61 protein-coding genes (1 of these 61 only partly in view) are annotated in these 53135 nt (G+C 65.3%); 34 read left to right on the top strand and 27 right to left on the bottom strand.

Features of this window, described 5'->3' with window-relative positions:
- The 5 genes in view from ACIBJI_RS09420 to ACIBJI_RS09440 are tightly spaced (at most 30 nt apart) and all read left to right on the top strand, a layout consistent with a single transcriptional unit that may run on beyond the window.
- Positions 1–258 carry the 3' portion of an MCE family protein gene (locus ACIBJI_RS09420; RefSeq protein ID WP_397083667.1) on the top strand. The gene continues 855 nt to the left of window position 1, outside the view, so the window shows 258 of its 1113 coding nt (coding positions 856–1113); its start codon lies beyond the left edge, outside the window; its stop codon occupies positions 256–258.
- Complete coding sequence (locus ACIBJI_RS09425; RefSeq protein ID WP_364342888.1) at positions 255–1550, top strand: MlaD family protein; 1296 nt, start codon at positions 255–257, stop codon at positions 1548–1550. The genes ACIBJI_RS09420 and ACIBJI_RS09425 overlap by 4 nt, the downstream gene beginning before the upstream one ends.
- Before the next feature lie 30 nt (positions 1551–1580).
- On the top strand, positions 1581–2234 hold the full coding sequence (locus ACIBJI_RS09430) for a hypothetical protein (protein WP_397083669.1): 654 nt from the start codon (positions 1581–1583) through the stop codon (positions 2232–2234).
- Positions 2235–2238: 4 nt separating this feature from the next.
- The gene (locus ACIBJI_RS09435) at positions 2239–3081 is read left to right on the top strand and encodes an ABC transporter permease (RefSeq protein ID WP_364343105.1); all 843 of its coding nucleotides are present in this window, start codon (positions 2239–2241) and stop codon (positions 3079–3081) included.
- A gap of 1 nt (position 3082) precedes the next feature.
- Positions 3083–3937, top strand: coding sequence for an ABC transporter permease (locus ACIBJI_RS09440; RefSeq protein ID WP_396958090.1), 855 nt, complete (start codon positions 3083–3085; stop codon positions 3935–3937).
- A 10-nt stretch (positions 3938–3947) separates the two neighbouring features.
- Here ACIBJI_RS09440 and ACIBJI_RS09445 read toward each other — a convergent pair whose 3' ends face one another.
- Positions 3948–4394 (bottom strand): VOC family protein, encoded by a 447-nt coding sequence (locus ACIBJI_RS09445; protein ID WP_364342897.1) that lies wholly within the window; start codon positions 4392–4394, stop codon positions 3948–3950.
- 85 nt (positions 4395–4479) lie between these two features.
- Here ACIBJI_RS09445 and ACIBJI_RS09450 point away from each other — a divergent pair, with 85 nt between their 5' ends.
- From ACIBJI_RS09450 to ACIBJI_RS09470, 5 genes are all read left to right on the top strand, one after another.
- A complete protein-coding gene (locus tag ACIBJI_RS09450) occupies positions 4480–5781 on the top strand; it encodes an acyl-CoA dehydrogenase family protein (RefSeq protein WP_397083671.1) in 1302 nt (433 codons plus the stop codon).
- A gap of 29 nt (positions 5782–5810) precedes the next feature.
- Positions 5811–6806 carry a phosphotransferase family protein gene (locus ACIBJI_RS09455; protein WP_397083746.1) on the top strand — a complete coding sequence of 332 codons (996 nt, stop codon included), beginning with the start codon at positions 5811–5813 and terminating at the stop codon, positions 6804–6806.
- Positions 6807–7035: 229 nt separating this feature from the next.
- The gene (locus ACIBJI_RS09460; protein ID WP_364342903.1) at positions 7036–7806 is read left to right on the top strand and encodes an enoyl-CoA hydratase-related protein; all 771 of its coding nucleotides are present in this window, start codon (positions 7036–7038) and stop codon (positions 7804–7806) included.
- A 1-nt stretch (position 7807) separates the two neighbouring features.
- The gene (locus tag ACIBJI_RS09465; protein WP_364342906.1) at positions 7808–8821 is read left to right on the top strand and encodes an NADPH:quinone oxidoreductase family protein; all 1014 of its coding nucleotides are present in this window, start codon (positions 7808–7810) and stop codon (positions 8819–8821) included.
- 57 nt (positions 8822–8878) lie between these two features.
- Positions 8879–9016 carry a hypothetical protein gene (locus ACIBJI_RS09470; protein ID WP_364342913.1) on the top strand — a complete coding sequence of 46 codons (138 nt, stop codon included), beginning with the start codon at positions 8879–8881 and terminating at the stop codon, positions 9014–9016.
- Between the two features lie 47 nt (positions 9017–9063).
- Here the strand turns inward: ACIBJI_RS09470 and ACIBJI_RS09475 are convergent, their stop codons facing one another.
- The 9 genes from ACIBJI_RS09475 to ACIBJI_RS09515 all read right to left on the bottom strand — a co-directional run bounded on the left by ACIBJI_RS09475 (position 9064) and on the right by ACIBJI_RS09515 (position 16947).
- Positions 9064–9489: a hypothetical protein gene (locus tag ACIBJI_RS09475; protein WP_364342916.1), complete on the bottom strand. Its 426-nt coding sequence runs from the start codon at positions 9487–9489 to the stop codon at positions 9064–9066.
- Between the two features lie 77 nt (positions 9490–9566).
- Positions 9567–10187, bottom strand: a complete 621-nt coding sequence (locus ACIBJI_RS09480) for a TetR family transcriptional regulator (protein ID WP_364342919.1) — start codon at positions 10185–10187, stop codon at positions 9567–9569.
- A gap of 93 nt (positions 10188–10280) precedes the next feature.
- Positions 10281–11429 carry an acyl-CoA dehydrogenase family protein gene (locus ACIBJI_RS09485; RefSeq protein WP_364342922.1) on the bottom strand — a complete coding sequence of 383 codons (1149 nt, stop codon included), beginning with the start codon at positions 11427–11429 and terminating at the stop codon, positions 10281–10283.
- Between the two features lie 11 nt (positions 11430–11440).
- Positions 11441–12586: a thiolase family protein gene (locus ACIBJI_RS09490; RefSeq protein ID WP_364342925.1), complete on the bottom strand. Its 1146-nt coding sequence runs from the start codon at positions 12584–12586 to the stop codon at positions 11441–11443.
- Complete coding sequence (locus ACIBJI_RS09495; RefSeq protein ID WP_364342928.1) at positions 12579–13412, bottom strand: enoyl-CoA hydratase-related protein; 834 nt, start codon at positions 13410–13412, stop codon at positions 12579–12581. Before ACIBJI_RS09495 ends, ACIBJI_RS09490 begins: the two co-directional genes overlap by 8 nt.
- Positions 13406–14644 (bottom strand): CaiB/BaiF CoA-transferase family protein, encoded by a 1239-nt coding sequence (locus ACIBJI_RS09500; protein WP_364342931.1) that lies wholly within the window; start codon positions 14642–14644, stop codon positions 13406–13408. Before ACIBJI_RS09500 ends, ACIBJI_RS09495 begins: the two co-directional genes overlap by 7 nt.
- A complete protein-coding gene (locus ACIBJI_RS09505; RefSeq protein ID WP_364342934.1) occupies positions 14644–15411 on the bottom strand; it encodes an SDR family NAD(P)-dependent oxidoreductase in 768 nt (255 codons plus the stop codon). Before ACIBJI_RS09505 ends, ACIBJI_RS09500 begins: the two co-directional genes overlap by 1 nt.
- A 20-nt stretch (positions 15412–15431) precedes the next feature.
- Positions 15432–16598, bottom strand: coding sequence for an acyl-CoA dehydrogenase family protein (locus ACIBJI_RS09510; RefSeq protein ID WP_364342937.1), 1167 nt, complete (start codon positions 16596–16598; stop codon positions 15432–15434).
- Between the two features lie 40 nt (positions 16599–16638).
- Positions 16639–16947: a hypothetical protein gene (locus tag ACIBJI_RS09515; protein ID WP_364342940.1), complete on the bottom strand. Its 309-nt coding sequence runs from the start codon at positions 16945–16947 to the stop codon at positions 16639–16641.
- 105 nt (positions 16948–17052) lie between these two features.
- Between ACIBJI_RS09515 and ACIBJI_RS09520 the strand changes: the two genes are divergently transcribed.
- The 9 genes from ACIBJI_RS09520 to ACIBJI_RS09560 all read left to right on the top strand — a co-directional run bounded on the left by ACIBJI_RS09520 (position 17053) and on the right by ACIBJI_RS09560 (position 23571).
- Entirely contained in the window at positions 17053–17523 is a 471-nt protein-coding gene (locus ACIBJI_RS09520; RefSeq protein WP_364342944.1) for a pyridoxamine 5'-phosphate oxidase family protein, read from the top strand.
- A 71-nt stretch (positions 17524–17594) separates the two neighbouring features.
- Positions 17595–18125, top strand: coding sequence for a carboxymuconolactone decarboxylase family protein (locus tag ACIBJI_RS09525; protein ID WP_364342947.1), 531 nt, complete (start codon positions 17595–17597; stop codon positions 18123–18125).
- A gap of 5 nt (positions 18126–18130) precedes the next feature.
- Positions 18131–19399 carry an aromatic ring-hydroxylating dioxygenase subunit alpha gene (locus ACIBJI_RS09530; RefSeq protein ID WP_364342950.1) on the top strand — a complete coding sequence of 423 codons (1269 nt, stop codon included), beginning with the start codon at positions 18131–18133 and terminating at the stop codon, positions 19397–19399.
- On the top strand, positions 19383–19724 hold the full coding sequence (locus ACIBJI_RS09535; RefSeq protein ID WP_364342953.1) for a hypothetical protein: 342 nt from the start codon (positions 19383–19385) through the stop codon (positions 19722–19724). The genes ACIBJI_RS09530 and ACIBJI_RS09535 overlap by 17 nt, the downstream gene beginning before the upstream one ends.
- A 2-nt stretch (positions 19725–19726) precedes the next feature.
- Positions 19727–20944 (top strand): amidohydrolase family protein, encoded by a 1218-nt coding sequence (locus tag ACIBJI_RS09540; RefSeq protein ID WP_364342956.1) that lies wholly within the window; start codon positions 19727–19729, stop codon positions 20942–20944.
- Positions 20931–21347, top strand: coding sequence for a nuclear transport factor 2 family protein (locus ACIBJI_RS09545; RefSeq protein ID WP_397083684.1), 417 nt, complete (start codon positions 20931–20933; stop codon positions 21345–21347). The genes ACIBJI_RS09540 and ACIBJI_RS09545 overlap by 14 nt, the downstream gene beginning before the upstream one ends.
- A 2-nt stretch (positions 21348–21349) precedes the next feature.
- A complete protein-coding gene (locus ACIBJI_RS09550) occupies positions 21350–22438 on the top strand; it encodes an acyl-CoA dehydrogenase family protein (RefSeq protein WP_397083748.1) in 1089 nt (362 codons plus the stop codon).
- A gap of 66 nt (positions 22439–22504) precedes the next feature.
- Positions 22505–23239, top strand: a complete 735-nt coding sequence (locus ACIBJI_RS09555) for an acyl-CoA dehydrogenase family protein (RefSeq protein ID WP_364343114.1) — start codon at positions 22505–22507, stop codon at positions 23237–23239.
- 23 nt (positions 23240–23262) lie between these two features.
- A complete protein-coding gene (locus tag ACIBJI_RS09560; protein ID WP_364342962.1) occupies positions 23263–23571 on the top strand; it encodes a hypothetical protein in 309 nt (102 codons plus the stop codon).
- A gap of 42 nt (positions 23572–23613) precedes the next feature.
- Here the strand turns inward: ACIBJI_RS09560 and ACIBJI_RS09565 are convergent, their stop codons facing one another.
- Genes ACIBJI_RS09565 through ACIBJI_RS09575 form a run of 3 tightly spaced genes read right to left on the bottom strand, consistent with a single transcriptional unit; the run spans position 23614 to position 25281 of the window.
- Complete coding sequence (locus tag ACIBJI_RS09565; RefSeq protein WP_397083686.1) at positions 23614–24456, bottom strand: helix-turn-helix domain-containing protein; 843 nt, start codon at positions 24454–24456, stop codon at positions 23614–23616.
- Positions 24453–24962 carry a DUF6879 family protein gene (locus tag ACIBJI_RS09570; RefSeq protein WP_364342964.1) on the bottom strand — a complete coding sequence of 170 codons (510 nt, stop codon included), beginning with the start codon at positions 24960–24962 and terminating at the stop codon, positions 24453–24455. The genes ACIBJI_RS09565 and ACIBJI_RS09570 overlap by 4 nt, the downstream gene beginning before the upstream one ends.
- On the bottom strand, positions 24952–25281 hold the full coding sequence (locus ACIBJI_RS09575; RefSeq protein ID WP_364342967.1) for a hypothetical protein: 330 nt from the start codon (positions 25279–25281) through the stop codon (positions 24952–24954). The genes ACIBJI_RS09570 and ACIBJI_RS09575 overlap by 11 nt, the downstream gene beginning before the upstream one ends.
- A gap of 428 nt (positions 25282–25709) precedes the next feature.
- Here ACIBJI_RS09575 and ACIBJI_RS09580 point away from each other — a divergent pair, with 428 nt between their 5' ends.
- From ACIBJI_RS09580 to ACIBJI_RS09600, 5 genes are all read left to right on the top strand, one after another.
- Positions 25710–26000 carry a hypothetical protein gene (locus ACIBJI_RS09580; RefSeq protein WP_364342970.1) on the top strand — a complete coding sequence of 97 codons (291 nt, stop codon included), beginning with the start codon at positions 25710–25712 and terminating at the stop codon, positions 25998–26000.
- Positions 25997–26365: a hypothetical protein gene (locus ACIBJI_RS09585; protein ID WP_364342973.1), complete on the top strand. Its 369-nt coding sequence runs from the start codon at positions 25997–25999 to the stop codon at positions 26363–26365. Before ACIBJI_RS09580 ends, ACIBJI_RS09585 begins: the two co-directional genes overlap by 4 nt.
- Positions 26366–26585: 220 nt before the next feature.
- On the top strand, positions 26586–26984 hold the full coding sequence (locus ACIBJI_RS09590) for a hypothetical protein (protein ID WP_397083691.1): 399 nt from the start codon (positions 26586–26588) through the stop codon (positions 26982–26984).
- Between the two features lie 394 nt (positions 26985–27378).
- Entirely contained in the window at positions 27379–28299 is a 921-nt protein-coding gene (locus ACIBJI_RS09595; RefSeq protein ID WP_397083693.1) for a hypothetical protein, read from the top strand.
- A 12-nt stretch (positions 28300–28311) separates the two neighbouring features.
- Entirely contained in the window at positions 28312–28782 is a 471-nt protein-coding gene (locus tag ACIBJI_RS09600; protein ID WP_397083695.1) for an SAM-dependent methyltransferase, read from the top strand.
- Between the two features lie 146 nt (positions 28783–28928).
- Here ACIBJI_RS09600 and ACIBJI_RS09605 read toward each other — a convergent pair whose 3' ends face one another.
- The 4 genes from ACIBJI_RS09605 to ACIBJI_RS09620 all read right to left on the bottom strand — a co-directional run bounded on the left by ACIBJI_RS09605 (position 28929) and on the right by ACIBJI_RS09620 (position 33628).
- The gene (locus tag ACIBJI_RS09605) at positions 28929–30284 is read right to left on the bottom strand and encodes a cytochrome P450 (RefSeq protein ID WP_364342985.1); all 1356 of its coding nucleotides are present in this window, start codon (positions 30282–30284) and stop codon (positions 28929–28931) included.
- Positions 30285–30676: 392 nt separating this feature from the next.
- Positions 30677–31459: an enoyl-CoA hydratase gene (locus ACIBJI_RS09610; protein ID WP_397083697.1), complete on the bottom strand. Its 783-nt coding sequence runs from the start codon at positions 31457–31459 to the stop codon at positions 30677–30679.
- Positions 31460–31470: 11 nt separating this feature from the next.
- The gene (locus tag ACIBJI_RS09615; RefSeq protein ID WP_364342991.1) at positions 31471–32646 is read right to left on the bottom strand and encodes an acyl-CoA dehydrogenase family protein; all 1176 of its coding nucleotides are present in this window, start codon (positions 32644–32646) and stop codon (positions 31471–31473) included.
- Positions 32630–33628 (bottom strand): acyl-CoA dehydrogenase family protein, encoded by a 999-nt coding sequence (locus ACIBJI_RS09620; RefSeq protein WP_364342994.1) that lies wholly within the window; start codon positions 33626–33628, stop codon positions 32630–32632. Before ACIBJI_RS09620 ends, ACIBJI_RS09615 begins: the two co-directional genes overlap by 17 nt.
- Positions 33629–33804: 176 nt before the next feature.
- Between ACIBJI_RS09620 and ACIBJI_RS09625 the strand changes: the two genes are divergently transcribed.
- From ACIBJI_RS09625 to ACIBJI_RS09635, 3 genes are read left to right on the top strand one after another with little or no spacing between them, the layout of a single operon-like run.
- Entirely contained in the window at positions 33805–34458 is a 654-nt protein-coding gene (locus ACIBJI_RS09625) for a TetR/AcrR family transcriptional regulator (protein ID WP_364342997.1), read from the top strand.
- Positions 34459–34503: 45 nt separating this feature from the next.
- Positions 34504–35322, top strand: coding sequence for an acyl-CoA thioesterase (locus tag ACIBJI_RS09630; RefSeq protein WP_397083699.1), 819 nt, complete (start codon positions 34504–34506; stop codon positions 35320–35322).
- Between the two features lie 4 nt (positions 35323–35326).
- Positions 35327–36406, top strand: a complete 1080-nt coding sequence (locus ACIBJI_RS09635; protein ID WP_397083701.1) for a dihydrodipicolinate reductase — start codon at positions 35327–35329, stop codon at positions 36404–36406.
- Positions 36407–36469: 63 nt separating this feature from the next.
- On the opposite strand, the gene ACIBJI_RS09640 is transcribed toward ACIBJI_RS09635, so the two are convergent.
- The 6 genes from ACIBJI_RS09640 to ACIBJI_RS09665 are packed head-to-tail and all read right to left on the bottom strand — an operon-like array spanning position 36470 to position 42385.
- On the bottom strand, positions 36470–37273 hold the full coding sequence (locus tag ACIBJI_RS09640; RefSeq protein ID WP_397083703.1) for an SDR family oxidoreductase: 804 nt from the start codon (positions 37271–37273) through the stop codon (positions 36470–36472).
- 38 nt (positions 37274–37311) lie between these two features.
- Entirely contained in the window at positions 37312–38454 is a 1143-nt protein-coding gene (locus ACIBJI_RS09645; protein ID WP_364343009.1) for a thiolase family protein, read from the bottom strand.
- A 25-nt stretch (positions 38455–38479) separates the two neighbouring features.
- A complete protein-coding gene (locus tag ACIBJI_RS09650; protein ID WP_396958065.1) occupies positions 38480–38896 on the bottom strand; it encodes a Zn-ribbon domain-containing OB-fold protein in 417 nt (138 codons plus the stop codon).
- Between the two features lie 11 nt (positions 38897–38907).
- A complete protein-coding gene (locus ACIBJI_RS09655; protein ID WP_397083705.1) occupies positions 38908–39816 on the bottom strand; it encodes an ArgK/MeaB family GTPase in 909 nt (302 codons plus the stop codon).
- Between the two features lie 3 nt (positions 39817–39819).
- A complete protein-coding gene (locus ACIBJI_RS09660; RefSeq protein WP_397083707.1) occupies positions 39820–40965 on the bottom strand; it encodes a thiolase family protein in 1146 nt (381 codons plus the stop codon).
- Positions 40958–42385, bottom strand: coding sequence for an AMP-binding protein (locus ACIBJI_RS09665; RefSeq protein ID WP_364343021.1), 1428 nt, complete (start codon positions 42383–42385; stop codon positions 40958–40960). Before ACIBJI_RS09665 ends, ACIBJI_RS09660 begins: the two co-directional genes overlap by 8 nt.
- Before the next feature lie 53 nt (positions 42386–42438).
- On the opposite strand from ACIBJI_RS09665, the gene ACIBJI_RS09670 reads away from it, so the two are divergent.
- From ACIBJI_RS09670 to ACIBJI_RS09680, 3 genes are all read left to right on the top strand, one after another.
- Positions 42439–43203 carry an SDR family NAD(P)-dependent oxidoreductase gene (locus ACIBJI_RS09670; RefSeq protein WP_364343024.1) on the top strand — a complete coding sequence of 255 codons (765 nt, stop codon included), beginning with the start codon at positions 42439–42441 and terminating at the stop codon, positions 43201–43203.
- On the top strand, positions 43200–43973 hold the full coding sequence (locus tag ACIBJI_RS09675) for an SDR family oxidoreductase (RefSeq protein ID WP_397083709.1): 774 nt from the start codon (positions 43200–43202) through the stop codon (positions 43971–43973). Before ACIBJI_RS09670 ends, ACIBJI_RS09675 begins: the two co-directional genes overlap by 4 nt.
- Before the next feature lie 492 nt (positions 43974–44465).
- Complete coding sequence (locus tag ACIBJI_RS09680) at positions 44466–45194, top strand: DNA alkylation repair protein (RefSeq protein WP_397083711.1); 729 nt, start codon at positions 44466–44468, stop codon at positions 45192–45194.
- A gap of 452 nt (positions 45195–45646) precedes the next feature.
- Here ACIBJI_RS09680 and ACIBJI_RS09685 read toward each other — a convergent pair whose 3' ends face one another.
- Positions 45647–46702, bottom strand: coding sequence for a 2Fe-2S iron-sulfur cluster-binding protein (locus tag ACIBJI_RS09685; protein ID WP_397083713.1), 1056 nt, complete (start codon positions 46700–46702; stop codon positions 45647–45649).
- 76 nt (positions 46703–46778) lie between these two features.
- Here ACIBJI_RS09685 and ACIBJI_RS09690 point away from each other — a divergent pair, with 76 nt between their 5' ends.
- Genes ACIBJI_RS09690 through ACIBJI_RS09705 form a run of 4 tightly spaced genes read left to right on the top strand, consistent with a single transcriptional unit; the run spans position 46779 to position 50951 of the window.
- Complete coding sequence (locus tag ACIBJI_RS09690) at positions 46779–48230, top strand: class I adenylate-forming enzyme family protein (RefSeq protein ID WP_396958060.1); 1452 nt, start codon at positions 46779–46781, stop codon at positions 48228–48230.
- Complete coding sequence (locus tag ACIBJI_RS09695) at positions 48208–49110, top strand: acyl-CoA dehydrogenase family protein (RefSeq protein WP_364343040.1); 903 nt, start codon at positions 48208–48210, stop codon at positions 49108–49110. Before ACIBJI_RS09690 ends, ACIBJI_RS09695 begins: the two co-directional genes overlap by 23 nt.
- Positions 49097–50185: an acyl-CoA dehydrogenase family protein gene (locus ACIBJI_RS09700; RefSeq protein WP_364343043.1), complete on the top strand. Its 1089-nt coding sequence runs from the start codon at positions 49097–49099 to the stop codon at positions 50183–50185. Before ACIBJI_RS09695 ends, ACIBJI_RS09700 begins: the two co-directional genes overlap by 14 nt.
- A 1-nt stretch (position 50186) precedes the next feature.
- Complete coding sequence (locus ACIBJI_RS09705; protein ID WP_397083715.1) at positions 50187–50951, top strand: enoyl-CoA hydratase/isomerase family protein; 765 nt, start codon at positions 50187–50189, stop codon at positions 50949–50951.
- Between the two features lie 106 nt (positions 50952–51057).
- Here the strand turns inward: ACIBJI_RS09705 and ACIBJI_RS09710 are convergent, their stop codons facing one another.
- From ACIBJI_RS09710 to ACIBJI_RS09720, 3 genes are all read right to left on the bottom strand, one after another.
- On the bottom strand, positions 51058–52113 hold the full coding sequence (locus ACIBJI_RS09710) for a threonine aldolase family protein (RefSeq protein ID WP_397083717.1): 1056 nt from the start codon (positions 52111–52113) through the stop codon (positions 51058–51060).
- Positions 52110–52505, bottom strand: a complete 396-nt coding sequence (locus tag ACIBJI_RS09715; RefSeq protein WP_364343052.1) for an ectoine synthase — start codon at positions 52503–52505, stop codon at positions 52110–52112. Before ACIBJI_RS09715 ends, ACIBJI_RS09710 begins: the two co-directional genes overlap by 4 nt.
- A gap of 113 nt (positions 52506–52618) precedes the next feature.
- Positions 52619–52783: a hypothetical protein gene (locus ACIBJI_RS09720; protein WP_396958057.1), complete on the bottom strand. Its 165-nt coding sequence runs from the start codon at positions 52781–52783 to the stop codon at positions 52619–52621.
- Between the last annotated feature and the right edge of the window lie 352 nt (positions 52784–53135).

The raw sequence follows: 53135 nt of genomic DNA on the forward strand, positions 1-53135 counted from the left end.
GCCGCGATAGACCCCAACGCCAACCTCGCCCCGCTGAACCACACCATAGCCATCGTCAGTGGCAAGATAGCCAACGCCGCAGCCGCCACCGCCGACGCCGATATCTATCAGATAGCGCTCGGAGCGGCACCCGACCCGAACTTCCCGGGTAATCCGGAAGCCCGGGTGCCGAGCCAGACCGACTGGGAGAACTTCGCCGGTTCGTTGGCGTACTCGTTGGGCCGGTTGTACGGCCGAGTGATCGGACCGGGACGATGAACCGCCCGGACCCGAATCGTGCCTTCGGCGTCCGTCTGGAGTCGGCGGCGGGCGCGGTCCTCGCAGTCACCGACCGGTTGGTCCGTCATCGACTCGTCGTCTCGTTGGTCGCCCTGGTGGCCACGCTGATAGCGGGAGCGACGTATGTCCTGTTCGGATCGCTCGAGCTGAACCCGTTTGCGTCGACCTACCAGATCCGGGTCCACCTGGCGCAATCCGGTGGTCTGCTGCCCGACCGGGACGTCACCGTGCGCGGTGTCCGCGTCGGCCGCGTGTCTTCGGTCGACATCGTCGACGGCGAAGTGGTCGCGGTCGCGTCGATCGAGGCAGGCACCAGGATCCCGACCGACAGTGCGATCCGGGTGGCCGGATTGTCGATGGCCGGTGAGCAATACCTGGATTTCGTTCCGACCAACTCCGGTGGCCCCTATCTAGCCGGCGGCGCGGTCATCGGCAAGGACCGGACCGCAGTGCCGGTGCAGCTGGCACAGTTGCTCGGCGACCTCAACGGCACCATCGCACAACTCGATCCCGACAAACTGCAGGCGATCGTGCACGAGTTGGGCGCGAGTTCGGCGGCGCCGGAGAAGCTGGCGGCGATCATCGATGGTGGCACCTTCCTGATCACCACACTCGGTGCGGTACTTCCGCAGACTGTCAGTCTGCTGCGCACCAGCGAGGTGGTGCTCGGCACCGCACGCGAGCTCGGACCGGCTCTGGCGGCTACCGCGGCCGATCTCGAACGCACTGCCGCTGGCGTGAATTCGATGACGGGCGGGTTCGACACCCTGCTCGACGTCGGGCCGGAGGCGCTGCGGACCATGGACCAGATCATCGCCGACAACTCCCCGACCATGGTCCAACTGCTCGGCAATCTCGCGACCGTGGCCCAGATGTCATACGTGCACGTACCGGCGATCAACAATCTGTTCTTCCCCACGCAGCGGGCCGGCTCTACCGCAGACGCTTTGGGCACCGCATTCCACGACGGCGCGCTCTGGGCGATCGCCAGCATCTATCCACGAAAGCAGTGCGATTACGACCTGCCGCGCCTGCCGGTCACCGTCGCGAACCATCCCGAACCCTACTTGTACGCCTACTGCACCGACCCGGATCCGACGCTCCTACCGCGCGGAGCCCGCAACGCGCCACGGCCCCCGGGCGACGACACCGCGCACCCCCCGCCCGGAGTCGATCCGCTGGCGACCGCCGATCCGACACCGCAGGGGCCGCTGTCGATCCCGACACCGTACGGCGGTGCATACGTTCCGGCATATGTACCGCCGAAGTAGCAAACCAACAACGAAGGCCAGGAGGTTTCGATGAAGAAATCAGTGCTGGAGACCGAAAACGCTACCGAGACAACCGACTCGGGCTCGGACACCGACAACCCATCCGTGCCCGAGAAGGAAACAGCCACCGAGACAAGCGATTCGGACCAGGTAGCCGAGGACTCGCCCGTGGGCGCGGACGCCACATCACCCTTCTGGCGGCGTCGTTGGGTGCCGCGCGCGGTGGTCGGCGCGACCGCCTTCGTCGCGGTATCTGCCTCGGTGCTTGCCTGCGTGCTCGGCTGGAAACTGCACGACCGCAGCCAGGTCGATACCGCGGCCCGGCAGGCCGCGAGCACCGCGCAGACCTACGCGGTCACGCTGACGAGCATCGATTCGCAGAATATCGACCAGAATTTCGCCGCTGTCATCAATGGCGCGACCGGCGAATTCAAAGACACATACACCCAATCCAGTAACCAATTGAAGACACTGCTGGTCGAGCACAAGGCCATCAGCAAGGGGCGCATCGTGGACTCCAGCATCAAGTCGGCGACCAAGGACCGCGTCCAGGTAATGCTGTTCATCGATCAAGAGGTCACCAACTCGGTGAGCCCAGATCCACGGATCGATCGCAGCCGCATGGTCATGACCATGGAGCGGGTCGGCGACAGCTGGCTGGCCAGCAAAGTGGATCTGGTGTGATGTGATCGATCAATCCTCCGCACCGTCGGTCACCCGGATAAGGAACTGGGGCCGCGGCTATCTGAACCGTCATCCGGTCGCCTCGCTGGATACCGTAGGCGCCCAGTTCATCCTGGGTGTGCGTGCGGTGCAGTATCTCGTAATCGACATCGCGACAGGCCGTTTCGCGTTCAAGGAGTTCGTGCGGCAGGCCGCTTTCATGATCAAAACCTCATATCTGCCGACCGTCGCGGTGGCCTTGCCGATCAGCGCGACCCTATCGATTCAATTCGGGCTGATCGCGGGTCAGGTCGGTGCGACCTCGCTCGCCGGTGCGGCCAGCGGTCTCGCGGTCATCCGGCAAGCCGCACCGGTCGTCACCGCGATGCTGTTGGCGGCGGCGGTCGGCTCGGCGATCTGCGCCGACCTCGGCTCCCGCACCATCCGAGAAGAGATCGACGCGCTCGAGGTGATGGGCGTTTCGGTGCTGCGCAAGCTGGTGGTGCCGCGGGTGGCCGCCGGGGTGCTGGTCGCGGTCGGACTGACCGGGCTGAGCGCGTTCGTCGGATTCCTCGCCGGATATATGTTCAATGTCTATGTCCAGGGCGGTACGCCCGGCAGCTTCATCGCCACCTTCTCCTCGTTCGCGCGCATCGGCGATATGTATCTTGCGGTGGTCAAGGCGGTGGTGTTCGGGCTCATCGTGACCGTCGTCGCGTGCCAGAAGGGATTGAGCACCAAGGGCGGTCCCGGCGGCGTCGCGAATTCGGTCAATGCCACCGTGGTGGCCTCGATCGTGCTGCTCATGGTGGTGAACGTGGGCTTCACCCAGATGTACACGATGCTCTTCCCACGGCAGGCGCTCTGAGATGGCCGCACCGTACTATCCGCTGCACATCGGGCAGGTGCTCCGCGTTGCGGACGCACCGCTGCACGGCGCCATGCGCCTCGGGCATATGGCCATATTCTTCCTGCGCGCGCTCGCCTCCATTCCGATCGTCCTGCGCCATTACCGCAGGGAACTACTGCGCCTGATCTCGGACATCACCTGGGGCAACGGGTCTCTCATCGTCGGCGGCGGTACGGCGGGCATCATTGTCGTGCTCGGCGCGAGCGGCGGCGCACTGGTGGGGATCGAGGGCTACAGCGCATTGAAATTGCTCGGCATCGGCCCGGCGACAGGTCTGGTCTCCGCGACCGCGTCGACCCGTGAACTGGCGCCGATCATGGCGTCCATCGCCTTCGCGTCACAGGCCGGCTGCAGATTCACCGCCCAACTCGGTGCCATGCGCATTGCCGAGGAGATCGACGCGATGGAAACACTCGCCATCCGGTCCATCCCCTACCTGGTGACGACGCGGCTCATGGCCTCGGTGGCCGCCATAGTCCCGCTCTATCTCGTCTGTCTGGCAATGAATTTCGTCGCGGTCGAGTTCGCCATCGGCATCGCGGGCAGCCAATCACCCGGCACCTACGACCACTACTTCCGCATGGTGCTCAGTGCGACCGATGTCGTGTACTCGCTGACGAAGGCCGTCGTCTTCGTCGTGATCACCACGACCATCCAGTGCTACTTCGGCTACTACTCCGCGGGCGGCCCGGTGGGCGTCGGTATCGCCGCCGGTCGCGCGATGCGGGCCAGCATAACCGTCATGATCTGCGTTAACCTGCTGATGACACTGGCACTGTGGGGGTTCGACTCGGGGGCCCGAATCAGCGGGTGATCGCCCGTCGTTACGGCGCCCAGCACCGGGCCAGGTCCGGTTCCGCCGCCCGATCGACCAGTTCCACCCGGAAACCATTGGCGCCGCGTAGAAATGCGAAGAACAGCCGCCCGGCGTCGGCGGGCCGGGTGGCCTCGGTGACGTATCCGTGGCGCACGAGTTCGGCGGTGTCGGCGGCCACATCGTCGGACCAGTAGCCGATGTGATGAATCCCTGCCTCCCCCACCGGTTCCCACAGCGTGCCCGCCACGCTGCGGACGACTTCCAACCGCGGCACGGTCGTCGAGTACCGACATTTCAACTCCACGACGGCTTGTTCGCCGTCGGGCAGGTGCACCGCCACCGGCCCGCCGATCTCGGGCCCCCACTCGCTGGCGAGCACCGCGGACAGCGTCGCCACGGTGGCTTCGAAGTCCGTCGCCACGATCCCGATATGGAACTGATCCTCGGCCTTCACAATCGGACCTCCGGTTCCGCTCCCACACAAAGAATTGCGTTCTTGATCACGAGAAGGATATTCTCACTGAACGAGAGGAGATGCAATGGCGTGGGATTTCGAGACCGATCCGGAGTACCAGAAGAAGTTGGACTGGGCCGATGAGTTCGTGCGCGCGGAGGTCGAACCGCTCGACCTCGTCTGGGAGCACGAGCAATTCGTGCCGCTGGACGGCGCGCGGCGCAAGGCGATCCAGCCGCTCAAGGAGGAGGTGCGGCGACAGTGCCTGTGGGCCACGCATCTGGGACCGGAGTTGGGCGGCCAAGGCTACGGCCAGCTGAAACTCGCGCTGCTCAACGAGATTCTGGGCCGTTCCTCTTGGGCGCCGATCGTTTTCGGCTGCCAGGCGCCCGATACCGGCAATGCCGAGATCATCGCGCATTACGGCACCGACGAGCAGAAACAGCGCTACCTGCGGCCGCTGCTGGATGGTGAGCTGTTCTCCAGCTATTCGATGACCGAACCGCAGGCGGGCGCCGATCCGACCCGGTTCGAGACCCGGGCGGTGCGCGACGGTGACGACTGGATCATCAACGGCTGGAAGTTCTTCTCCTCCAATGCGAGAACCGCCGCCTTCCTGATCGTCATGGCCGTGACGAATACGGAGGTGAGCCCGTACCAGGGGATGTCGATGTTCCTGGTACCTACCGATACCCCAGGTATCGAGATCGTGCGCAATGTCGGCCTCTACGGCGAGCCGATGAATGGTGGCAGCCACGCACTCATCCATTACGAAAATGTGCGCGTGCCCCCCGAATCCCTGCTCGGCGGCGAGGGCCAGGCCTTCGTCATCGCGCAGACCCGTCTCGGCGGCGGCCGCATCCACCACGCGATGCGCACCATCGGACTCGCGCAGAAGGCCATCGACATGATGTGCGAGCGGGCACTGTCGCGTACCACGGCGGGCAGCCGGTTGGCCGATAAGCAGTTCGTCCAGGGCTATATCGCCGATTCCTATGCCCAGCTGGCCCAGTTCCGGCTGTTCGTACTACATACCGCCTGGAAGATCGACAAGTACAACGACTACAAGAAGGTCCGTAAGGACATTGCCACGGCCAAGATCGTCATGCCGACGGTGCTGCACGATATCGCCTGGCGCGCAATGCAAGTGCACGGCGCATTGGGCACCACCAATGAGATGCCGTTCTTCCGGATGATCCACGGAGCGGGTGTCATGGGACTGGCCGACGGGCCGACCGAGGTGCACAAGACCACCGTCGCCAAGCAAGTGCTGCGCGACTACCAGCCCACCGACGGCATGTGGCCCACCGAATGGATTCCCGGAAAGCAGGAAGCCGCCCGGGCGAAGTTCGCCGAATATCTCGAGCATGAAGTAGGGAACCAGTGAGCATCGATACCACCCGGCTCGCCGATTGGATGGACGGCCACGGTCTGCCTGGTAAGGGCGAACCTCTCGAAACTCGCTTTCTGTCCGGCGGCACCCAGAACGAGATCTATCAGATCCGTCGCGGCGAACACCTGAGTGTCCTGCGTATCCCACCCGCCGAGGCGCCCGCAGACCGGGACGCGGGCATCTTGCGCGAGTGGCGGATCATCGAGGCCCTCGACGGCACCGATGTCCCGCATACCGCCGCCGTCGGAGTCTGCACCGACTCCTCGGTGCTCGGACGCACCTTCTACCTGATGGGCTTCGTCGACGGCTGGTCGCCGATGGACCATCGCGGCATCTGGCCGGAGCCGTTCGACTCCGACCTACAGGCGCGGGCCGGACTCGGCTACCAGCTGGCCGAGGGAATCGCATTGCTGTCCAAGGTGGATTGGCAGGCGAAAGGTCTGCAGGATCTGGGCCGTCCGGACGGCTACCACGAGCGGCAGGTGTCGCGGTGGCTGAACTTCTACGACAAGATCGACGGCGCGCGCACGCTCGACGGCATGGATGTGGCCACCGAGTGGCTGCGCACCCACCGCCCGCTGGACTACATCCCGGGCCTGATGCACGGTGACTACCAGTTCGCCAATGTGATGTTCAAGCACGGCGGCCCGGCGCGGCTGGCCGCGCTGGTGGACTGGGAGATGGGTACGGTCGGCGACCCGAAGCTCGATCTCGGCTGGATGCTGCAGGGGTGGCCGGAGGACACCAGCGACCCGGCCGTGGCTACCAAGGGCTACGCCAATATGCAGTACATGCCCTCGCGTGAGCGGATGCTCGCGCACTACGCGGAGGTGTCCGGGCGTCAGGTCGACGATATCGACTACTACCTGATCCTGGCCAAGTGGAAGCTGGCGATCGTGCTCGAGCGCGGTTTCCAACGCGCCAAGGGGGATATCAAGCTGTCGGCGTTCGGCCCGATTGTGCTCGACACTATGCGCGCCGCAGCCGAATTGGCCGAGAGTACGGAGTACAGGTCATGAGCGAGCTAGTACCGCGTCGAGATAGCTTCTGCGGTATCGAGCCTCGGTTCGGAGGGTGCCGTCGAACGCACCCGAGTAGTGATCGTCCACGCCGCATTCGACCGCAGTATCACTACGCTCGACGAGCAACCGGAGAGGGCGGCGCAGCAAGGTATCCGGGCGCGGCACTGTCGATTAACGCAGGCGACCTGTTGGTCATTTCGGAGCCGAGCGCCAGGGAGGCGCAGCCATGAGCGACGCGGAGTTCTTGCTGGACCGGCGCGGCCCGGTCATGGTCGTTCGGCTCAATCGTCCAGATGCGCGAAATGCTTTGACCGCCACCATGATGCGCGGAATCGGTGCGGCGATCATTGCGGCCGAAGCCGATCCGCTGGTGCGGGCCGTCGTGCTCACCGGCACCGGTGATCGCGCTTTCTGTTCCGGAATGGACCTGCGCGCCTTCGCCAGTGGCGAAGATTTCGGCAGCGGTGCGGAAGCCGAGGCCTACGGGCGGCTGACCAAGGGACAGGTGAGCGTGCCGGTGATCGGCGCGGCCAATGGCAGCGCCGTCGGTGGCGGATTGGAACTACTGATGGGCTGCGATGTGATCGTGGCCTCCGCGGCGGCGAAATTCGGCTTCCCCGAGGTCAAGCGCGGACTGTTCGCGGGTGGCGGCGGTACCTTCATCGGCACCCGGATCCCCCTCGGCATCGCACTGGAGTTGCTGCTGACCGGCGATCTCATCGACGCCGAACGCGCCGAACGGATCGGGCTGGTGAACGCGGTAGCCGAACCGGATGCGGTGTTCTCGACCGCACTGGCCATGGCCGAGCGCATCGCCGCCAACGCACCGCTCGGGCTGGCCGCTTCGAAAGAGCTGGCTCGCCTTGCGGTTTCGGATGCCGCCGCAGCCACCGAACGGCTCGGCAAGTGGCAGGCATCGGTATTCGGCAGCGACGACGCCCAGGAAGGCGCACGCGCGTTCGCCGAGAAGCGCACGCCGAACTGGCGAGGCCGGTGATATGCGCGCGGTGATCTGCCCGGCCTACGGGCCGCCGGAGGTCGTGCGCATCGAAGACCGTCCGTCGCCCGCACTCGAATCGGGACAGGTTCGAGTGCGGGTCGGCGCTGCCGCGGTCAACTTTCCGGATGTCCTTGTGGTCGCGGGCGAATATCAGATCAAGGTGCCGACACCGTTCGTGCCCGGCAGTGAATTCGCCGGCACCATCACCGAAACCGCCGACGACGTCACCGAATTCGCCATCGGTGACCGGGTCACCGGCACCGGAATCGTCGGGGCGTTCGCAGAAGAGGTAACCGTGCCCGCCGCTGGACTCGGCCGCATCCCCGACGGAGTCGACGACCATTGTGCGGCGGCGTTCGGCGTCGCGTACCGGACGGCGTATCACACACTGCGTTCGGTAGCCCGGGTTCAGCCCGGGGACCGGCTGCTCGTACTCGGGGCAGGTGGCGGAGTTGGGCTTGCGGCCGTACAGCTCGGGGTCCGTTTGGGTGCCGAGGTGACTGCGGTCGCCTCCTGCGCCGAAAAGCTCAGCGCCGCAGCCACTCACGGTGCCAGCCAGCTCATCGACCACACCAGCGCAGACCTGCGCGCGGCGCTGAAAGAGGCATTGCCCGACGGCGCCCATGCCGTCGTCGACCCGGTCGGTGGTCGACTGTCCGAGCCCGCGCTGCGGTCGCTACGCCGCGGCGGTCGATTCGTCACCGTCGGCTTCGCCTCCGGCGAGATTCCACGGATCCCACTGAATCTGGTGCTGGTCAAGGGAATTCACATACTCGGCTTCCAATTCCAAGACCTGGACCCGGCCGAATTCCGCCGCAACGAGGACGAACTGCGAGAACTGTTGACCACCGGCCGCGTCCTCCCGCACATCAGCGCGGTGTATCCGCTCACCGAGGCCGCCACCGCACTACGGCGGGTCGCCGACGGGCAGGCCATTGGCAAAATCCTGCTCGATCCGAAGGCATCATCCGAGGCAGCCAAACCTGTTGACCACCAACTCGAACCACTATAACCGGGTCGACGACGTGATCGAGACGCAGCGGAGATGGTGTTGCGGCGCACGTCGCTCATGACCGGATCATCGTGGGGCAATATCTGCGCCGAAGCCACCGTACCCGTGGGTGAGGCGCGCCTATGCGATGAACTCGTCGATGGAGTCGCCCCCATGGCGCGCTCGAACCAGGTCCCGCTCGATGTCTCGGCGTAAGCCGTCACGAGCGCCCGGTACGAGTGCACCGGGCGCTCGGCCATAGCTCACCCCACCGGAAGCAGATCCGCAGACAAGTGATCCGGGGTTTCACTGCAGCGGAACATTTCCACAGCCTCGAGTGCGTCGACCGGATGCGCCAAGGCCGCCAGCGCCCGTGCCTTGAACGCTTGCGCGGCCACGCTCAGTCGGTGCTGCACGCCCTCGGTGCGGCAATCGAGTTCGCCCGGACAGTCCGCACCCCAGACGGTCACCTCCAGCGACCGCTCCTCGATATTCTTCAGCACGCCCTGGTGGACCCGCGGATCGGTCTCGAAAACCTTTGCGGCGACTGCGATTCCGTTCGGCCATACGCTCACATCCGATAGCGATGCCAGCGAGCTCTCCAGATCCAGCACGGTTGCCCCGAGGATCCGCAGCGGTCGGATATCGGCGGCGGCGCCGACACAGACCGTCACCTCCCATCCGGCCATCGCCCGATCGAATAGCCAACCGCCGGAATACCGCACCACGTCGGCGACATCGGGGGCGATGACCGCCAGCCGATATCTCAGAGGGTGCTTGCGGGCATGAGCTCGCGCTCGAGCGAGCGGACGTACTCCGTAAAGACCCGGTTCAGTGGTATCGAGGGGTCGAGCAGCCATGAGGTTTCCATCCCGTTGAGAAATGCGACTATCTCCACAGCCTTGATGGCAGGGTCCAGATCGGTGCGGTAGCGGCCTGCGCGTTGGCCGCGTCGGATGCCGCCGGCAATGGTGGCGACGGCGGCTCGGTACCGACCGAGCAGGCGATCGTGCAGCGGCGCATCCGGGTCGAGGTTCTCCACGAGCAGCACGGTGAACATGCCGACCAGATCCGGCGAGCGCCGGAACCGGTCGACGACGTTTTCGAGCTGCTCGATCAGATCGCGTCGGCGGTCGGAATGGAGTTCGTCGTCGGTGTCGCGAGCTTCGAGTACCGCATGCAGCAGCTGCTCCTTGGACTCGAAGTGATGGAGCACCCCGGCCGTACTGACTCCGGCCTCCCGCGCGATCTGCGCCAGCGTCGTATTACGCCAGCCGTTGCGCGTGAGCAGTCGCTGTGCGACGGCGAGAATCTGCAGCTTGCGGTGCTCACCCTTGGCTAGCAACGTCTCATATGGCCGCGGGCTACCGGTTTCGGGATCGGACACCGAACTCCTTCGTTCGATCAACCTACTGAAGACACAGTAGGTTGGTTCCGACACTGTGACAAGGGTCTCAGGTGGCCCGATTTTTGCGCTGGCTCACAGCCCCAGAGATTTGGCTATGATCATTTTCATCACCTCACTGGTACCGGCATAGATGCGGGCGACACGCGCATCGGCATAGAGCCGGGCGATGGGATATTCCGTCATATAGCCGTAGCCGCCGAACAGTTGTAAGCAGCGGTCGACCACCCGCGCCTGTACCTCGGTGCAGAACAGCTTGACCCGCGCGGCATCGGCACCCGAGAGCTGTCCCGCGACCAATTCCAGCACCGCCCGATCGACCATCGTCTGGGCCGCCTCCACCTCCGTCGACAGCGCGGCCAGCTCGAATTTCGTGTTCTGGTACGCCGCCACCGGCTGGCCGAAAACCTTGCGCTGCTGCACATATTCGATGGTCGCGGTGATCGCGGCCCTGGCCTGTGCCACCGAGCCCACGGCGACCGTGATCCGCTCCTGCGCGAGATTGTGGCCGAGATAGGAGAACGCCTGTCCCTCGGCGCCGAGCCGGTTCGCCACCGGGACCCGCACATTGTCGAATGCCAACTCCACCGTGTCCTGTACCTTGCAGCCCAGCTTGTCCAGGACCCGGCCCTTGGTGAATCCGGTTCGGCCGCTTTCCACCACGATCAGGCTCAGGCCCGCGCGCCGGTTGTCCGGATCCGACGAGGTGCGGGCCACCACGATCACCAGATCCGCGAGTAGGCCACCGGTGATGAATGTCTTGGCGCCGTTGAGTATGTACTCCTCGCCGTCGCGAACCGCGGTGGTACGCACACCGGCCAGATCCGAGCCGGTGCCCGGCTCGGTCATGGCGATCGCGGTCAGCAGCTTGCCGCTGGCCAGACCCGGAAACCAGCGGTCGCGTTGTTCGGCATCGGCGTATTCCAAGAAGTAGGGCAGGATCACGTCGATCTGGGTGCGGACGGTACTGAGCGTGACGAGGGCGCGGTAGGCCTCCTCCTGCAGCACGGCATTGAAGCGGTAGTCCCGCACGCCGCCACCCCCGTATTCCTCGGGGATCGCGGTGCCGAGTAAGCCGAGTTCGCCCATCCGCTCGAAGATTTCGCGCGGCATCTGCCCGGCCCGCTCCCAATCCGGGTAGTGCGGCACCACCTCCTTATCGATGAATTCGCGGGCCAGCTGCCGGAATGCCTCGTGGTCTGGGGTGAAAATGTCTCGGCGCACGGTCGGCTCCTTCAGTGCACGAGTTCGACGACGGTGGCGTTGGCGGTGCCGCCGCCCTCGCACATGGTCTGCAGGCCGTAGCGAATTCCGTTGTCGCGCATGTGGTGGATCATCCGGGTCATGAGTACGGCGCCGGAGCCGCCGAGCGGGTGGCCCAGGGCGATCGCGCCGCCCAGCGGATTGAGCAGGTCCGGGTCGGCCCCGGTTTCGGCCAGCCAGGCCAGCGGGATCGGGGCGAATGCCTCGTTCACTTCGAAGACGCCGACCTCCGACAAACCGATACCGGCCTTGCGCAATACCTTCTCGGTGGCCGGAATCGGACCGGTCAGCATGAGCACCGGATCGGCACCCGTGACCGCGCCGGCCCGATACCGCACCAGTGGCGTCAGCCCCAACTCGCGCGCCTTTTCCGCAGTCGTCACCAACAGCGCCGCGGCGCCGTCGGAGATCTGCGACGAGTTACCGGCATGGATGACGCCATCGGCCTGGAAGGCGGGTTTCAGCCCGGCCAGTTTCTCGACCGTGCTGCCGGGTCGGATGCCCTCGTCGGCGATCACCGTCCCGGAATCGGTTGCGACGGCGACGATCTGCTCCTCGAACGCGCCGCGATCCTGGGCGGCGGCGGCCCGTTCGTGTGACAGCACCGAGAACTCATCGAGCCGGGTCCGGTCGAAACCCCATTTCTGCGCGATCAATTCGGCGGAGATGCCCTGGTTGAACGAGAAATCGTCATAGCGGGCAAGAGCTTTCGGGCCATAAGGCATGCCGTCGGCGCGCGCGGCACCCAGCGGCACCCGGCTCATCACCTCGACGCCACCCGCGACCACGACCTCCTGCGCCCCCGAGGCCACCGCCTGCGCGGCGAAATCCAGGGCCTGCTGGCTGGATCCGCAGGCCCGGTTCACCGTGGTTCCCGGAATGGTTTCCGGCCAGCCCGCGGCGAGCACCGCATAGCGCCCGATATTGCTGGACTGGTCGCCGACCTGGGAGACACAACCCCAGATGACGTCGTCGATGACCGCCGGGTCGATGCCCGAGCGGCCCGCCAGCGCATTGAGCACGATCGCCGACAGATCGGCGGGATGCGTACCCGACAGTCCGCCATTGCGTTTGCCGATCGCGGTCCGCACCGCTGCGGCGATGACTACCTCACGCATCTGCTGTACTCCCCTGTTCGGACCGGTCCGCGCCGCGGACCGGTGGTCTGTGCACGGTCCAGCGACCGTCGAACTGCGGTTCCCGTTTCTCGGCGAAGGCCGCGAACGCCTCCAGGGCGTCCGAGGTCGCGAAATTGAGGCCCTGCGCGGCGGCCTCCCCCGCGAGCGCTTCGCGCAAGGTGTGATCGGCGCCCGTATTGAGCAGCGCCTTGGTCTGCGCCAGCGCCACCGGCGGCCCCACCGCCAGCCGCGCAGCGAGATCGGTGACGTAGACGTCGATTTCGTCCGCGGGAACCACCCAGGTCACCAGGTTCAGTTCCCGCGCCTGTTCGGCGTCGATCATTTCGCCCAGCAATGCCAACCGCTTGGCCTGTTGCAGCCCGACCAGTTTCGGAAGCAGCCATGAGCCGCCCAGATCCAGCGAAAGTCCGCGGCGGGCGAAGATCTGCGAGAAACGGGATTCGGGCGTGGCCACCACCAGATCGCAGCCGAGCGCCAGATTCCATCCGGCGCCGACAGCAATACCGCTCACCTTCGCGACCGTCGGCATCGGCAGTTCGTGCAGCAGCAACGCCACATCGGTCAATGCCCGCATGCGATAGACCGGATGTCCGTTATCGGGCACCGAAATGTCCGCGCCGGAACAGAAAGCACCACCGGCCCCGGTGAGCACCAGTGCTCGCACGGAGCGATCGACCGCGGCGGCCCGCAGCGCATCCGCCAGCGCCTGCCACAGTTCGGCATCGATCGCGTTCTTGCGATGTGGCCTGTTCAGGGTCAAGGTTCGGACGCCGTCACGATCCTCGGTCAGCAGCGACCTCAGCATGCCCGCTCCGCGGGTTGGCGATATGCCGGACCGATTGCACCCGCCGCGCGAAGTTCGTCGATTTCCGCACCGCCGCAGCCGATCTCGGACAGCACGGCGTCGGTGTGCTCGCCGAGACCGGGAACCGCCCCCATGGGCGGATCGAAACCGTCGACAATGGCCGGTGGCAGCAGCGACGGGATCGGGCCGGATGGGGTGTCGATGCTGCGCCAGCGATCGCGGGCCGACAGTTGCGGGTGGGCGATAACCTCGCTGGGCAGGTTATAGCGGGAGTTGCCGATCCCGGCGGCGTCGGCGAGTTCCTGAATCCGCGCGAGATCGTGTCGGGCGCACCAGGATCCGATGGCCTCGTCGAGGATGTCGCGCCGCTTACAGCGGTCCGGATTGGTGCGCAGGCCCTCGTCGTCGGCCAGGTCGGGACGGTCGATGATGTCGCGGGCCAGCCGCTGCCACTCCCGATCGTTGGTGGTGCCAATCACCACGGTCTGTCCGTCCGCGGTTCGGTAGGCGCCATAGGGCGCGACCGCCGCCGAGCTCATACCCAGCGGTTGCATATCGATTCCGGAGTGCCTGGCGTAGGTGAGGTGATAGCCCATCACGTCGGCCATGGTGTCGAACAAGCTGACCGCGATCGTCGCGCCCGCATCGGATCCTCGACGCTGCCGTCCGCACATCGATGCCAGAATCGACAGCGCCGCATACTGTCCTGTGATGACATCGGCCATCGGCGGGCCCGGTTTCGCCGGGGCATCCGGATACCCGGTGACCGCGCACACCCCCGATTCGGCCTGCACCAGCAGGTCGTAGGCGCGCTTGTGCGACAGCGGCCCACCCGAGCCGAAACCGTCGATGGATACCGCGATCAGATCCGGATGCCGCTCGGCCAGATCCGCCGGTGCGAGACCGAGCCGGTCGGTCGCACCCGGCGCCAGATTCGATACCAGTACCTCGGCACGATCCAGCAAACGATGCAGAATCGCCACGCCCGCAGGCTTTTTCAGATCCAGCGTCACCGATTCCTTGCCGCGGTTAACCCAGACGAAATGCGCCGCCTGCCCCTCGACCACATCGTCGTAATACCGGGCGAAGTCGCCGCCGTCCGGATTTTCGATCTTGATCACCCGGGCACCGAAATCGGCGAGTGTGCGAGTGCACATCGGCGCCGACACCGCCTGTTCCAGGGCGACGACGGTAATCCCCGCCAACGGTCCCGCCTGCGCCGTACCCGGCATCACATCACCATGCCGCCGTCCACCGGCAGCACCTGCCCGGTGACGAACGAGGCGGCATCGGAGGCGAGGAAGACGAAGGCACCGGCCACCTCCGCCGGATCGGCCCAGCGCCGCAACGGAATTCGGTTCAACATCTGCGCCGCGAACTTGTCGCCGGTGCGAATGGTCTCGGTCATCGGCGTGGCAGCCAACGGCGCGAGCGCGTTCACCAGGATGTTCTTGCGCGCCAATTCGCGAGCCAGGGATTTGGTGATGCCGATGATGGCCGCCTTGGCCGCGGAGTAGTTGACCTGCCCCAGCGTGCCGACCAGCCCGGCCGACGAGGTGACGTTGATGATGCGCCCGGTGCCGTCGGTCGGCAGATACGGCAAGGCAGCCTGCGAGCAGTTGAAGGTGCCCAGCGTGTGGATCTCGAACAGTCGCCGCATCGAGTCGACGCTGGTATCGGCGAACATGTGCGGATCGGTGACACCGGCGTTGTTCACCACGATATGCAGTGTGCCGCCGGCCAATTCGGCCGCCTTGGCCGCCGCGGCGTCGGCGGCCGCCCGATCGGACACGTCGAGGGCGAAACTCGCCGCGCTACCACCGTTTCCGGTGATCTTCTCGGCGACGGCCGCGGCCGCATCCGCATCGCGGTCGGTGACCAGCACTGCGGCCCCCTGCGCCGCGAGGGCATGTGCCACCGCGGAGCCGATACCGCCTGCCGCGCCGGTGACCATCGCGGCCCGCCCGGTCAGCTCGAAAAGTTCGTTCCTGGCTGCCATTCGGTAAGTTCCTGCCTCTGCTAATAGCTTCTGGGTAGGCCCAGCGTGTGGGAGCCCAGGTAGTTGAGAATCATTTCCTGGCTGATCGGGGCGATCCGCATAACACGGGACTCCCGGAAATAGCGGGACACGTTGTATTCCTCGGCGTAACCCATGCCGCCGTGGGTCTGCAGCGCCCGGTCGGCCGCGGTGAATCCCGCGTCGGCGCACAGATATTTGGCGGTATTCGCCTCACGTCCGCACGATTTGCCGTTGTCGTAGAGCCAGGTTGCCTTGCGCAGCACCAATTCCGCGGCATCCAGGTGGGCCAGCGAATCGGCCAGCGGAAATTGAATGCCCTGGTTCATGCCGATCGGCCTGCCGAACACCACTCGCTCCTTGGCGTATTTCGTGGCCCGGTCGAGTGCGACTCGGCCCAGTCCGAGTGCCTCGGCGGCGATCAGCATGCGCTCGGGATTCAGGCCGTCGAGCAGATAGCTGAATCCCTTGCCCTCCTCCCCCACGCGATCCTCGACCGGGATATGCAGCCCGTCGATGAATACCTCGTTGGAGGTGACGGCATTGCGGCCCATCTTCGCGATCGGCCGGATATCGACGTGTGCGCGATCGATGTCGGTCAGGAACAGCGTCATGCCGTCGGTCTTCTTGGTGACCTCGTCGTAGCGCTGGGTGCGGGTCAGCAGCAGGATCTTCTCCGACTCCATCGCCTTGGAGATCCATACTTTGCGGCCGTTGACGACATAGTGGTCGCCATCGCGACGCGCGAAGGTGGTGATGTGGGTAGTGTCCAGGCCCGCACCGGGTTCGGTGACGCCGAAGCAGACGTGTAGATCACCGGTTGCGATGCGCGGCAGCGTCCGCTGTTTCAACTCCGCGGATCCGTGCACGATCACCGGATGCATGCCGAAGATCGACATGTGGATCGAGCTCGCGGCATTCATACCGCCGCCCGATCGTGACACCTCCTCGGCCAGCAGTGTGGCCTCGGTGATGCCCAACCCGTGTCCGCCGTATTCCTCCGGGATCGTGATGCCGAGCCAGCCGCCCTCGGCGATGGCGTTATAGAACTCCGTCGGGAATTGGTGCGCCTGATCCTTTTCCATCCAGTACTGGTCGTCGAATTTGCGGCACAGTTCGGCGACCGTGCTGCGGATCAGTTGCTGATCCTCGGTGAGTTCGAAATTCATGCCTCCGAGGTTCGTGTCGTCGTGCACGGGGCAACCCCTTTCAGTCGGAGGCGGGCAGCGCTTTGGCGGCCTTCAAGGTCATCGCGGCTCCATCGCAGGTCAGTTGACCGGTGCCGGAACTGGTGCACAGCAGCTCGACGGTTTCCGCGGCATCGACATAGCGTTTCCCGATCAGCGTGACCGCATCCGCCCCAGCCGATTTCGCGGGCGTGACCGAGGCCGCGGGCACCATGGGCGCACCACCGCACGCGATTTCCGGCCGAGCGTCGACGGGCGCCCGGACCACCACCACCCGCGTGCCGCATACGGTGCTGGCGAACTGGTCACCGGGACGAATCGGCGCCGTCATGGTGAATCTCCTTCCACTCGGGCTGACCCCTTGAGCCATCACGCTCTCGCTATCAGAAAACTATATTCTCATTATAGGAGAATCAACATCTGATCGGAAATGAGCATGACTGAGCAGCGACGAGCACGGGCGATCGCGATGACCGCCACCGAACGCGACGCCTTCCTACAGAGCCGGCCGATCTGCCGGGTAGCCACCATCGGCCCTGGCGGACATCCGCATACGAGCCCACTGTGGTTCGCCTGGGACGGCACAGCACTGTGGCTCAATTCGCTGGTGCGCAGCCAGCGGTGGACAGATATCACCCGCGATCCACGCATCAGCGCGATCGTCGACGACGGCGGAACCGACTTCCTGCAGCTGCGCGGCGTCGAACTGCGCGGCCGCGCCGAAGTGGTCGGCGAAACGCCGCGCACCGGCGCACCGGTCGAAGAGCTCACCGAACCGGAGCGGCTGTTCGCCGACAAGTACATGGGCGGGCAGCCATTTCGCTACGACGGCCGACACGGCTGGCTGCGGCTGACGCCGGACCACGTCATCAGCTGGGATTTCGCTCGGTTACAACGCCGACGTTGACTATCGCAGACGTCCATGGAAATCTAGTCTTCAGTTTTGGAGAATCTGATTCTCATGAGAGGAGGACAGGAGTGCGTCTGCCGCCGTTGCCCGCGGACCAATGGGACGACCGGACCCGCGATGCCTTCAAGACGTTGCTGCCGCGCGCGATCCGCAATGCGGAAGGGGCGGGCCCAGCGATGGGGCCGCTGGCCCGGCACCCAGACCTGACCGAGGCTTATCTCGGATTCAGCGTCTACTTGCTGTTCCGGTCCACACTGCCGCCCCGGGTGCGCGAGTTGACGATCCTGCGGGTCGCCCACCGGCGCGGCTGTGCCTACGAGTGGGCCCATCATCAGCAGTTCGGCCAGGAGGCCGGACTGACCCTCGACGAGATCGAGGCCGTCACCCGCGGTGAGGCCGCCGACGACTTCGACCGCCTCGTCCTCACCGCCGTCGACGAACTCGACGACAAATCCGAACTGTCCGACCAGACCTGGGCGGCACTTGCCGAACGACTCGATGAAAAGCAGCGCATGGACCTGGTTTTCACGGTCGGCGGCTACATCCTGCTGGCCATCGCGCTCAACACCTTCGGCGTACAGCCCGACCCTGAAAGGTAAATCCCTTGCCACACTTCACCAAACCGACGGCGGGCAGCTGGACGGAAAACTATCCCGAACTCGGCACCGAGGTCGTCGACTTCACCGACTCGACCGATCCCCAGTTCTACAAGGACGAGCAGGAAGCCATCTTCAAAAAGAGCTGGCTCAATGTCGGCCGCGTCGAGCGGCTGCCCCGTGTCGGCAGCTATTTCACCAGGGAGCTGGCCTGCGTCAACGCCTCGCTGGTCATCGTCAAGGACCACGATCAGCAGGTGCGGGCCTACTACAACATCTGCAGGCACCGCGGCAACAAACTGGTCTGGGACGACTACCCCGGCGAGGAGACCGCCGGGAGCTGCCGACAGTTCACCTGCAAATATCACGCCTGGCGCTACAGCCTCGAGGGCGAGGCCACCTTCGTCCAGCAGGAGAAGGAGTTCTTCGACCTCGATAAGAGCAAGTTCGGGCTCAAGGCCGTGCGCTGCGAGGTGTGGGAAGGCTTCATCTTCGTCAACCTCGACGACAACGCCCAGCCGTTGCAGGGATATCTCGGCGCATGGGCAAAAGGCCTGGAGGGCTACCCCTTCCACGAGATGACCGAGGTCTACAGCTACAAGGCCGAGATCGGCAGCAACTGGAAACTGTTCATCGATGCCTTCGCCGAGTTCTACCACGCGCCGGTGCTGCATATGAAGCAGGCGGTCAAGGACGAGGCCGACAAGCTGCTCAATGTCGGCTTCGAGGCACTGCACTACGAATGCTGGACCCCGCACTCGATGGTGTCCTCGTGGGGCGGTATGGCCCCGCCGAAGGACATCAATATGGTCAAGCCGATCGAGCGGGAGCTGCGCAGCGGCCTGTTCGGTCCATGGGAACGGCCCGATATCGAGGGCCTGGATCCGCTGCCGTCAGGTGTCAACCCCGCCGGCCACAAGGCTTGGGGCGTCGACGAATTCGAGGTCTTCCCCAACTTCGGCATCCTGATCTGGGCGCCGGGTTGGTATCTGACCTACCACTACTGGCCGACCGCGGTGAACAAGCACATCTTCGAGGCGAACCTGTACTTCGTGCCGTCGAAGAGCGCCCGGGAACGGCTCGGCAAGGAACTGGCGGCGGTCACATTCAAGGAATACGCGCTGCAGGACGCCAACACCCTCGAAGCGACCCAGACCATGCTCGAGACCGGTGTGATCACCGAATTCCCGCTCAACGACCAGGAGGTGCTGCTGCGCCACCTGCACCTCACCGTCCAGAAGATCGTCAAGGAGTACCGCGATGCCCGAAACAACTGAGAAGGCGCTGCCCGCCGAATTCGCCGACCTGGACCGGTTTTCGGGCTGGATCCTGGCCACCGAGCCCGAGCGTTACGCCAAGCGGCTGGCCTCCTCGATGGCGGAGATGCAGGACCTCTACGACACCGTCTTCCCACGCCTGCAGGCGGCGCTGGACTACTGCGACAAGTTCGAGTTGTCCGAGCTGCCCGATGATGCCCGGCACCTATTCCACCTGCTCCAGTCGCTGGTGATGGTGTCGTTCCCGATCGAGGTGTGGAAGCAGCCGCGGGTGCCCGACTCCGGCGCCGCCTACCTCGACGTCATCAAGGAGCCGGTGGTTTAACCATGCTGACACTGAAGGCGGCCGGTCTACTCGATATCGACACCGGCGAGATGATCCGACCCGGCATCGTTCGCATCGACGGCGATCGGATCGTCGGCCTCGGCGCGGGCGGGGACGACACCGACGAGGTCATCGATCTCGGTGATGTCGTGCTGCTGCCCGGCCTGATGGATATGGAGGTCAACCTCCTCATGGGCGGTCGCGGCGAGACCGGCCTGGCCTCCAGTGTGAAAGACGATCCCGCACTGCGCATGCTGCGTGCGGTGGGCAATGCCCGCCGCACGCTGCGGGCCGGTTTCACCACCGTGCGCAACCTCGGACTGTTCGTGAAGACCGGCGGCTACCTGCTGGATGTCGCGCTCGGCAAGGCGATCGACGCGGGCTGGATCGAGGGCCCGCGCGTCGTCCCGGCAGGACATGCGATCACGCCCACCGGGGGCCACCTGGATCCGACCATGTTCTCCGCCTTCGCGCCCGACGTGCTGAAGCTGACCCTCGAGGAGGGCATCGCCAACGGCGTCGACGAGGTGCGCAAGGCGGTGCGGTACCAGATCAAGCACGGCGCGCAGCTGATCAAGATCTGTGTCTCCGGTGGCGTCATGTCACTCACCGGAGCTCCTGGGGCACAACACTATTCGGACGAAGAGCTGCGTGCGATCGTCGATGAGGCGCACCGGCGCGGGCTCAAGGTCGCCGCCCACACGCACGGGGCGGAGGCGGTCAAACATGCCGTCGACGCCGGAATCGACTGCATCGAGCACGGCTTCCTCATCGACGACGAGGCGATCAAGATGATGGTGGCGGCGGGCACCTGGTTGGTGCCGACCACCCGGCTCGCCGATGCGATGGATGTGTCCAAGGCGGATCCGGCCTTGCAAGCCAAGGCCGCCGAGATGTTCCCGAAGGCCCGCACCTCGGTCCGGGCGGCCTACGAGGCCGGAGTGAAGATCGCCGTCGGCACGGACGCGCCGGCGATCCCGCACGGCCGCAACGCCGACGAATTGGTGGCACTGGTCGAACGCGGTATGAGCCCGATCGACGTCCTGCGGGCGGCCACGGTGCGCGCGGCCGAATTGATCGATGTCACCGACCGCGGGCGACTGGCCGAGGGACAGCTGGCCGACATCATCGGCGTGCCGGGAGATCCGTTGCGCGACATCACCGTCACCCAGAACGTGCGGTTCGTCATGAAAGGCGGCAAGGTACATGTCCAGAAATGACGATCTGCTGGAGATCCAGCAGCTGCTGGCCCGCTATGCGGTGACGATCACCAAGGGCGATATCGATGGTCTGCTCGCGGTATTCACCCCCGACGGCACCTACAGCGCATTCGGTGACACCTACACCCTCGATCTGTTCCCGGATCTGGTCGCGGCCGCGCCGAAGGGGCTATTCCTCACGGGCACACCGGTTCTCGATATCGATGGGGACACCGCCGCGGGCACCCAGCCGCTGTGCTTCATCGACCACAGCAGCCACGATATGCGCATCGGCTACTACACCGACAGCATCGTGCGGACCGAGGACGGATGGCGGCTGAAGACGCGCCGAATGACCTTCATTCGCCGCAGCGGCGTGCACGATTCGGGCATCCCACACGCCTTCGAGAACACCCGCGGATGACCATGGACGTGTCCGAATTCCGGTCCGGCGTGCGGGCCTGGCTGGACGAACACGATCTTTCCCCCGGTCCGGATCATTCGCTGGACGGTCAGGTCGCGCAATTGGCCCGCGTGCGCCGGGCCCTCTACGACGCGGACTGGATGCGCTACGGCTGGCCCGCCGCGGTCGGCGGTCTCGGTGGGCCAGCAATGCTCCGCGCGATTCTCGGTGAGGAGGTCGCCACCCGCGATCTGGCCGAGCCCGGACTCTATTCGATGGTCGAAGTGCTTGCGCCCACAATGATTTCATACGCGCGCCCGGACCTGGCCGCGGAAATGGTGCCATTGCTGCTGTCGGGCCGCGAACAGTGGTGCCAGGGCTTCTCGGAGCCGGGTTCGGGCAGCGACCTCGCCTCGCTGACGACGAAAGCCGTTGCGCGTGGCGTTGATTGGGTGGTCAACGGCCAGAAGGTGTGGACCAGCCTCGCCCAGTATTCGGCGCGCTGCGTCCTGCTGACCCGCACGGCCCCCGGGCACGACGGGATCACCGCGTTCTTCCTCGACATGGACTCCCCCGGCATCACGGTTCGTCCGCTGCGCACCATGCACGGTGTCGACGAATTCGCGGAGGTGTACTTCGACGATGTCGTGGTGCCCGGTGACCGCATGCTCGGACAGCCCGGCGACGGCTGGCGGGTCGCGATGGATCTGCTCCCGCACGAGCGCTCCACCTGCTTCTGGCACCGGGGCGCTTATCTTTTCACCCGGCTCGACCGATTGGCGGCGGCGGCCACGGTGGCCGACGATGCCGACCTCGGTGCCGCTTATCTGGCGTTGCATACGTTGCGCTGCCGCTCCCGGCTGACCCAGCAGCGACTGGCGGCCGGTGCGCACCTCGGACCGGAAACCTCGATCGACAAGGTGCTGCTGGCCAGCGCCGAACAGCAACTGTTCGACACCATTCGCGACGTGCTGCCCGGCTCGGTGGAGCTCACCGATCCCGAATTGCGCACCGAATTCCTCTATTCACGCGCGGCCACCATCTACGGCGGAACGGCCGAGATCCAGCGCAACATCATCGCGCGCCGTCTGCTCGACCTGGGCAAGGAGTAAGCCGTGACCGGCATCGATACCGATACTGCCGAGCTCGAACTGCTCACCGACACGCTGCGTAAGACGATGACGGCGTCGTCGGGTCAGCAACTCGATCAGGCGCTGACCGACCTCGGTTGGCCCGACCTACTCACCGCAATGCCGGACGTAGCAATACCTTTGGTGTTCCGCCTGCTGGGCGAGACCGGCGCGCACGCGCCACTGCTCAACGACGTCATCGCCCACGCCACCGGTACGCCGCTCGGCACCGCGCACCCGCTGCCGTTCGCGGGCGGGTCGTGGGTGGTCTGGGAACGCACCGATCGTCCCGGCACCACGGTGGACGAGGAGCTCCCCCTGCACTCGGTACGGACCGGAGCCGCTGGCGGGGTGGCTGCCGGTCGTCGCGCCCTGGCCTGGTGGCTGCTCGGCTGTAGCCGCGCCATGCTGGCGCTGGCCCGCCGACATGCCCTGGACCGCAAGCAATTCGGGCGTCCCGTCGCATCGTTCCAAGCGATCCGCCACCGCCTCGCCGAGACGCTGGTCGCCATCGAAGGCGCCGAGGCCACACTGACGGCCGCCGACGACGAGTTCGGCGCCCTGCTGGCCAAAGCCGCCGCCGGGCGCGCCGCATTGATCGCGGCTCGACACTGTCAGCAGACACTCGGCGGTATCGGCTTCACCGCCGAACACGACCTACAGCGGCATATCCGCCGTGTCCTGATTCTGGACGGATTGCTCGGCAGCACAAGGGAACTCACCCGTGAGGCGGGCACCCGCATCCGCACTACCGGCGCGGCACCGCGCCTGGTTCATCTGTAAACCAATCCCCCGAGGCACCTGCCATGAAATTCGCTCCAACCGCGATCGGCTATCTCCGCAGCGATGTATCCGGAATACGGCAAGGGTGGGACGAAACCCAGATCCGGAGCCTAGCCGGACGTCTCGGCTACAACCTCACCAAAACTGTTGCCTTCAGCGCCAAGACCGACAATCCAATGGCGCAACTCGTCGCGCTGGCTCGCAAGATGAACGCGGATGCGGTGATCGCACCGGGTCTGCCTCATTTCGGAGGTGCGATACCGCGCGAACTGGACCAGGTCACAGCCGTGATCACCGTTATCGAGCACACTGGGCGCGTGACGTCCAGCTAGAGCCGATCAGGTCCCCTTCCCGGTCGTGCTCTCGCGTCGGCGTCAGCCGGACTGGGCTCGCCGTTCAAGGGCTGCTGATATCAAGGCACGCGCAGTGTTGCCCGTCACGGATTGCTTCGCCAGGACGTTGAATGTGCGCCCGTATGTGGCGACCTCCCGTGGCTGGGTAATCGTGAGTTCGGCTGTCACGTTCTCGACCATCACTGTGCGATCGTCGAAAATGATGAAGTTCGATATTGGTACTTGGTAGCGGGTTTCGGCGGGCACGATCCCGAACAGCACCCGCGACATGCCCAGCACCGCAAGGAGGCGATCCAGTTGTCCAGTCATGATCCGGTCATCGCCGACAGTCGTCCGTAGCGCCTGTTCTCCGATCACGAAGTGAAACCGATGCTTTCGCTTATACAGGATCTGCTGACGTTCCATCCGCTTCGATACGCCCTCTTCGAGGTCATTCGGTATGCCCTGGAACTCGATCACATTGCGCATGATCTCTTCCGCATACTCGGCAGTCTGCAACAAGCCCGGGATCAGAACCGGCTCATACCAACGCATCAGCTGCGTCTCAGCTTCCAACTTGATCGAATGCTGCTGCCGCCGTTTCGTGCCGGTTCCAAGCACTCGGCGCCACTCCAGATATGACGCCTCCATGTTGCGGACGGTCGCGATGAGATCCGGCACCTGGTCCATGGAGTTTGTGTGCTCGCACCAGGTGCGAACGTCGGCATCGGTGGGTTTGGTCTTCCCGTACTCGATCTTCGACACCTTGGTTTGGTGCCAGCCTGCGAGGTGGGCGAGTTCCGTACCGGTGAGCCCCGAGTTGAGTCGAAGCTCCCGGAGTCGGCCTCCGAGAGCTTCGCGCAGTTGGTGAAGCGAATCACTCACTGGTTGGGGTACTCCGCGAGAGGGGTAGCGAGCGCCCAGACACGCTCTTTCACGGCTCGGCAGTACTCGACCATCCAAGGATCGCTCGTGACTGCGCCACCGACCCAACGGCCCGACGGCTCGAAGATCGTGTACGCCAGCACCGCGTTATCGAACAACCACCAGTCATCCACGGTCAACTCGGCCGAATCGATCAAGTGCCGCGGCAGGTAGCGAACGTCCTCGCCAGCTTCGGCATTGAACCGTGCCACTGCCTTCGCGAAGCGCGTGTACTCGGTGTGAGGTTCGGTCACCACGCGGGCACGGTTCACGGCCACACCGCGACTGGTCACGTCCCGCACGTGGTCGAGCCATGGTCGGAACCATGCGTAGTCGTCGGGTTCGTCCTGAAGGAATTTCCGGAACGGCTCGGACTCCTCTGGAGTCTCGTAGATGTCCTGAACTTCCAGGTGGAACGCCTCCCGCTGGCAGGAGTGGAATAGGCGGTTGAACGCCTCATCCCGCACGAGTTGCACCGTAGAAAGTCCTCTCTGCCTTCGGAACCTCGATGCATGTTTCGTCGTCGTAGATGTCCAGTCCCCCGAGTACGTCCGGGTCGGTGATCGGGATCCCGTCGAGAATGAATGTGCCGCGGCCGGTGTCGGTCATCGGCGCCCCGACGAACGTGTCCGGGAGCGCGAAACCGAGCAACAGGTGTGGGATCTCGACGGTTCCGGCTGAATCGGTTTTCCATCCTTGTACAACGTAGGTGTGTTGGTCGGTGGCGTAGAGGCTGGGGCATCCGCCGCCAGTGGTTCCGCCCTTGCCGAGAAACTGTAACCGCATGGCCTGGCTCTCCAATCGCTGTATGCGTACCTATGCTCACGCAGATTCCATATTCCTCTCCAAATGCCACCTGTAAAGAGGAACGATCGAATCAGAGCATTTTCGAGCATGAGCCTGGACGAGCATGCTCCCGGCTTCTTACCGTTCAAGCCCAGGCACTCGGCGCCGGGGTGATGCCTACGGGCCCTCGGCGCCGGGCGGCCTGCCAACCCGAACGAACACCGAGGCGGTACAGCCAATGCCGTTCATGCCTAATTCAAAACTGCCACAACGCGATCCCCTGGTCGGCCCGCCCGCGCCCTATAGCGGCGCACCGGCCGAAAAGATCGAACTTTTCGCGGGCGCGGTAGCCCAGTGGGCAGATCAGTCCTTGCTCGCACAGTCGTCCCGGTGCTGGGCAGAGCATGAACCACCCGAGGGGATGCGTCATGGCGCTCACTGAGCCACAGGCCAAAGTGTTAGCAGCACTGGCCATTCTGGAGCCCACGCACGCGCTGACCGTGCGCGAACTGTGCGGCCACGCTGGTCGCGCCGAGGCCGCTACACGTGCAGCGCTGCAAGGGCTCGCCGATTCCGGTCTCGCCCACGGTTCCCGCACACTCCCGGTCGGGTGGCGGATCTCCGACCGCGGGCGATCGCTGATCAAGGCACCGCCATACCGAGAATTCCTGCCGCGCAACGGCGCTGACACTGTGAGCACGAATAAGCCAAGCCAGTGAGGGCGAAACCAACCGCGATCGGATACCTGCGCACCGACGTATCCGGAAGCTCACAAACATGGGACGAAATCCAGATTCGCAGTCTCGCAAAGCGGTACGGCTACGACCTCGCCAAGACCGTGACGTTCAGCGCACAGACCGAACACCCACTGAGTCGGTTGCTGACCGTGGTCCAGCGCATGGATGTGGACGCGGTGATCACCCCCAACCTCGAGCACCTCGGCGGCGCGGTGCCGCCTGCCCTCATCCGAGTCTGCGAGATCAACACCATCTCGCCCGAGGCGACATACGCGCCGCACGCCCGGTTCCGGTTTGTCGATATGAACGGCGTCTGCTCCACAGCAACGCCGCTGGAAAGGAGGTGACCCAACATGGTGGCACGAGTTGAGGATCCAGGCCCGGACGGCAACAACCACGACAACTGGAATCAAGACCCGCGCGAAGACCGAGGCGAGGACGTAATTCGGCCGTGGGGGCGATAACCGCCGCGGAGTCACGAGTAGCAGCTTTGAACAACAAGAAGCGGCCCGACCCTAATGCGTGAAGGCCGGGCTGCCTTCTAGCAACCCCTGATGGAGAAAATAAATGAAGATCATCAGAGCCGCTCTCACAGCGTGCGCGATCACCGCATCGATGTTCGGTGCGATCACTCCGCCAACCGCCGCGGCACCGACACCGGTCAACGGGCCGTGCCTGTTCGGGCACGTCGATCCCAACAACGCCAACAGCGCGTGCAAAGGCAGCGACTCCGCGAACTGGCCGGAATCAGAGGCGAATCCGGACGGAAGTCCGAAACTGTCGTGTTCCCGGCTCAACAAGGGAGCTGGTGTCGCGCGAGAGCTGCGACGCATGGGTATCGATCTGGACCAGATCACTGCACAGCTGAGGGCAACGATGGATAGCGAGCGCTTCCGCGCGGTCCGCAATCGTGCTCGCTTCCTCGATGGGCGGGTCGTCGAACATTCCCTGATGGCCGTGTGGTGACCGAGTATCCGGACGGCACGATTACTGAGCACCGCGAGTAGGTCGACTCACCAAAACCGTTGCCTCCAGCGCCAAAACCGACGATCCGGTGGCAGAACTGGTCGCCCTGGCCCGAAAACGCGGACGCGGTGATCGCAACAGCAAGTCCGCGCTTTTCTACTACGAGACCGGAAAGCGCTCACTGACACCCGATGTCATAGCGTGGTACGAAAGGCGTTTTGGTGGCATCCAAGACCCGGTAGCAACCTTGCTCAACCTCGGAAGGGCTGATGTGGAACGGCGCTCTTTTCTACGTGTCGGGTACTCCACAGCTATCAGCGCGTCCGTGCTACTTCCCGGATGGCTCGACGGGGCAGCGTCAATCGGACCGAGAAAAGACGCGGCCCTCCGTCATGTGGGCCAAGCCGACGTAACCGCAGTGCGAGACGTGATGTCGCTGTTCTCCCAGATCGACCAACGGCTCGGAGGTGGTCATGGACGAACGGCTGTTGCCCAATATCTGACCAACGAGGTAACCAGCTATCTGAACGGCTCCTTCGCCAGCGAAGCTGTGCGACGTGAAATGTTCACAGCGGCCGGTGAATTGGCGTATCTGGCTGGGTGGATGGCGTTCGACAACGACGAACACGCAGTGGCACAGCGCTACTTCACCACCGCGACAAAACTTTCCGTCGAAGCAAACGATGGCCCACTGACGGGGCACGTGCTGCGGGCCATGGCACACCAAGCCGTCGACCTCGGCCACCCCCAACAAGGGCTCCAACTCGCCGAAGCATCAGTGAGCGGCAACCGCTACCGAGCCGCTTGCCCACGTGAGCGCGCGCTCCTGAAGGTTGTGCACGCCAAAGCATTGAGCGCAGCCGGTCAGAAAGCCGAGTCCGCAAAAGCCCTGCTCCAAGCCGAGCGCGACCTCACAGCCGCTACCGACTCCGATCATGAGCCCGCTCGGGTCTTCTTCTTCTCCGAAGCGAGCCTTGCTCACGAAACCGCTTGCGCACTACGCGATTCGGGCGACCTAGCCGGCGCCGCCGACCAATTCCAGCTCAGCGTCCGCAAACGCAAAGCCACGACGTTCACCCGAACCCACGCGGTAACCCTTGGCTACCTCGGCACCGTGCAGGCCCGCAGCAGCGAACTCGAGCAGGCATGCACCACATGGACATCCGCGCTCAACGCAATGGACGGCGTCCAGTCAGGTCGCACCCGCAAGATTGCCCGCGACATACGCGCAACCGTGGCACCGTATCGACAGGTCGCGGGAGCCAGCGAGATCGATCAGCGCGCTGCGGACTACCTAGCCGCCAGCGGAATGTAGAACAGGGGTCAAATGGCAGACGAAGTGTTCGAAGTTACGCCGATCGCACACGTGGTCGGCGGTCGTCGCGAACCCACAGATGATCACTGGGGAGGTACCGAGGCGATCATCCGCATAGATGACCCGCGGTTCACCGAAGAGTCCGTGCAAGGACTGGACGCGTTCAGCCACCTCGAAATCGTCTTCCGATTCCATTTGACCGATCCAACAGACCTGCACTTCGGTGCACGCAGCGCCCGCGACAACCCCGCATGGCCGGAGGTCGGCATCTTTGGGCACCGGAACATGCGGCGGGTCAACTGGCTCGGGGTTTCGCGTACTCGACTGCTTCGCGTAGACGGCTTGGATCTGCACGTAGCCGAGTTGGACGCGGTGGACGGCACACCCGTGCTGGACATCAAGCCGTGGTTCGCAGAGTTCGGGCCGCGTGGACAGATTCACCAGGCTCCGTGGTCAACCGAGATGCTCAAAGACTATTTCTAGACGGGGCAAAGCAATAACCCTGACGTCCCCACAGTGACGCTACGCCGGTCTCTGCACGTGCTGAGTCCCCGTCGTGCCGGATTCGGTAACCCAACTCCGGTAGCCCCGCCAGCGTGCAGCCCGGAAAGCGTCGCGGATGGAGCAGGCTATTGCCGTTCGGTCACCGTCGCGATGACCGGGAACTTGGTGTTGAGGGTCAGCGCGGAGATCGGTGTGAGGTCCGGGTTGTCGATGGTCAGCTCGAACCGGCTGACTATGGTCGAGAGCGCCAGCTGCATCTCCATCATCGCGAATGCGTTGCCGATGCAGAGGTGTCCGCCCGCGCCGAAGGGCAGCCACAAGTTCCGGTCACGGCCGGCGACCGCGTCGGCGGCGAAGCGGTCCGGGTCGAAGGTATCGGGCCGGTCCCAACACTCGGGGTTTCGGTGCGCGTGGTAGAAGCTGTACATCAGCGGCGTGCCTGCCGGGATGTGGTAGCCCCCGATCTCATCGTCCTCGGCGGCGCGCCGCTGCCCCATCCATGCCGGCGGTTTGAGCCGCAACACCTCCTCGAGTACCTGCTTGCTGTAGGGCAGCGTGGGCAGGTCGGCCAGGGTGGCATGCCTGCCGGTCAAGGCGCTGTCAACGTCATCGCGCAGCCGCTGGTGCACCTCCGGATGCAGTTGCAACAGCAGTATGGCCGACGTCAATGCCGAGGAGCTGGTCTCGTGACCGGCGAAGAGCATGGTGACGACCTCGTCACGCAGTTCCAGGTCCGTGAGTTTCTCGTTGGTATCGGCGTCCGTGGAGTTGATGAGCATAGACAGCAGCCCACCGCTGCCGGAGTCGCGCAAGTCGTCGATCACCTTGTAGACGATGGCATCCATTTCGGCGATCCCGCGCCAGAAGCGGCGATGGCTGGGCGTCGGAAACTTCAAGGGAACCAAGGGCATTCGCACGAACTTCCCCAACTCGGCGTTCACCTTCTGCGTCGCGCGGGCGAAGCCGGTGACCTCCGGGCCGTTGGGATCCAATCCGAACAGCGCCCGCACCACGATCCGCAGCGTGAGGTGGCTCATCTGCTCACCGATGTCGACCGTCCGTCCGGCGCGGGCGTGTTCGGCCCATTCGTCACACATGGAGTCGATCTCGGCCACCATGATCTCGCTCAGCGCACTGATCTTCTTGTGGTGGAAGGCCGGTTGGACGAGGCGCCGGTTGCGTCTCCACCGGTTGTGGTCGGCGATGGTCGCCAGCCCTCGCCCCACGAACGGCTCGATGATGTCGTACATCTGGGTCTCGCGGGTGAAGTTCGCCATGCGTTCCTGCAAGACGTACTTGATGTGGTGGGGATGGGTGATCCCGACCATGCTCCCGTTGATCAGTTGGAACCGAAAGACGTCGCCGTGGTGGGTCATGGAGTCGGAGAGGAACGAGATCGGGTCGACGACAAAATGTTTGGTATTCCGGAGGCGGCCGGCGACCATCGGGGGCAGGCCGCTGACTGTGGAGGTGGAAGACATGACAATAAGTAGAACCGATCTCCTCGGAATCCGGCTGATTTTCAGTAGTTGTGACTGGAGGCCAACTCCCGCAACAGGTCCCGGCCGGCAAAGCGGCTGACGTTCTCATCGCAGGCGAAAGTGGCGCTTTCGTAACGGATTCCGATGGCAGCGCGCACAGCCTGACTGCGGAACATACTATCGCGGCAAGCCCGGCCATTGCTCCGCTCTTGCTCGATCTGATCGCAAGCGCCCGGTAGCAACGCCGCCAGATCGGCAAGCGAGAGATCGTTCTCGCCGCCTCGCCTATCTGCCGATTCGACACCGCCACCATCCGCATTCGGCGAAAAGCCATTCCGCCACAACCAGAATCAGCTCCCAGGTCGTCGTCACCCGCACACGCCGCAGTCGACCTACTGCATCTTTTGCTTCATCTCGTCCAGATGGGCCAGAATCGGCAGCCCGGCGTGGCTGAGCGCATTGCCGTGGCCGGTCTGGTGCACATCGAACACCGATTGGATGGCGGCATAGAAGCCCTGTATGTCCAGCGTTTGATTCACCGCGCGCTTGGCCTGACGCAGTCCGAACGGCGGCATTTCGGCGATCTGGGTGGCCAGGGCGGTGGTCTGCGCATCCAGCTCGGCGCGCGGCACCACCTTGTTCACCATGCCGACCTGCTCGGCCTCGCGCGCGGTGACCGGGCGCCCGGTGAACAGGATCTCCTTGGCCTTGCGCGGCCCCAATTCCCAAGTGTGCCCATGATATTCGACGCCACCGATACCCATCAGCACGACCGGATCGGAGAAGAGCGCGTCCTCGGCGGCGACGATCAGATCGCACGGCCAACACAGCAGCAGCCCACCGGAGATGCAGCGCCCCTGCACCGCGGCGATGGATGGTTTCGGCACATTTCGCCAGCGCAGCGAATATTCCAGATAGCGGCGCGATTCGACGTTGTAGATCATGTCCAGGGTGATCTTGTCCGGTAGCGGCCCGCCCGAGCGCAGATCATGACCGGAGGAGAAATGCTTGCCTTCGGCCCGCAAGACGATCACCGACACGTCATCGTCGGCCGCCGCCCGTGCCCATGCCGCATCGAGTTCGTCCAGCAGTTCACCGTTTTGGGCGTTCGCGACCTCGGGACGATTCAGGGTAATGGTCGCGATCTTTTCGGCGACCCCGTAGAGAATATGCATACCGAACTCCGCTACCTGGGCAGTCCGAGCACCCGCTCGGCGACGATATTGCGCTGAATTTCGGAAGTGCCGCCGGCGATGGTTCCGGCGAAGCTGCGGACATACCGCTCGAACCAGCTGCTGATGAAATTGTCATTGTTCAGCGGATTGAACGGGGCGGTCATCGCCGGATGGATCAGCCCGTCGGAGCCCTGCGCGGACAGTGCCTGTTCCGAACCGTTCTGCACCGCCTCCGAACCGAGCAGTTTCAGCACCGACAGCGCGGCGACATCCTGTTGGCCCCGCGCCGCACGCGCCAGCGCCGCCGAACCGAGCAACCGCAGCGCCTGGGCATCCATGACCAGCGTCGCGTAACGGTCGCGGTCGAGGACGGTGCGCGGGTGGAAGTCCTCGATCAACTCCTGTAACCGGTCGGCGAAACTGAGCCACAGCAGCGTGCGCTCATGTCCGAGCGAACCATTGGCCACGCCCCAGCCGCCGTGCAGCGGGCCGACCAGGTTCTCGGCAGGCACTCGGACGTCGGAGAAGAACACCTCGTTGAAGTCCAGATCGTGTGGTCCACAGATGGAGGCGAACGGTCGCCGGGTCACGCCCGGAGTTTCGGTGGGGATCAGGAGCACGCTGATTCCCTTGTGCTTGGGCGCATCCGGATCGGTTCGCACGAATGTGAGCAGTACGTCGGCGTCGTGCGCGCCGGAGGTCCATACCTTCTGCCCATTCACCACGAAATGATCGCCGTCGCGCACGGCCCGGGTGCGCAGCCCGGCCAGATCCGAACCCGCACCCGGTTCGCTCATGCCGAGCGCCGCGGTGATCTCGGCACGCAAAATCCTTACCGCCCATTGCTTCTTCTGCTCCGCGCTGCCGAACGACAATAGCGAAGCGGCGATGATGCCGAGCCCCTGCGGATTGAAGCTGTGATAGATGCGCCGCTTGGACAGCTCCTCCAAATGCACGTACTGCTGCAGGATTCCGGCATTGCGGCCACCGAATTCCGGTGCGTTGCCGGGCAGCAACCAGCCGTGGTCGAACTGCACTCGCTGCCATTCCCGCGCCCACGGCGGGACCTCCGCGCTGGAGATCGGCCGATCCCGGGCGGCTACCGCCTCGTCGGGCATGAATTCAGTGAGGAAGGCGATGAATTCGGCCCGGAACTCCTCGACCTCGGTATCAAAAGTCAGTCGCACGGTACTCCTCGGCGATCAGCGCCCGGTGCTCGGCCGCGCCGCCGAGCAGCAGCTCACCGGCTTTGGCCCGCTTTAGCGCGAACTGCAGGTCGTTTTCCCAGGTAAAGCTCATGGCGCCGAATAACTGCATGCCCCTGCCGAACACCTGCGACTGACATTCGCCCGCCGCGGCCTTGGCCATCGACGCCGCCAGCCGCCGCCGCGGATCGTTCTCCCGGATCGTCATCGCCGCGAAATACGCTAGGGCGCGCGCTCTTTCGATCGCGACATGCATATCGACGGCCTTGTGTTTGACCGCCTGGAACGAGCCGATCGGCACGCCGAACTGCTGTCGGGTGCGCACATGCTCGAGCACCATGTCCAATACCCGTCGACACGCGCCGACCATGGTCAGCGCCAGTCCCGTCGTGGCCAGGTGACGCGCGGGCTCGGGATCGACGCGCAGGTAGCGATCGTCGGGAACCCGCACACCGGCGAAGCTCGCCTCGGCGACGTGCAGTACCGGATCGAACACTGTCGCCCGCCGCATGGTCACGTCGGCGGCGGGCACCACGAAGACACCGGCCTCGGTCACGACAGCCAACTGCCGCGCCCGATCGCCGTCGAGCACATGACGCGCGGTGCCGCTCAGCACCCAGCCATCCCGGTCTCGCACCGCCGACACCCCGTCGTACACTGCGGCACCCGGTTCACCAGAGCGCACGAAATCCGGTGCGAGCGGGGCGAATTGGGTCATGGTGGCGAGATATGGGGTGGGGTCGGTGGCCCGCCCCAACTCCTCGAGCACGATTGCCAGTTCCACCGCGTCGGCTGGAGCGGTCAGGTCCATCCATCCGAGCTCGATATAGGTGCGCCACAGTCCCTCCGGATCCGCGCCCTTATCGGCCACCTCGCGGATCAGCGTCGGCGGGCACTGTTTGGCGACCACCTCACGGACGGTTTGTTGCCACAGCAGTTGATCGGAGTCGAACTCCAAAAGCATCCGGCCTGCCTCCTTGCGCTCCGACACACTTCAGAACTGAGAATAACATTCTCCGCCATGGAAAGTAAGAGTCTCGCATTTGTTCACTGACACTGCGTCCAGCCAACACGGAGACAGCACGTTCTCCGGTACAGTGCATCCATGTTCTCTCCACATGACCGAGGACCGGAGCGCCGGTGACCAGCCCGAGCGAAGAGCCAGCCTGGAAGCAGCGCGCCGTCGAGCGCTCGTTACGGACCGCGAAACTGCGCGCCGAACAGCGCGTTCAGCGCTTCCTCGACGCGGCGCAGGCCATCATCACCGAGAAGGGCAGCACCGACTTCACCGTGCAGGAAGTCGTCGATCGTTCACGTCAGTCGCTGCGCAGTTTCTATCTGCAGTTCGACGGCAAGCACGAGCTGTTACTCGCCCTTTTCGAAGACGCGCTCGTGCGCACCGCCGATCAACTGCGCGCCGCCGCCGATGCCAAGGCCGATCCGCTGCAGCAGCTGCGGGTGACCGTCGAGCTGCTGTTCGAACTGTCCCGACCCGATCCGGCCGCACAGCGCCCGCTGTTCACCGACTTCGCGCCACAGCTGCTCGTCACGCATCCGGCGCAGGTCAAGGTCGCGCACGCACCGCTGCTCGCACTGTTCACCGAGCTGATGGAGCAGGCCAAAGACGCCGATCAGCTGCGTTCGGACGCGAATCCGCGGCGTACCGCGGCGATGGTCATGCAGACGGTCATGTTCATCGCGCAGTCCACCGGCGGCACTGACGAGGAGACCGTGCACCCGATCACCGCGACCGAAGTCTGGAACTTCTGCGCACACGGCTTCACCAAGGATTGAGAATATCATTCTCAACCACGAAGAGTTTCACTTACACTCGGGGGCATGCCCGACCTCTGGAATGATCTTCTCGGCTGTCTCGACCTGACCGCTCGGCCGTCCCTCGACGACGAATCCGTCTTCGAGGGACGCAATCAGCAGCTCGAGTACTACCGCGTTTTCGGCGGGCAATTGCTCGGCCAGTTCATCCGCGCGGCCGATCTGACCTGCCCGGAGAAATCGGTCAAGTCACTGCACGCATTGTTCCCGCGCGAAGGCCGAACCGATGAGCCGATCCGCTATCGGGTGCGCCGTCATCACGAGGGCCGTTCCTTCGCCACCGTCACCATCGTCGCCGAGCAGAGTTATGGGATCGTGGCCACCGCATCGGTGTCGCTGCACGCGGAGGCGGAGGGGCCCGAGCACCAGAGCGTACCCGCCGTGCCCGCATTGCTGAGCGCCGAGCACAAGGTGACGTGGGACTTGCTGCCCTGGGAAACCCGATCGGCCGTCGATCTCGACGACACCGCTTCGGGCCCACCGGAATTCGAGTTCTGGATGCGGACGCCGGACATCGATGCGCGGCTGGCCCCGGCCATAACTGCCTACGCCACCGATCTCAACCTCATCGGCACCGCACTGCGGCCAATCGACGGTGTATGCCAGCGCGGCAACGGCACCGCATTCCATTCGGCAGTGACCTCGCACAGCATCTGGTTCCATCGACCGTTCCGCACCGACGAGTGGCTGCTGCTGCGTCAGCACAGCCCGCTCATAGCGGGCAGCCGCTGTTTCGGCCGCGGCGATGTGCTGACCGACAACGGCCGGTTGGTCGCCTCGTACGCGCAGGAAGCCATGGTGCGCTTCCCCTCCGAGGTCCGGTGAAGACGTGGTCGTGAATCGAATGGGGATCAAGAGATCTGCCGACGCACCCGAAAACCGGCCGCACCGGGTGGTGCAGTGGGCCACCGGCACCATCGGCGCGCGCGCTCTGCGCGGTGTAGTCGAGCATCCGAAGATGGAGTTGGTCGGCCTGTTCGTGCACAGTGCGGACAAGGTGGGGCGTGATGCCGGTAAGTTCTGCGATATTCCGGCCACCGGTGTGCTGGCCACCGACGACATCGACCAGATCATCGAACTCGACGCGGACTGCGTGCTCTATATGCCGCTCGTGTTCGACGCGCAGGCGGTGATCCGCCTGCTGACATCGGGCACCAATGTGGTGACAACGTGCGGCCTGTTCCATCATCCGGCGAGCATGGATCCTGTTCTGCGCCAACATGTTCAGCAAGCCTGTGCACTCGGCGGCACCTCCATCCACAGCACCGGCAGTAGTCCGGGTTTCATCACCGAGGCAGTGCCGCTGGTGCTGTCCTCGATCCAGCGCCGACTGGACCGGCTGATGATCGACGAGTACGCGGATCTGTCGCAACGCGATTCACCCGCCATGCTATTCGACGTCATGGGTTTCGGGCGTCCACCAGGTGATTCCGACGCGGCCCGCGCGCAACATCTGGCCGCGAGTTTCGGACCGTCACTGCGGCTGGTCGGCGACGCACTCGGCCGGCCGCTGGATTCGATCGAGGCATACGGCTCGGTGGCGGTGGCACGCACAGTCACCCGGATTGCGGCGGGCACGATCGAGCAGGGAACCGTTGCAGCCCAACGCACTACGGTTTCGGGCCTGGTGGCAGGCGAACCGGTGCTGACCTTTCGCGCCAATTGGTATTGCACCACCGATATCGAGCCCGACTGGGACCTGCGCGATACCGGATGGCACATATCGGTGGTCGGTGACGCGCCACTGGAAGTCGACCTGCGCTTCCCGATTCCCTTGGAACAAATGGCGGCCGTATCCCCCGCCTATACCGCCAACCGTGCGGTCAATGCGATTCCCTCGGTCTGTGCCGCCGAGCCCGGGATCCGGTCGACGCTCGACTTACCGCACATCACGGCCGTTCTCGGCTGAACGGTCGTCGACTCCAGAACCCATCGGCTCGGTATCTATTGTCGCAAGGGTAATTCGCGGTCATCAGCCAGTGATGTCGGCCAGCAGCGTGTCTACCCGGGCCCGCGCTCGCGTGGCCACGCCGTCGCCGGGAGCCACGTGGACACGGCCGGCTTCGATCGCGGCGATGGCGGACTCGGCGACCTCGCGCGGGGACAGGATTCCGCCGCGGGCGCCAGCGAGGGTGCGCATCGAGAGGGGCGCGCCCACCGGCAGTTCGATCGCACCCAGTGCGGCGGAATTCTGTCCGAGCGGGGTGTCAACCAGTCCCGGGCACAGCACGGTTGCGCCCAGCGCGGGGGCTGCCTGCTTCAGCTCGAGGTCGAGCGTCTCGGTCAGACCGACCACCGCGTGCATGGTGCCGGTGTAGGGCGTGCGGCCGGGCAGCGGTGCCAGACCACCGGAGGAGGCGGTGTTGAGGAAATGGCCGGCGCCCTGGTCGATGAGCAACGGCGCAAATGCCTTGACGCCGTGGACGACACCGAGGATCTTGATCCCGATCATCCGCTGCCAAGTGGCCGCGTCCTGCTCCCACAGCGGCGCGGCCGGGCACACCACACCGGCGTTATTGCAGACCAGATCCACCCGGCCGTAGGCATCCATGGCGCGCTCGGCCAGCGCGCGCACCGATGTCTCATCGCTCACGTCGGCCACTACGGCGGTGATCTCAGCGTCGCGCAATGCTGCCGCCGCCGCGATCAGGCCGTCCTCGCGGATATCGGAGATGACCAGCCGTACGCCGCGCGCGGCGAGCGCCTCGGCCAGGCCGTAGCCGATGCCGCTCGCACCGCCGGTGATCACAGCGACCTGTCCCTCACGTATCAGCATCGGGCTACTCCTCCTTGCCGGGTGGGGTCGAAACGCCGTCAGAGGCTGAGAACCGATGCCGCCGCGGTACCGGGTGCCCCATAGACCTGGGCGTAGCCGACTCGGGGATTACCCGGCACTTGACGCTCGCCCGCCTGGCCGCGCAACTGCAGCACCAGTTCGTAGACCTGTCGGATACCGGAGGCGCCGATGGGCTCGCCATTGGCGATGAGGCCGCCATCGGTGTTCACCGGCAGGCGGCCGCCGATCTCGGTCGCCCCCTCGGCGAGCAACTTCTCCTGGTCGCCGTCTGCGCAGAAACCGTTCTCGGCCATATGGATAACCTCCGCACCCGCGTCGGTGTCCTGGAGTTGGATCACGTCGACATCCTCGGGGCCGATTCCGGACGCCTCGAAGGCGGCCCGCGAGGCGTACACCGTCGGCGAGACGTCCTCGTCGATGGCCGCCCAGGTGCTGTGCACCTCGTACGCGCCGTAGCGACGCGTACGGATCGCGGTCGAGCGCAGGTATACCGGATTGCTGGTGTAGCGGTGCGCGATATCTCCGCGGCACATGATCACAGCCGCGGCACCCTCGTCGGGCGAGCAGAACATGAACTGCGTCAACGGATAGTTCAGCATCGTCGAGTTCAGGATCTGGTCTTCCGGAATCGGCTTGCGCCGGAAGGCGTTCGGATTGAGCGCGCCATTGCGGAAATTCTTGGCGGCGACCTTGGCCAGGGTGCGCTGGGAGATGCCGTGCTCGTGGATGTAGCGGTTCGCCTTGATCCCGAAGAACTGGGTGGTGACGAACTGTCCGTTCTCCGCATACCAAGCGGGCAACCCGAGCTTGGCCGGATCGTCGGTGAACGCGCCGCGGGGATGTTTGTCCATGCCGACCGCGATGCCGATGTCGTATCGTCCGGACCGGATCGCCTCCGCGGTCTGTTCGATCGAACTGGCCGCGGTGGCACAGGCATTGAACACATTGGTGAACGGGATTCCGGTGAGCCCGACGAGCCGGGTCACGGCATCGGGATTGCTGACCTCATAACTGCCGCCGAAGCCGAACTGGATGTCCTTCCATTCGACACCGGCGTCGGTCAGCGCCAATTGGATTGCGTCGGCGCCCATTTCGATAGCCGACTTGGCGAAGCGGCCGAACGGGTGCAGGCCGACGCCGATGATGGCAACGTCGTTCATGTCAATTCTCCTCGATAGCCGTACTTCAGGCCGGTGCGAAAGCGACCGTGACGACGTCGTTCCCGTCGTCGTCGACATAAAGGGGGACGAAGGCCAACTCGACATCCATCCCGAAGCGCAGCTCGGCCGGATCGGCCACGGTCAGCCGGGCCTCCACCCGTACATCATCGCCCAGTTGCACCAGACCGATCCCGAACGGCTCGAAACTCTCGGCAGACTCCTTGCCCGCGTACGGCAGTTTGGGGACGAAGCCCTGGGTGGTCCAGGCCACGAGAGTGCCGCGGCGGGGCAGCAGCCGTTCGGACATGTCGGGGCCGCTGCACCTGGGGCAGCGTGCTTGTTTGGGCCAGGTGACCGCGCTGCACGCGGCGCAGCGGCTGCCGATCAACTGCGGATTCTCCGCCGGCCACGTCGAGACATCGGGCGCGAGGGCCTTTGCCATGCCGTCCTCCATCAGATGGAAATGTCATTCTCATAAGATATATACGCTATTTCCGGCGAAATGCGAACCAGTCGCTCCGCTGCGGTGTAGGCGTCCAACTGTCCGGCCGCGACCGAGTCCGCCAATGCCGCCAACGCCGGATCGGTCCGCAAGCGGGTCTGCGCCAGCGACAGGATCTGCGCGCGTGCCCGCGCGGTCCGCCGGTCGAGGGTGTCGGCGCGGTGGTGCGCGTCGATCGCGGCCACCAGCTCGGCGACCCCGACGCCCTTGGCTGCGACCAGGGCGAGGATCGGGGCGGCCGACTCCTGATGCAGGTCCCGTACCGTCTGGTCGGCGCCCTCCCGGTCGGCCTTATTGACGACCAGGATGTCGGCGACCTCGAGCAGACCTGCCTTCGCGGCCTGAATCGCGTCTCCCGCACCGGGATTCAGAATCACCAGGGTGGGGTCGGCGATCGCGGCGATCTCGATCTCGGACTGCCCGACACCGACGGTCTCGAGCAGGATCAGCTGGTGGCCGAGCGTCCCGAGCAGGCGGATGGCGGCGGGCACCGCTGCCGCGAGACCGCCCAGATGGCCGCGCGTGGCCACCGAGCGGATCAGGACGTCGGGATCATTGATGTGCTGCGCCATCCGAATTCGATCACCCAGCAGCGCACCGCCGCTGTACGGCGAGGACGGATCGACCGCGAGCACCGCCACCCGCAGGCCCTGCTCTCGGTAGGCGGCCACCAGTGCCGCGATCGTGGTCGACTTCCCCGCGCCCGGAGGGCCGGTGACTCCAATGACCCGAACCGGGGCCGCGTCGAGCAACGCGAGCACCTCGTCGCGCTGTGGTCCCTCGACCGCGCTCAGCAACCGCCCCGTGGCCCGCACCGATCCGGCCCGCGCGGCGGCGATGAGCTCCGCAATGGTTCCCACGCGCTAGGGAGCCGGAACCTCGATGACGGTGGCCGATCCCATCCCGCCACCCGCGCACAGCGCCGCGATTCCGAAACCGCCGCCGCGACGGCGCAATTCGTGCACCAGCGTGACGATCATCCTGGCTCCGGTGGCGGCGACCGGATGGCCGAGCGAGCATCCGCTGCCGCTGAAGTTGACCCGATCGGGATCGATATCGAGGGCCTTGGTCGCCGCGATCGGCACCGAGGCGAACGCCTCGTTGATCTCGTACAGACTCACCTCCGACAGCGAAATACCCGCCCGCGCAACCGCCTTGGTAATCGCCTCGATCGGTGCCAGCCCGGTGTCGTGCGGATCGACGCCGACCGAGGCCCACCCGCGGATGATGCCGAGTGCGGGCAATCCGAGCCGGTCACTGGCAATGGCCAAGGCCGCGGCACCGTCATTGGAGCCCGACGCATTGCCCGCGGTGATGCTGAAGCCCTCGATCTCCGGGTGCAGCACCTTCAATCCGGCCAGCTTTTCCAGACTGGTGTCCCTGCGCGGGTGCTCATCGACCGCGAACAGTCCGTGCGGAGTGTCGATCGGCACGATCTCCTCCTCGAGCCAGCCCTCGTCGATGGCGGCGATGGCATTGCGGTGCGAGCGCAACGCCCACGCATCCATCTCCGCGCGCGAGATTCCGGACGCCACCGCCGTATTCCACCCGACCGTGATCGACATGTCCAGGCACGGCGCGTCCGGCCGATCCGGATGGCTCGGCGCGACCCACGGGTCGATCCATTCGTCCGCGCCGACCCGGAAACGCACACGTGGTGCGGTGGATTCGGAATTCACGCCACCGGCGATGACGAGTTCGTCCATCCCCGCCCGGATTCCGGCGGCCGCGGTCTGCACGGCGGCCATGCCCGCAGCACAGTGCCGGTTGTGCGCCACACCGGCGACATTGGTCAACCCGGCGGTGATCGCCGCGTGCCGGGCCAGTACGCCGCCGCCGTAGCGGCCCTCGCCGAGGACGACGTCATCGATACGGGCCCGGTCGAGCCCCTCGGCGGCCGCGGCCACCACATGCTTGGCCAGGTCGAAGGCATTGGTATCGCGCAGCGTGCCCTTGCGGGCGGTTCCGATCGGAGCGCGCAGGGCGGACACGATGACAGCTTCAGGCATTGGTGTTCTCCATTTCGGTGACGAGGTTGCGGCGCAGCAGTTTTCCGGTTTCGGTCTTAGGCAGTTCGCGGCGGAACACAATGGTGTCGGGCGTCTTCGACGACCGCAGCCGCGTGCGGACCCACTGTTTGATCTCCTCCGGCTCGCCGACTCCGACGAGCACCGCGACCAGGCGCTGCCCCCACTCCGGATCCGGCACCCCGATCACCGCGGCTTCGGTGATGCCCGGATATCCCAGCAGTACGTCCTCGATCTCGGCGGGCGCGATGTTCTCGCCGGCGCGGATGATGGTGTCGTCGGCGCGCCCCTCGATGAAGAGATAGCCGTCGGTGTCGAGCCGTCCCAGATCCCTTGTGGGGAACCAACCTTCGGCATCGAGTGCGCTGCGGCCGCCGTATTCACCCGAGATCTGCTCGCCGCGAACGAATACCAGCCCGGCCTCCCCCGCCCCGGCGGGCTCACCCGATTCCGCCCGGATCTGGATCTCGATCCCTGGTAGCGGCTGCCCCACGGAGCCGAGTCGATCGCGGACGGCCGGATCGTCGGATCCGAAGGCCGCGCGATGATCGTCTGGTCCGAGTACCGCGATCGAGGACGCGGTCTCGGTGAGTCCGTATGCATTGACGAAGCCGGTATCCGGGAACACCCGCAGCGCGTGCTCGAGCACCGGGCGCGGCGTGCGCGAGCCGCCGTAGGCGAGGCTCGCCAGCGTCGGCACACCCGCGTCAGCGCCGTCGACGGCTGCGACGATGCGGGCCAACATGGTCGGCACGAGCATGGCGTGGGTGATCCGTTCGCGCCGAACGGTTTCCAGCCAGCCGGACGCGTCGAACGCCGCGAGATAGACCACGCGGCGGCCGGAGTAGAGATTCGACAGCAGGTTCGTCAGGCCCGCGATGTGGTAGGGCGGCACCGATACCAACGCCGCATCCGTCTCGTCCGCGGCGCCGAACTCGACGGTGTTCAGCAAGTAGGCCATCAGATGCCGATGCCGCAGCAGCGCCGCCTTGGGTTCGGAGGTGGTGCCGCTGGTGTAGATGATCGCGGCGACCGCATTGCCATCCCATGGCGCCTCGAGTTCGGGCCCATCGGTGTTCTCCTCGACCAAGGTGTCGAGGTCTTCGGGCCGCAGCACCAGCGCCCCGGGATGACGATCCAGCAGCATGGCCAACTGCTGTTCGCCGAGCCGATAGTTCAGCGGCACGAATGGCACCCCGGCCAGCGCCGCTCCGAAGAGCGCGACCGGATAGGCCAGGTGATTCGCCCCCAGATACAGCACCGCGGGGTGCCGCTGGAACCGGACGGCCGCGCGACGCGCATTGCCGAGCAGGGCGGCGGCGGTCAGCGAGCGATCGCCAACCGTGATCACGGTCCGATCGCCCGCCGATGCGGCCATGTCTAGGATCATGCTGATATTCATGAGAACATTATTCTCTCCATAGGAGAGTGTTAGTTGCAAGAGAGGATTGCGATATGCAGATCAGTGGGAGCGCTGCCATCGTCGTCGGCGGCACCGGCGGACTCGGCGAGGCCACCGTGCGTCGCCTGCACGCCGCCGGAGCGAAGGTGGTGGTCGCCGATGTCGCCGACGACAAGGGCAAGGAACTCGAGAAAGAACTCGGCATCCACTACGTGCACACCGACGCGACCAGTGAGGAGTCGATGCTCGCGGCCATTGCCGAGGCGGAATCCCTTGGACCGCTGCGAATTTCGGTAGACACCCATGGCGGCCCGGCCACCGGCGGCCGCCTGGTCGGCAAGGACGGCTCGCCACTGGCACTCGACGGTTTCCGCACCACCATCGAGTTCTACCTGACCGCCGTATTCAATGTGCTGCGCCTGTCGGCTGCGGCCATCGCCAAGACCGAGGCACTGGATGAGGGCGCCCGCGGTGTCATCGTCAACACCGCCTCGATCGCGGGGTACGAGGGCCAGATCGGCCAACTCCCCTATTCGGCTGCCAAGGGTGGCGTCATAGGCATGACCCTGGTGGCGGCCCGTGACCTGTCCCCGCTCGGCATCCGGGTGGTCACTATCGCACCGGGCACGGTCAACACACCCGCCTACGGCAAGGCCGCCGACCAGTTGGAAGGCTACTGGGGACCCCAGGTGCCCTTCCCCAAGCGGATGGGCCGCTCGGTCGAATACGCGCAGTTGGCTCAGTCGATCATCGAGAACGACTACCTCAACGGTGAGATCATCCGACTCGACGGCGCACTGCGCTTCCCACCGAAATGAACGGGCAGCCGCACCTTGGTCTGGGCTCGCCACTCAGCGGCAAGGTCGCATTCGTCGCCGGCGCTAGTCGCGGTATCGGCGCGGCGATAGCCGCCGGCCTGGCCGGTGCCGGTGCGGCGGTGGCCGTCGCCGCGCGCTCGGAAACCGAGGGCAAGCTGCCGGGCACCATCGGTTCGGTCGCCGACCGGATCACCGCCGCGGGCGGAACGGCACTGCCCGTGGTCTGCGATGTCACCAGCGAGGAGCCGGTCGAAAACGCCGTGGCCACAACAGTTTCCGAATTCGGTGGCATCGATATCCTGGTCGCCAATGCGGGCGTGATGTGGTTGGGTCCGATCGAGACCACACCACTCGAGCGCTGGCAGCTGTGCATGAACGTCAATCTAACCGGCGTCTTCCTCGTGACCAAGGCCGTCATTCCGCATCTGAAAGCCCGCGGCGGTGGCTCACTCATCGCGATCACCACCACCGGCGTGGATATGATCCGCGGCGCCAATGCGTACTGGGTATCCAAGGCCGCAGTCGAACGCCTCTACCTCGGTCTGGCCGCGGAACTGAAGGAAGACAACATCGCGGTCAACTGCCTGAGCCCGTCCCGAGTGGTATTGACCGAAGGCTGGCAGGCCGGAGGCGGTGGCCAGGAAATTCCAGCGAACATGGTCGAGCCGCCGGAAACGATCGCCCGTGCCGCGGTGCTGCTGGCGAGCCAGGACGCCGCCGGTATCACCGGCACGGTGCAGCGTTCGGAAGTGCTGATTCCGAGGGGCTGATCGGCGCGAGGGCCCCGAAGAAGCATGGTCTTCGGGGCCTTGCGCGGACCTCGACACTTGGCGGCATCGGCACGGAAACTCTCGCTCTGGAACAAGATCCTCGGCTGCGCCGGGCGGTGCGCAACGACCGGTCGACGCGTGCGACCGATGCGAACACCAATGGCCTTCTGCGCCAGTACTTCCCGCAAGCTACAGTCGGGATCGTCACGATGTGCCCGCGCGGCACCCCGCCGTTGGTGAACGGTCCGAGCCAGATTTCGTAGCTGTCGGTGTCGATCGCGCGGTGGACTCGTTTCACGGCGGCGGCATAGGTGCTGTTCGGTGCTGGATACGTACGGACCGTGTCGGTGCGATGCATGAACAGGCCGACCGCCGCCACGGGTCGTAACGAGCGCTCCCCCATCGAGCCGAGGGTCAATCCCCCAGGTGAGGGCCCGACCGGCTGCCGGCCTGTCGGAGTTCGCCGTATCCCGGGCCGGCGTCGGTATCGTCATGGCCTCATCATGTCCCGCATATCTGAATCCCTCACGTGATGAACAGGAGGCCGAGGTGGCCGAAACGACGGTGGCCGAGGTGATGGCCGAGCTGGCCGCACTCGAGGACCCGAGGACGCGCGTGGTGAACGAGAAACACGGTGATGATCACGGTGTGAACCTCAGCAAGCTGCGCGCGCTCGCGAAGCGGCTGAAAACGCAGCAGGAACTCGCGCGCCAGCTCTGGGAGACCGACGACACCGCGGCAAAACTGCTGGCGACCCTGATCTGCCGCCCGAAGGCGTTCGAGCGTGACGAGTTGGACGTCATGGTGCGCGAGGCGCGCACACCCAAGGTGCACGACTGGCTGGTGAACTATGTGGTGAAGAAGAACCCGTACGCCGAAGAGCTGCGCCTGTCCTGGTTCGCCGATCCGGATCCAGTGGTCGCGAGCGCAGGCTGGGCGTTGACCACCGAACGCGTGGCGAAGCAGCCCGAGAGCCTCGATCTCGCAGGACTACTCGACGTCATCGAGGCACAGATGAAAGACGCCCCGGATCGCCTGCAGTGGGCGATGAACCACTGCCTGACTCAGATCGGGATCGAGCACGCCGAGCAGCGGGCACGTGCAATCGACATCGGTGAGCGCTTGAAGGTGCTCGAGGACTACCCGACTCCACCGAACTGCACGTCTCCGTTCGCGCCCATCTGGATCACGGAGATGGTGCGCCGACAGCACGACAAGTAGGAAGGCTCGCGCTCGCGACCTCCGCCAAAACGCGCCAACACGATCAACGGACCGAGATCATTTCTGGGATCACACAATTCCGACGCAGCCCCCGGTAGCTCCGTCGCTAGCCGACGACTGGGCGCCAGCGCCGCGGTCGGGGTGTCGCAGATCCGCCGGCACAGCAGCCCGTCCTGACAGGCGACACCGATACGTGTCACCGCGCCGACAACCCCACAGATTGGTCAGCTGATCAGGTGGAAACGGTGGCGGCATCGCCCGAGAGGAGTGCGCCGCCAGTTCCACGTGATCACCTGTCCAGTAGTGCATCCCGGATGTCATCAGCCGAATGGGGCATCAGGTGAGTCCTCGAATTGCCCATCCGGTGGCGCCAACGAGATGTAGTCGATGCGAATCGCAACGCCCTGCTGCTTTGGCGGGGCGAATGTCGGCGGCACGGTGCGCGGTATCGCTCATTCGTAGTCAACGGTGATGGAGTCCGTATCCGGCACGGCCTGACAGGTGAGGACATACCCCTCGGCGAGTTCGTCGTCGGTCAGGGCGTCGTTGCGGCGCAGGGTGGCATGGCCTTTCGTCACCTTGGCCATGCAGGTGGCGCAGTTACCTGCCTCGCAGGAGAACGGGGGTGTGAGACCGGCGCGGCGGGCGCTGTCGAGCAGTGTTTCGCCGTCCTTGCGCGGAACCGACTTCTTCTTGCCGTTGAGAATGATCGTGACTGTGTGGTCAGTGGTCGCGACGGGGGTGGTCGCAGTGGGGGTTTCGACGGCCGCGACGGAGGGTGTGGCCGTAGGGGTTTGGACGGCTACGGGCAGCACCGGAGCCGGTGCGCCGAATCGCTCACTGAACACCAGACCCGGTCCGGGCACAGCGTTCTCGACCATCTCCATGAAGGCCTCGGGTCCGCAGATATAACTGTCGCCGTCGCCGTCCGCGCCGACGAAATCGCGGATCGCGTCGGGTGTCAGGAAGCCCCCGTCGGCATCGAGGTGACGGACCACCTCGAGCCGCCCCGGATAGCGGTCGACCAGTTCCGCGAGCACGGCCTCGAAGATCACCGACTCCGGATCACGGTCCGCGCATAGCAGCCGCACCTTCCTGGCGGTGCTCGCCAGCGCGCTCTTGGCCAGCGACAGAATCGGCGTGATGCCGCTGCCGCCGCTGAAACCGAGCAGCGGTAGTTCGGTGGAACGTAAGCAGAATCGGCCTGCCGCTCTCGTCAGCTCCAATTCGTCGCCCTCGACCACGTTGTCGTGCAGCCAGTTCGAGACCTGTCCGCCGGGCACCCGCTTGACCGTGGTCATCAGTTCGCGGTCGGTTTCCGGCGCACTCGACATCGAGTAGGAGCGGAACAGGTCCCTGCCGTCCACGTGGACTCGAAAGGTGCAGAACTGCCCGGATTGATAAGCGATCGGCCCGTCGTGCGGGGCGAGCACATAGGTGCGCGCGTCGGCGCTCTCTTTAACGATCCGCGTTACGGTCGCGCGCTGGAACAACGGGGGTCTCGCCATGAACTGCCTCCTCCTGGTATTAAGATTCTAGTACAAGGAGAATTGTATTCTCTCCGACGAGACAGGATCTTCTCAAATGGGGTCGAACGACAGCCACCGCGGTGCCGCCCCTGCCGCTACCGCGCGCACCGAACCGGTCGCGCTCGCGTTCGAGTACCGCGAGTACACGCACGGGCAGTTGGAGCGGCTGGCCGCGGGTCTGGCCGTGGAATTGGTCGGGCGGGGCGTGCGTGCCGGGCATCGCGTCGCGCTGATGTCGTCGAACCGGCCGGAATTCGTGGTCGCCGTGCTGGCGACGTGGCGGTTGGGCGCTACACCGGTCCTGATCAGTCCGGCATGGAAACGCGCCGAGGTCGAACATGCGCTGGCGCTGACCGGACCGGTGTACGGACTCGGCGATTCGCCGATATTGACCGAGCTGCTGCCGACCCGTCACCTCGACGACCCGATCACCCCGCTGACGCGCACGTTCGGGCGACCCGATCCGGAATCCGACGCGGTGTTCGTATTCAGTTCGGGTACTACCGGATTGCCGAAGGCGGTGCGGCACACCCACGCCTCGCTCGCCGCCGCGGTGCGGCACTGGACCCGGGTGCTGGAGTTGAACTCTTACGACCGCCTGCAGATCGTCACGCCGCCCTCGCACATCCTGGGGCTGCTCAATATCGTCACCGTGCTGGAGGCGGGCGCCTGGATGCGGCTGCACCGGCGCTTCGATCTGGAACAGATGCTGCGGTGCATCGCCGAGGACCGGATCACCATCGAGATGGCTGTCGCGCCCATCGCTTTGGCACTTGCCGCGCACCCCGAGCTCGAGTCCTATGACCTGTCCTCGCTGCGCTTCATCATGTGGGGCGCCACGCCGGTCACCGCCGCCGTCGCCGAAACCGTAACCGCCCGAACCGGTGTCGGTTGGCTGCCCGCGTACGGAACCACCGAGCTGCCGGTCATCGCGTGCAGTCCGATCGGGGATGTGCGGTACGACAGCGTTGGAACAGCAGCGCCGCAAGTGCAACTACGGGTTGTGTCGACGGCGACCGGAGAACCGTTGGGTCCGGGCGAGATCGGCGAAATCCAGGCGCGGTCGCCATCACTGATGGCAGGTTATCTACCGGCCGAGGCGACCGGCGAAGCCTTCGACGACGGCTGGTACCGGACCGGTGATATCGGCCGAATCGACGCCGAAGGCTGGGTCCAGTTGACCGACCGATCCAAGGAAATGATCAAGGTCCGCGGCTTCCAGGTGGCACCCGCCGAAATCGAGGCCGTGCTGCACGGGCATCCCGCGGTGGGCGACTGCGCGGTGTTCGGCATCGCCGACACCGCTGACGGGGAGGCGATCGTCGCGGCAGTCTCGTGCACCGCGACGGTCACCGCCGACGAACTCATCGCACTGGTCGGCGACCGGCTGGCGGGCTACAAACGACCGCGCCGCGTGGTGTTCGTCCCCGAAATCCCGCGCCTGCCCTCCGGCAAGGTGTTGCGCCGAATTCTCAAGGAGCAGTATGGACGTTCGTCTCACGAGTGAACAGCGACAATTGCGGGACGCCGCCGCGAAATTGGCCGATGACCTCGGCCCCGGCTCGGTACTCGACCTCGACGACGCGGCGCGGGTCACCCGGCTGGAGAAGGCGGTCGACCAGACCGGCTGGCGCGCACTGCGTTCGGACGGCGCCTCCGGAGTCGAGGTGGCGATCGTGGCCGAGGAGTTCGGGCGCGGCCTGGTCGATGTGCCGTTCCTGGGACCGGTACTGGCCGACGATCTGCGCGGACCGGCCGACGACGATCAGCGCTGGACGGTCGCGGTGGCGGGCCGGGCTCTCGACGCGCACAGCGCCGAGCGCGCGTTGGTGATCGACGACGGACAACTGCTTGTCGGCCGCGTCGGCGCCGAACTGCCCGGTGCGGATCTCACCAGGCTCGACGCGGAGCTCACCGGTCGCCTCGACTTCCTCGGCGAACTGTCCGCCGATCAGGTGGCTCAGTGGCAGGCGTTGGCGCTGGTGGCCACCACCGCTGATCTGGTCGGTGTCGCGCGCGGCGCGCAGTCCCTCACCGTCGAATACGCGAAAGTCCGTGCGCAGTACGGCAATACGATCGGTTCGTATCAAGCGGTTGCGCACCTACTCGCCGAAAGTCAGGCCCTGATCGAGGGATCGATCAGCGTCGCGCGCCATGCGGCCTGGTCAGTCGACGAATTGTCGCACGCCGAGTCGATGCGGGCGGCGCGGATCGCGAAGCTGTACTGCGCGCGGGCCGCACGAACGGTATGCGAGACCGCGATTCAAGTGCACGGCGGCATCGGCAACACCTGGGAGTGCCTCGCGCACATATACCTGCGCCGGGCCCTGACCTCGACCGAATTGTTCCCCGTCAGCCTGGAGGAGATCGACCTTGGACTTTCGTGACGCACCGCAGGAGGCCGAATTCCGGGACCGGCTGCGCGCCTGGCTGGGCGAGGTGGCCGGTACCTTTCCGACTTCGGGTGACGAATACTGGGCGCGCCAAGGCGAATGGCATCAAGCGCTGTACGCGGCCGGATTCTTCGGACTGTCGTGGCCGCGAGAATTCGGTGGCCACGATCTTTCGCCGGTCTACGACGTCATCCTGGACGAGGAGTTGGCGATCGCGGGCGCACCGCCGCGGCCCAGCCTCGGCTACCTGGTCGCTGGCCTCGGACGGCACGCGAGCAAGGAACTGCGCCAACGGTTCCTGCCCGGCATGATCAACGGCACCGAGCGCTGGTGCCAGGGCTTCAGCGAACCGGGGGCCGGTTCGGATCTGGCCGCGTTGACCACCACCGCGACGCGCGCGGGCGACCACTATGTAGTCAATGGCCACAAGATCTGGACCAGCTATTCCGATGTCGCCGACTGGTGCCTGCTGTTAGCGCGCACCGATCCGAATGCGCCACGACACAAAGGTATTTCGGCATTCATCATCTCGATGAAGCAACCGGGTGTGCGGCAGCGGCCACTGCGGATGATCAGCGGGGTGACCCGGGAATTCGGTCAGGTGGAATTCGACGGGGCGATCGTGCCCGCGGATCAACTGGTCGGTGCGCCCGGTGCGGGCTGGAAGCTGGCGATGACCGTCGTCGGACATGAACGTGAACCGTCCACATTGGGATTCGCTGCTCGATACGGAAAGCTGGTGCGCCAGTTGGCCGCTCGCGTCGAGGGCAAGGCGCCCGAGGAACTCGTCTGGGCGGCGGTGCAGACCGAGATGCTGCGCCTGCACGTCCGGCGCCGACTCTCCGAACAGCTCGACGGCGTCACCCACGGGCCCGACGGGTCGCTGGACAAACTGCTCATGACCTGGGCCGACCAGGCGGTCGGCCATGCGGCGCTGGCCGTCGGCGGCACCCGCGATCCGGAACTGCTCGGGTCCTACTTCTACAGCCGCGCACAGAGCGTCATGGGCGGTACCTCACAGATACAGAAGAACATCATCGCCGCGCGCATCCTGGGATTGGGAGTTTGAAATGTATGACATGCCAGCCGAAATCGACGTCCGCGCCGAGGGACCGGTCCGGATCATCACGCTGAACCGACCCGATGCCCTCAACGCCGTCAACGATCCGCTGCATAACGGGCTGGCCCGCTTGTGGCCGCGGCTCAGCGCGGACCCGCAGGCGCGGGTAGCCGTGCTGACCGGCGCGGGCCGGGCCTTCTCCGCCGGTGGCGACTTCACCTACCTCGAGGAACTCAGCCGCGATCGCGAACTGCGCACCAAGACCATCGCCGACGGCCGCGATATCGTGCTCGGCATGGCCCGCTGCCGGATCCCGGTGATCGCCGCGGTCAACGGTCCGGCGGTCGGTCTCGGCTGCAGCCTTGTCGCGTTGAGCGACATGGTCTACATCGCCGAAACCGCGTATCTGGCCGATCCACACGTGCAGGTCGGGTTGGTCGCCGCCGACGGCGGCCCACTCACCTGGCCGCTGCACACGAGCCTGCTGCTGGCCAAGGAATACGCGATCACCGGTGCACGAATCCCCGCCGCCAGGGCTAGGGAGATGGGCCTGGCCAACCATGTCGTCGAAGATCCGGTAGCCGAGGCGCTGGCATGTGCGCAACGGATGCTCGAACTTCCGCAGCAGGCAGTGGAAAGCACCAAACGCGTCCTCAACCTGCAACTAGAGCGTGCCGTGCTGGCCACGCTCGACTACGCCCTGGCGGCCGAAGACCTGACCTTCCAGAGTGCAGACTTCCGTGCCAATATCGCCAGGTTGACCGCCAAGCACTGACGCGCGGCCGACGAAAGGGCGCCGCGCACCTTTTCCGGTGCCGCGCACGAATTCGCCGGGCGAAAGCATGCGTGGCGCGCAAATCGGTGCGCGGCAGCAGCAACCTTCAGGCTGCGGCCTCTTGGGCTATGGCGGAGGCGAAGGCGTCTACGTCGGGTTCGGTGGTGTCGAATGAGCACATCCAACGGACCTCGCCGGTGCGGTCGTCCCAGGTGTGGAAGCGGAACCGTTTCTGCAGTCGCTCGGTGACTTCCGGGGGCAGTATGGCGAAGACGGCGTTGGCCTGGACCGGCCGTACGATCTCGACGCCGGGCACTTCGGCGACGGCCGTTGCCAGCCGGGCCGCCATCGCGTTGGCGTGCTGGGCGTTGCGCAGCCACAGGTCGCCCTCCAGCAGGGCGACGAGTTGGGCCGACACGTACCGCATCTTGGAGGCCAGCTGCATCGACGCCTTACGCAGGTACGTCATGCCGCGCACCGCGTCCGGGTTCAGCACCACAATCGCCTCGCCGAGCATCAAGCCATTCTTGGTGCCGCCGAACGACAGCACGTCCACCCCGGCGTCGGTGGTGAACGCGCGCAGCGGCAGGTCGAGCGCGGCGGCCGCGTTGGCCAGTCGGGCGCCGTCCACGTGCACCAGCATGTCGCGCTCGCGCGCCAGCGCGCTGATGACGGCGATCTCGCCGGGTGTGTAGAGGGTGCCGAGCTCGGTGCTCTGGGTGATCGAGACGACTTTGGGTTGGGCGTGGTGCTCCTCGCCGAAGCCCCACGCGTACCGGTCGAGCAGCCCCGGCGTCAGCTTGCCGTCGGGGGTGGATACCGGGATCAGCTTGAGCCCGGCCACCTTCTCGGGTGCGCCGCACTCGTCCAGGTTGATGTGTGCGGACTCCGGGCAGATCACCGCGCTCCACCGGTCGCACATCGCCTGCAGCCCAACCACATTGGCGCCGCTGCCGTTGAAGACCGGATAGACATCGGCACGCTCGCCGAAATGGTCCTCGACCAGTTCGCGCAGCCGTACGGTGTGGACGTCCGCGCCGTAGGCAGGTTGGTGGCCCTCGTTGGCGGCGGCCAGCGCCGCCATGATCTCCGGGTGCACGGAAGCGTTGTTGTCACTGGCGAAACCACGCAGTGGCTCGGACTCGGGAAAGGTTTCGCTCACTTATCCTCTTCCGTCAGCAGTGGGAAGGCGCCGTTCTCATCGTGGACCTCGCGGCCGGTGAGGGGCGGGTTGAACACGCAGACCGCGCGGAAGCGGGTGTGGGTGCGCAAAGTGTGATGCTGATGTGCGTCGACCAGGTACATCACCCCGGGCTCGAGACGGTGCTCTGCACCGGTCTCGGCGTCCACCAGTTCACCCCGACCCTCGATGACGTAGACGGCCTCGATGTGGTTGGCGTACCACATCTCGAGCTCGGTACCCGCGTCCACCACGGTGTCGTTCAAGGAGAACCCGACCTTCTCCTCGGCGAGCACCAGGCGACGGCTATTCCATGTGGGGCCCTTCACTTCTCGCTCGGTGCCGATGATCTCTTTCAGTGAACGGACGATCATGGAGTGCGTTCCTTTGTCTCGTGCGTTTCTGCGAACACTGAAATCATGGTTGCTGACGCGGCATCCCGACAGCGGCAGAAACGCCCCTGACCGCCAAGATCGCGCCATGCGTATCAGGACTTGCGGGCCAACATCGCCAGGCTCACAACAAAGGTCTCGGTGGCTTCGTGCCCGCGGCGGTGCTCGAATCGGCCGCTCGGCATCCGCTTGAATTCGGTGAGTCCGGGCTGGATCTCGGAGACATTTACCGCACTCGCGCGTGACGGCTCAGCGGGCACTCCGGTCGCCGATGTGGTCCGGAACTACAGGGTGCTGAGCGCTGTGCTGGCAAACACCGACGCTTTCTGTCGACAATCCGGTGGGCAGCTGTGGGCGAGACCGATTGTGCCGGAAGGCTTTCACGAGGTGGAGCGGCACTACACTGGCCGTGCGGCGGCCCAACCTGAGCGCTGAGGCTTCGTGCTGGCCGCGACGCCGCCAACACAAAGCCCGCACTACCGCCGCCCTGGGCATCCACTCACCTGACTGCCCGGTGGTTGGGTCGGGAACTGGCGCGGTGTCGTGAGCGGTTGTAGGTGTGGAAGCCACTGTGACCGAACGGTTTCCCGCTTGATCGTTCTTCTGCCCCAC

Origin of the sequence: Nocardia sp. NPDC050408 (genome assembly GCF_044458905.1) — a bacterium.
GTDB lineage: Bacteria > Actinomycetota > Actinomycetes > Mycobacteriales > Mycobacteriaceae > Nocardia.

Coding starts and splice junctions, on each gene's coding strand:
- ACIBJI_RS09425 (WP_364342888.1), top strand. CDS start 255: ATGAACCGCCCGGACCCGAATCGTGCCTTCGGCGTCCGTCTGGAGTCG.
- ACIBJI_RS09430 (WP_397083669.1), top strand. CDS start 1,581: ATGAAGAAATCAGTGCTGGAGACCGAAAACGCTACCGAGACAACCGAC.
- ACIBJI_RS09440 (WP_396958090.1), top strand. CDS start 3,083: ATGGCCGCACCGTACTATCCGCTGCACATCGGGCAGGTGCTCCGCGTT.
- ACIBJI_RS09450 (WP_397083671.1), top strand. CDS start 4,480: ATGGCGTGGGATTTCGAGACCGATCCGGAGTACCAGAAGAAGTTGGAC.
- ACIBJI_RS09455 (WP_397083746.1), top strand. CDS start 5,811: ATGGACGGCCACGGTCTGCCTGGTAAGGGCGAACCTCTCGAAACTCGC.
- ACIBJI_RS09460 (WP_364342903.1), top strand. CDS start 7,036: ATGAGCGACGCGGAGTTCTTGCTGGACCGGCGCGGCCCGGTCATGGTC.
- ACIBJI_RS09465 (WP_364342906.1), top strand. CDS start 7,808: ATGCGCGCGGTGATCTGCCCGGCCTACGGGCCGCCGGAGGTCGTGCGC.
- ACIBJI_RS09470 (WP_364342913.1), top strand. CDS start 8,879: ATGACCGGATCATCGTGGGGCAATATCTGCGCCGAAGCCACCGTACCC.
- ACIBJI_RS09475 (WP_364342916.1), bottom strand. CDS start 9,489: ATGGCCGGATGGGAGGTGACGGTCTGTGTCGGCGCCGCCGCCGATATC.
- ACIBJI_RS09490 (WP_364342925.1), bottom strand. CDS start 12,586: ATGCGTGAGGTAGTCATCGCCGCAGCGGTGCGGACCGCGATCGGCAAA.
- ACIBJI_RS09495 (WP_364342928.1), bottom strand. CDS start 13,412: ATGCTGAGGTCGCTGCTGACCGAGGATCGTGACGGCGTCCGAACCTTG.
- ACIBJI_RS09500 (WP_364342931.1), bottom strand. CDS start 14,644: ATGCCGGGTACGGCGCAGGCGGGACCGTTGGCGGGGATTACCGTCGTC.
- ACIBJI_RS09505 (WP_364342934.1), bottom strand. CDS start 15,411: ATGGCAGCCAGGAACGAACTTTTCGAGCTGACCGGGCGGGCCGCGATG.
- ACIBJI_RS09510 (WP_364342937.1), bottom strand. CDS start 16,598: ATGAATTTCGAACTCACCGAGGATCAGCAACTGATCCGCAGCACGGTC.
- ACIBJI_RS09515 (WP_364342940.1), bottom strand. CDS start 16,947: ATGACGGCGCCGATTCGTCCCGGTGACCAGTTCGCCAGCACCGTATGC.
- ACIBJI_RS09520 (WP_364342944.1), top strand. CDS start 17,053: ATGACTGAGCAGCGACGAGCACGGGCGATCGCGATGACCGCCACCGAA.
- ACIBJI_RS09535 (WP_364342953.1), top strand. CDS start 19,383: ATGCCCGAAACAACTGAGAAGGCGCTGCCCGCCGAATTCGCCGACCTG.
- ACIBJI_RS09540 (WP_364342956.1), top strand. CDS start 19,727: ATGCTGACACTGAAGGCGGCCGGTCTACTCGATATCGACACCGGCGAG.
- ACIBJI_RS09545 (WP_397083684.1), top strand. CDS start 20,931: ATGTCCAGAAATGACGATCTGCTGGAGATCCAGCAGCTGCTGGCCCGC.
- ACIBJI_RS09550 (WP_397083748.1), top strand. CDS start 21,350: ATGGACGTGTCCGAATTCCGGTCCGGCGTGCGGGCCTGGCTGGACGAA.
- ACIBJI_RS09555 (WP_364343114.1), top strand. CDS start 22,505: ATGACGGCGTCGTCGGGTCAGCAACTCGATCAGGCGCTGACCGACCTC.
- ACIBJI_RS09560 (WP_364342962.1), top strand. CDS start 23,263: ATGAAATTCGCTCCAACCGCGATCGGCTATCTCCGCAGCGATGTATCC.
- ACIBJI_RS09575 (WP_364342967.1), bottom strand. CDS start 25,281: ATGCGGTTACAGTTTCTCGGCAAGGGCGGAACCACTGGCGGCGGATGC.
- ACIBJI_RS09580 (WP_364342970.1), top strand. CDS start 25,710: ATGGCGCTCACTGAGCCACAGGCCAAAGTGTTAGCAGCACTGGCCATT.
- ACIBJI_RS09590 (WP_397083691.1), top strand. CDS start 26,586: ATGAAGATCATCAGAGCCGCTCTCACAGCGTGCGCGATCACCGCATCG.
- ACIBJI_RS09600 (WP_397083695.1), top strand. CDS start 28,312: ATGGCAGACGAAGTGTTCGAAGTTACGCCGATCGCACACGTGGTCGGC.
- ACIBJI_RS09605 (WP_364342985.1), bottom strand. CDS start 30,284: ATGTCTTCCACCTCCACAGTCAGCGGCCTGCCCCCGATGGTCGCCGGC.
- ACIBJI_RS09610 (WP_397083697.1), bottom strand. CDS start 31,459: ATGCATATTCTCTACGGGGTCGCCGAAAAGATCGCGACCATTACCCTG.
- ACIBJI_RS09620 (WP_364342994.1), bottom strand. CDS start 33,628: ATGCTTTTGGAGTTCGACTCCGATCAACTGCTGTGGCAACAAACCGTC.
- ACIBJI_RS09630 (WP_397083699.1), top strand. CDS start 34,504: ATGCCCGACCTCTGGAATGATCTTCTCGGCTGTCTCGACCTGACCGCT.
- ACIBJI_RS09640 (WP_397083703.1), bottom strand. CDS start 37,273: ATGCTGATACGTGAGGGACAGGTCGCTGTGATCACCGGCGGTGCGAGC.
- ACIBJI_RS09645 (WP_364343009.1), bottom strand. CDS start 38,454: ATGAACGACGTTGCCATCATCGGCGTCGGCCTGCACCCGTTCGGCCGC.
- ACIBJI_RS09650 (WP_396958065.1), bottom strand. CDS start 38,896: ATGGCAAAGGCCCTCGCGCCCGATGTCTCGACGTGGCCGGCGGAGAAT.
- ACIBJI_RS09660 (WP_397083707.1), bottom strand. CDS start 40,965: ATGCCTGAAGCTGTCATCGTGTCCGCCCTGCGCGCTCCGATCGGAACC.
- ACIBJI_RS09665 (WP_364343021.1), bottom strand. CDS start 42,385: ATGAATATCAGCATGATCCTAGACATGGCCGCATCGGCGGGCGATCGG.
- ACIBJI_RS09670 (WP_364343024.1), top strand. CDS start 42,439: ATGCAGATCAGTGGGAGCGCTGCCATCGTCGTCGGCGGCACCGGCGGA.
- ACIBJI_RS09675 (WP_397083709.1), top strand. CDS start 43,200: ATGAACGGGCAGCCGCACCTTGGTCTGGGCTCGCCACTCAGCGGCAAG.
- ACIBJI_RS09680 (WP_397083711.1), top strand. CDS start 44,466: ATGGCCTCATCATGTCCCGCATATCTGAATCCCTCACGTGATGAACAG.
- ACIBJI_RS09685 (WP_397083713.1), bottom strand. CDS start 46,702: ATGGCGAGACCCCCGTTGTTCCAGCGCGCGACCGTAACGCGGATCGTT.
- ACIBJI_RS09690 (WP_396958060.1), top strand. CDS start 46,779: ATGGGGTCGAACGACAGCCACCGCGGTGCCGCCCCTGCCGCTACCGCG.
- ACIBJI_RS09695 (WP_364343040.1), top strand. CDS start 48,208: ATGGACGTTCGTCTCACGAGTGAACAGCGACAATTGCGGGACGCCGCC.
- ACIBJI_RS09705 (WP_397083715.1), top strand. CDS start 50,187: ATGTATGACATGCCAGCCGAAATCGACGTCCGCGCCGAGGGACCGGTC.
- ACIBJI_RS09715 (WP_364343052.1), bottom strand. CDS start 52,505: ATGATCGTCCGTTCACTGAAAGAGATCATCGGCACCGAGCGAGAAGTG.